Source organism: Brachyspira sp., from assembly GCF_050873525.1.
In the GTDB taxonomy this organism is placed as follows: Bacteria; Spirochaetota; Brachyspiria; order Brachyspirales; family Brachyspiraceae; genus Brachyspira.
Genome location: NZ_JBNMIZ010000002.1, coordinates 1 through 44607, shown reverse-complemented (window position 1 = coordinate 44607; position 44607 = coordinate 1). Strand labels below are relative to the sequence as shown.

The 44607-nt window shown below is 32.0% G+C and carries 41 protein-coding genes and 1 pseudogene; 20 read left to right on the top strand and 22 right to left on the bottom strand.

Annotated elements, in window-relative coordinates:
* Positions 1-145 precede the first annotated feature (145 nt).
* From gmk to ACR0QS_RS00425, 4 genes and pseudogenes are all read left to right on the top strand, one after another.
* On the top strand, positions 146-697 hold the full coding sequence (gmk, locus tag ACR0QS_RS00440; protein ID WP_432631469.1) for a guanylate kinase: 552 nt from the start codon (positions 146-148) through the stop codon (positions 695-697).
* Positions 698-740: 43 nt separating this feature from the next.
* Positions 741-1157 carry a hypothetical protein gene (locus ACR0QS_RS00435; protein ID WP_432631468.1) on the top strand — a complete coding sequence of 139 codons (417 nt, stop codon included), beginning with the start codon at positions 741-743 and terminating at the stop codon, positions 1155-1157.
* A gap of 39 nt (positions 1158-1196) precedes the next feature.
* Positions 1197-2129, top strand: a pseudogene (gene miaA / locus ACR0QS_RS00430) (tRNA (adenosine(37)-N6)-dimethylallyltransferase MiaA).
* A gap of 64 nt (positions 2130-2193) precedes the next feature.
* On the top strand, positions 2194-3018 hold the full coding sequence (locus ACR0QS_RS00425; protein WP_432631467.1) for an amino acid ABC transporter substrate-binding protein: 825 nt from the start codon (positions 2194-2196) through the stop codon (positions 3016-3018).
* Positions 3019-3351: 333 nt separating this feature from the next.
* Here the strand turns inward: ACR0QS_RS00425 and ACR0QS_RS00420 are convergent, their stop codons facing one another.
* Complete coding sequence (locus ACR0QS_RS00420) at positions 3352-4308, bottom strand: hypothetical protein (protein WP_432631466.1); 957 nt, start codon at positions 4306-4308, stop codon at positions 3352-3354.
* A gap of 315 nt (positions 4309-4623) precedes the next feature.
* On the opposite strand from ACR0QS_RS00420, the gene ACR0QS_RS00415 reads away from it, so the two are divergent.
* Positions 4624-5271, top strand: a complete 648-nt coding sequence (locus ACR0QS_RS00415) for a cyclodeaminase/cyclohydrolase family protein (protein WP_432631465.1) — start codon at positions 4624-4626, stop codon at positions 5269-5271.
* 107 nt (positions 5272-5378) lie between these two features.
* Complete coding sequence (locus ACR0QS_RS00410) at positions 5379-6191, top strand: ankyrin repeat domain-containing protein (protein WP_432631464.1); 813 nt, start codon at positions 5379-5381, stop codon at positions 6189-6191.
* Positions 6192-6198: 7 nt separating this feature from the next.
* On the opposite strand, the gene ACR0QS_RS00405 is transcribed toward ACR0QS_RS00410, so the two are convergent.
* Genes ACR0QS_RS00405 through ACR0QS_RS00375 form a run of 7 tightly spaced genes read right to left on the bottom strand, consistent with a single transcriptional unit; the run spans position 6199 to position 11613 of the window.
* A complete protein-coding gene (locus ACR0QS_RS00405; protein WP_432631463.1) occupies positions 6199-6975 on the bottom strand; it encodes a DeoR/GlpR family DNA-binding transcription regulator in 777 nt (258 codons plus the stop codon).
* Between the two features lie 41 nt (positions 6976-7016).
* Entirely contained in the window at positions 7017-7478 is a 462-nt protein-coding gene (locus ACR0QS_RS00400; protein ID WP_432631462.1) for a PTS sugar transporter subunit IIA, read from the bottom strand.
* A gap of 8 nt (positions 7479-7486) precedes the next feature.
* Positions 7487-7768, bottom strand: a complete 282-nt coding sequence (locus ACR0QS_RS00395) for a PTS sugar transporter subunit IIB (protein WP_432631461.1) — start codon at positions 7766-7768, stop codon at positions 7487-7489.
* Between the two features lie 20 nt (positions 7769-7788).
* A complete protein-coding gene (locus ACR0QS_RS00390) occupies positions 7789-8898 on the bottom strand; it encodes a M42 family metallopeptidase (protein WP_432631460.1) in 1110 nt (369 codons plus the stop codon).
* Between the two features lie 12 nt (positions 8899-8910).
* Complete coding sequence (locus tag ACR0QS_RS00385; RefSeq protein ID WP_432631459.1) at positions 8911-9714, bottom strand: BtpA/SgcQ family protein; 804 nt, start codon at positions 9712-9714, stop codon at positions 8911-8913.
* A gap of 25 nt (positions 9715-9739) precedes the next feature.
* A complete protein-coding gene (locus ACR0QS_RS00380) occupies positions 9740-10342 on the bottom strand; it encodes a ribulose-phosphate 3-epimerase (RefSeq protein WP_432631458.1) in 603 nt (200 codons plus the stop codon).
* Positions 10343-10344: 2 nt separating this feature from the next.
* Positions 10345-11613 carry a PTS galactitol transporter subunit IIC gene (locus tag ACR0QS_RS00375; RefSeq protein WP_432631457.1) on the bottom strand — a complete coding sequence of 423 codons (1269 nt, stop codon included), beginning with the start codon at positions 11611-11613 and terminating at the stop codon, positions 10345-10347.
* Between the two features lie 258 nt (positions 11614-11871).
* On the opposite strand from ACR0QS_RS00375, the gene rpoN reads away from it, so the two are divergent.
* The 13 genes from rpoN (at position 11872) to ACR0QS_RS00310 (ending at position 23146) form a co-directional block, all read left to right on the top strand.
* Positions 11872-13125 carry an RNA polymerase factor sigma-54 gene (gene rpoN, locus ACR0QS_RS00370; protein WP_432631456.1) on the top strand — a complete coding sequence of 418 codons (1254 nt, stop codon included), beginning with the start codon at positions 11872-11874 and terminating at the stop codon, positions 13123-13125.
* Between the two features lie 44 nt (positions 13126-13169).
* Positions 13170-13961, top strand: a complete 792-nt coding sequence (gene hpf / locus ACR0QS_RS00365) for a ribosome hibernation-promoting factor, HPF/YfiA family (protein ID WP_432631455.1) — start codon at positions 13170-13172, stop codon at positions 13959-13961.
* A 42-nt stretch (positions 13962-14003) separates the two neighbouring features.
* Complete coding sequence (locus tag ACR0QS_RS00360; protein ID WP_432631454.1) at positions 14004-14480, top strand: PTS sugar transporter subunit IIA; 477 nt, start codon at positions 14004-14006, stop codon at positions 14478-14480.
* Positions 14468-15427: an HPr(Ser) kinase/phosphatase gene (gene hprK, locus ACR0QS_RS00355; protein ID WP_432631453.1), complete on the top strand. Its 960-nt coding sequence runs from the start codon at positions 14468-14470 to the stop codon at positions 15425-15427. Before ACR0QS_RS00360 ends, hprK begins: the two co-directional genes overlap by 13 nt.
* A gap of 81 nt (positions 15428-15508) precedes the next feature.
* Complete coding sequence (gene mnmA / locus ACR0QS_RS00350; RefSeq protein ID WP_432631452.1) at positions 15509-16567, top strand: tRNA 2-thiouridine(34) synthase MnmA; 1059 nt, start codon at positions 15509-15511, stop codon at positions 16565-16567.
* A gap of 100 nt (positions 16568-16667) precedes the next feature.
* Positions 16668-18338, top strand: coding sequence for a Na/Pi cotransporter family protein (locus ACR0QS_RS00345; protein ID WP_432631451.1), 1671 nt, complete (start codon positions 16668-16670; stop codon positions 18336-18338).
* A 28-nt stretch (positions 18339-18366) separates the two neighbouring features.
* On the top strand, positions 18367-19299 hold the full coding sequence (locus tag ACR0QS_RS00340) for a GDP-L-fucose synthase family protein (RefSeq protein ID WP_432631450.1): 933 nt from the start codon (positions 18367-18369) through the stop codon (positions 19297-19299).
* Positions 19300-19376: 77 nt separating this feature from the next.
* On the top strand, positions 19377-20381 hold the full coding sequence (gene gmd, locus ACR0QS_RS00335) for a GDP-mannose 4,6-dehydratase (protein ID WP_432631449.1): 1005 nt from the start codon (positions 19377-19379) through the stop codon (positions 20379-20381).
* A gap of 4 nt (positions 20382-20385) precedes the next feature.
* Entirely contained in the window at positions 20386-21471 is a 1086-nt protein-coding gene (locus ACR0QS_RS00330) for a glycosyltransferase family 10 domain-containing protein (RefSeq protein WP_432631448.1), read from the top strand.
* 29 nt (positions 21472-21500) lie between these two features.
* Complete coding sequence (locus ACR0QS_RS00325) at positions 21501-21986, top strand: hypothetical protein (protein WP_432631447.1); 486 nt, start codon at positions 21501-21503, stop codon at positions 21984-21986.
* Positions 21911-22357 (top strand): alpha-1,2-fucosyltransferase, encoded by a 447-nt coding sequence (locus tag ACR0QS_RS00320; RefSeq protein ID WP_432631472.1) that lies wholly within the window; start codon positions 21911-21913, stop codon positions 22355-22357. The genes ACR0QS_RS00325 and ACR0QS_RS00320 overlap by 76 nt, the downstream gene beginning before the upstream one ends.
* A gap of 83 nt (positions 22358-22440) precedes the next feature.
* Complete coding sequence (locus ACR0QS_RS00315) at positions 22441-22677, top strand: hypothetical protein (protein WP_432631446.1); 237 nt, start codon at positions 22441-22443, stop codon at positions 22675-22677.
* Positions 22667-23146, top strand: a complete 480-nt coding sequence (locus ACR0QS_RS00310) for a retroviral-like aspartic protease family protein (protein WP_432631445.1) — start codon at positions 22667-22669, stop codon at positions 23144-23146. Before ACR0QS_RS00315 ends, ACR0QS_RS00310 begins: the two co-directional genes overlap by 11 nt.
* A 3-nt stretch (positions 23147-23149) precedes the next feature.
* On the opposite strand, the gene ACR0QS_RS00305 is transcribed toward ACR0QS_RS00310, so the two are convergent.
* The 13 genes from ACR0QS_RS00305 to fabV all read right to left on the bottom strand — a co-directional run bounded on the left by ACR0QS_RS00305 (position 23150) and on the right by fabV (position 42887).
* Entirely contained in the window at positions 23150-24085 is a 936-nt protein-coding gene (locus tag ACR0QS_RS00305) for a nucleotide-diphospho-sugar transferase (RefSeq protein WP_432631444.1), read from the bottom strand.
* Between the two features lies 1 nt (position 24086).
* The gene (locus ACR0QS_RS00300) at positions 24087-24995 is read right to left on the bottom strand and encodes a glycosyltransferase (RefSeq protein WP_432631443.1); all 909 of its coding nucleotides are present in this window, start codon (positions 24993-24995) and stop codon (positions 24087-24089) included.
* A 33-nt stretch (positions 24996-25028) separates the two neighbouring features.
* Positions 25029-25952, bottom strand: a complete 924-nt coding sequence (locus ACR0QS_RS00295; RefSeq protein ID WP_432631442.1) for a glycosyltransferase — start codon at positions 25950-25952, stop codon at positions 25029-25031.
* Between the two features lie 209 nt (positions 25953-26161).
* Positions 26162-27508, bottom strand: coding sequence for a transglycosylase SLT domain-containing protein (locus tag ACR0QS_RS00290; RefSeq protein WP_432631471.1), 1347 nt, complete (start codon positions 27506-27508; stop codon positions 26162-26164).
* Positions 27509-27575: 67 nt separating this feature from the next.
* Positions 27576-30716 carry an efflux RND transporter permease subunit gene (locus tag ACR0QS_RS00285; protein WP_432631441.1) on the bottom strand — a complete coding sequence of 1047 codons (3141 nt, stop codon included), beginning with the start codon at positions 30714-30716 and terminating at the stop codon, positions 27576-27578.
* 33 nt (positions 30717-30749) lie between these two features.
* Complete coding sequence (locus tag ACR0QS_RS00280) at positions 30750-32048, bottom strand: efflux RND transporter periplasmic adaptor subunit (protein ID WP_432631440.1); 1299 nt, start codon at positions 32046-32048, stop codon at positions 30750-30752.
* A gap of 38 nt (positions 32049-32086) precedes the next feature.
* Positions 32087-33424, bottom strand: coding sequence for a TolC family protein (locus tag ACR0QS_RS00275; protein WP_432631470.1), 1338 nt, complete (start codon positions 33422-33424; stop codon positions 32087-32089).
* 218 nt (positions 33425-33642) lie between these two features.
* Positions 33643-36783 carry an efflux RND transporter permease subunit gene (locus tag ACR0QS_RS00270; protein ID WP_432631439.1) on the bottom strand — a complete coding sequence of 1047 codons (3141 nt, stop codon included), beginning with the start codon at positions 36781-36783 and terminating at the stop codon, positions 33643-33645.
* A gap of 107 nt (positions 36784-36890) precedes the next feature.
* Positions 36891-37325 (bottom strand): PepSY-like domain-containing protein, encoded by a 435-nt coding sequence (locus ACR0QS_RS00265; RefSeq protein WP_432631438.1) that lies wholly within the window; start codon positions 37323-37325, stop codon positions 36891-36893.
* Positions 37326-37639: 314 nt separating this feature from the next.
* A complete protein-coding gene (locus ACR0QS_RS00260) occupies positions 37640-38122 on the bottom strand; it encodes a tRNA (cytidine(34)-2'-O)-methyltransferase (RefSeq protein ID WP_432631437.1) in 483 nt (160 codons plus the stop codon).
* Positions 38123-38219: 97 nt separating this feature from the next.
* Positions 38220-40499: a hypothetical protein gene (locus tag ACR0QS_RS00255; protein ID WP_432631436.1), complete on the bottom strand. Its 2280-nt coding sequence runs from the start codon at positions 40497-40499 to the stop codon at positions 38220-38222.
* 39 nt (positions 40500-40538) lie between these two features.
* Positions 40539-41465, bottom strand: coding sequence for a site-specific tyrosine recombinase XerD (gene xerD, locus ACR0QS_RS00250; protein ID WP_432631435.1), 927 nt, complete (start codon positions 41463-41465; stop codon positions 40539-40541).
* Positions 41466-41708: 243 nt separating this feature from the next.
* Entirely contained in the window at positions 41709-42887 is a 1179-nt protein-coding gene (fabV, locus tag ACR0QS_RS00245) for an enoyl-ACP reductase FabV (protein ID WP_432631434.1), read from the bottom strand.
* A gap of 169 nt (positions 42888-43056) precedes the next feature.
* Here fabV and ACR0QS_RS00240 point away from each other — a divergent pair, with 169 nt between their 5' ends.
* Positions 43057-43674, top strand: coding sequence for a MotA/TolQ/ExbB proton channel family protein (locus ACR0QS_RS00240; protein ID WP_432631433.1), 618 nt, complete (start codon positions 43057-43059; stop codon positions 43672-43674).
* A 37-nt stretch (positions 43675-43711) separates the two neighbouring features.
* Here ACR0QS_RS00240 and ACR0QS_RS00235 read toward each other — a convergent pair whose 3' ends face one another.
* Positions 43712-44557, bottom strand: coding sequence for a DUF368 domain-containing protein (locus ACR0QS_RS00235; RefSeq protein ID WP_432631432.1), 846 nt, complete (start codon positions 44555-44557; stop codon positions 43712-43714).
* Between the last annotated feature and the right edge of the window lie 50 nt (positions 44558-44607).

Sequence of the window (44607 nt, the reverse complement as noted above, 5' to 3'; positions counted from 1 at the left end):
CTATATTAAAACAAAAATAATATTTGTCAAGTGCTTTTTATAATAAATTAAAATAAATTAGAATAAATTAAATAAATAATTACGCTTGATTTTTTTTTATATTATAGTATAATTATTGCAATTCTTTATTGTATTTGGGTATCTTATGGGTAAGATTGTCGTTATTACCGCGCCATCTGCGGCGGGTAAAACCACTTTAATAAAAAAGTATTTGGAAAATCATCCGCAAACTCTTTTTAGCGTTTCGCATACTACAAGAGATAAAAGAAGCGGAGAGATTGAAGGCAAAGATTATTATTTTATAGATAAAGAAAAATTTGAAGAGATGATAAACGAAGGAAAATTTTTGGAATGGGCAAATGTCCATGAACATTATTACGGAACTTCGATTGAAGAAATTGAAAAAGCTAAAAATAAAAACGACACTTTAATACTCGATTTGGATATTCAAGGCGCTTTATTTCTTAAAGAAAACGGAATAAAGGCGAAATATATTTTTATAGAACCCGTTTCAATAGAAGATTTGAAAAATAGACTTCAGGGCAGAGGAACGGAATCCGAAGAAGATATAAAAATCAGAATTTGGGACGCCAAAAGAGAATTGGAATATAAAGACAGATTCGATTTTATAATTAAAAACGAGGAAATAGAAAACGCTTATAAAGAGCTTGAAAAGGCTATTAATTCAAAAAAATAATTTATAATTTTAATTTAAATATTAATAATTTACGGAGAGAAAAATGAGCATAATACCATTAAAAAAACTTATAGAATATAAAGGAAACCGCTACGAACTTAGCAGAGCGATGATTGAACTTGCGAAAACGGGCGGAAATTTATTAAGAAACGAAACTAAATACAGAAACGGAAAATATATACCAACGGTTATTAAAAATATACTTGACGGAAATATCAAATACGAATACGAAAAAGATATTAATATAGCCGTTGACGAAGACGCTCCTTTCAAAAGCTCCGCAACCGAATACGATGCCGAAACTTACGCGATAGAAGAACCTACGGAAGACGAAGAATTGGAAGAAATCTCCGCAGTTTCTAATGACGATGAAGACGATGACGAAGAAGAGAAACCTAAAAGAAGGAGAAGAAGCAAGAACAAAGAAGAAAATAAAGAAGAAGAAGCGGAAGATTTATAATTGTCAAATTTTATTAATTCTATAAAATAAAAAAATAAAGTGAAGAAAATTATTTTTATCTCGGGAGCGACCGCGTCTGGAAAAAGCGATTTCGTCCATAAATTAATTGACAATTATTTTAATAAAGCGACTATAATATCCATAGATTCTATGCAGGTTTATAAATATATGGATATAGGTTCGGCAAAACCGTCTCACGAAGAAATAAAAAAATATAATTATAAAATGATAGATATTGTAGAACCTTCTTTCAATTTTAATATTAAAGATTATCTCGATATATTCAAAAATGTCCTTCAAAATATCGGTAAAGAAGAAGAGCCTATTTTCGGAGTTGGCGGAACGGGATTTTATATCGATTCTATAAAATACGGAATATTTGACGAAACGAACTACAATAAGGAAAATTCAATTAAAATCAGAAAAGAACTTTACGAAAAAATAGAAAACGAAGGACTCGATTCTTTATATTTTGAGCTTTTAAAAATAGATAAAGAAGCCGCGGAAAATATAGACAGATATAATGCGAGGCGAGTCGTTAGAGCTTTGGAGGTTTTTTATAATACGGGAAAAAAATTTTCGGAGCTTAAAAAAGAAAGAAAAAAAATAATAGATTTTGAATATTTAAGTTATATTTTGGATTTGGAAAGAGAGGCTATTTATAATAATATAAATAAAAGAGTCGACTCGATGTTTGATAAAGGTTTGCTCGAAGAAGTAAAATTTTTAATAAACATGAATGTCGATATTAAAAACACTTCGATGTAAGCGATTGGCTATAAAGAATGCTACGATTATATAGTAAATAATTCAATGAGTTTTGAGGAACTTAAAGAACTTATAAAAAAACGAACTCGAAATTTTGCAAAAAGGCAATTAACTTGGTTTAGAAGAGAAGAACATAAAAGAATAAAACCCGAAGATATAGAAAAAGTTGCTCGGGAGATAAAAGAATTTTACGAAAAGCCTTGAAATTTTTACGAATAGTATTACAATATGTAGTAATTAAATCAAATTTTTAAAAGGATGGTAAAGAATGAAATCCATATTAAAAACTTTCAAAATTATTTTATCTATTTTTATGTCGGCAGTTATTTTAATGTCGTTCGGCTGCTCGGGAAAAAATTCTGCTGGAACGGAAGATAATTCTCTTCAGAAAGTCAAAGACGCTGGAAAACTCGTTTTGGGTTTGGACGATACTTTCGCTCCAATGGGATTTAGAGACGAATCGGGCGAAATCATAGGTTTCGATATTGATTTGGCAAAAGAAGTAGCATCTCGTATGGGAGTGGAACTTGAAATTAAGCCTATCGACTGGTCAAGTTCAATATTAAGTTTGAATAAAGGCGATATTGATGTCCTTTGGAACGGAGTTACGATTAACGAATCGAGGAAAGCTCAAATTAATTTTTCAAAACCTTATCTTAACAACAGATTAATAATAGTGAAACCTAAAGACAGAAACGATATTAATTCAAAAGAAGATTTGGCAGGAAAAGTTTTGGGAGTTCAAGTTGGAAGCAATGACGAAGCTTTGCAATCGGACTCCATAAGTAAAGAAGCAAAAGAAATTAGAAAATACGATGTCAATGTAAACGCTTTTTTGGATTTGAGAGCTAAAAGAATAGATGTAGTTATAATTGACGAAGTTGCCGCTCAATATTATATCTCTGAAGAAAAAGTGGATTTTGTAGTGGTTGAAAACAGTCCTCTAACGGAAGAATTTTATGGAATAGGATTTAGAAAAACGGATGTCGAACTTTTGGATGAAGTCGATAGAATATTGGACGAAATGAAAGCTGATGGAAAATCTGCCGAAATATCTCAAAAATGGTTTGCCAAAGATATTGTTTTAAAATAATAATAGATTACTTCGGCTATCGCCTCGTAATGACGATTTTTTTACTCGTCATTGCGAGACTTCACTAGAAGTCGTGGCAATCCACATAATAGATTCTTGACACTGTTCGACTTCATGCTGCGTGCCTCTGGCAAGTCGCGGGCTACCGCCTCGTAATTACTAATTTTTATCTGTCATTGCAGGCTTTCTAACTTGTCATTGCCGAGAAATCTGTCCGCCTTCGGCGAAGCAATCTGCTTTTTAATGGAACAATACAAATAAAGAAGAGGCTGCATAAAAAATGCAACCTCTTTTAATTTGAAAAATTATTAGTTATTTTTATTCTTATATCTCTTATTCTTTATCGCCTACAACGAAGCTATAAATATAATCGCCTCCGTCCGTTCTGTTTAATAAAGAAACTTTGCTATTCAAATTATCAATAATATCTTGAACCGTAGTAGATTTAAGATATTCATAGTCTACTCCATGCCATTGAGATGTCGTGCTTAAATATTTGTCTACGCTGTATTCTTCTTTTAAATAATTTTGGCTGTCGGTATTTCTTGTAATTCCCGTATTAATAACCATAACCTCTATAGTCGGAGCGTATCTTCTTCCCAAAAATATATCTATTCCGTAATCTTTCAAGTCCAAATAAGGCTGAGTATTATTTTGTCCCACTACTTGATAGATTCCGCCAATAGTATAAGTTCCCTTATATTTTCCTAAAGCGTATTGAACTATAACCGCTCCCACAAAATTTTGCAATCTTTGATTAGGATGAGCTTTATGGTAAATATTTAAATTGTTATCAAAATAGAAATAATCGTTTCCATTTTTGAAAGAATCTTGCGATTTATTATTTTTTCCGTTTTTGATAAAGAAAACTTTTCCGTCATTAAAGCCTTTTCGAGTTATCTGTTCTTTCCAAATCTGCTGCAATTTTTCCTGGTCTTTATAGCTAACCGTAACAGAATCATCTTGATAACCGGCAAAAGGAACATATATCTTATACAAACTGCCGTCATCTTCGACTGGAGGTTTAGGTATATCTGGAATATCTGTTCCCATATCAGCCCATTCTTTATTTGTTTCAAAACCTGGAAGGTCGCTAGTAATTATTACATTGCCGTTGCCGTCCGAAGGTCCCGTTACTCCAGGAGGCAAAAAACCGTTCCCGTCATCTGGCATAACTACAGTAGAAGCGGTCACGCCTTTACTGGAACATGAAATAAATCCCGCTACGCTTAGAGTCGCTATTAATACGAATACTAATAACCATAATTTTTTTGTGAAATTCTTAATCATAATTCACTCCTTCTAATAAATTTTTAGATTATATTTTTAATCTTCTACTTAATAGTATAGCAATTTATTTTAAATAGTCAAGTAAAATTTTCGCCAATCGTCATTGCCGTTGCCGAGACTTTGTCCGCATTCGGCGAGGCACGCACGCTGACTAAAGTCCGCCTTCGGCGAAAGCGGGCAGTCGCCAAACAATCCGAAGTTAACATAATCATTAGTTTTCATTTGGAAATTATATTATTTTAATTTATATTATTTCAATATAGAATAAATTTTAAATTTAATTCAAAATCTAAATTCAAAGATAAGGAAAAAATCATGGAAAAATTAATTGATATGAAACTTGAAGATTATATTAATAAAGTCGACTCTCCTTCTCCAGCTCCAGGAGGCGGAAGCGTAATGGGAGTTGTCGGAAGTTTGGCATGCGCATTGGCGGGAATGGTTGGACATTTAACGATTAATAAAAATAAATTCAAAGAATTAGCCGAAGAAGAAAAAAATAATTTCAATGACGCGATAGAAAAAATCAAAGAAATAAAAATTAAATTAATCGAAACCATTGATAAAGACGCCGAATCTTTCAATATATTTATGGACGCCATGAAATTACCGAAAAATTCCGAAGAAGAAAAATTAATTAGAAAAGAAGCAATTTCAAAAGCTGCAATAAAATCTACAGAAACTCCTTTCAATATATTAAAATATTCTTATCAATTAATTCCTCTCTTCGATATTATTCTTAAATATGGAAACTCGGGGGTAATAACCGACATCGCCTCCGCTTATATTTTAATTTACGGCGCTTCAAAAGGTTCGATATTAAATATAAATATAAATACGCCATTAATAGAAGATAAAATTTTTTTGGAAAATATTAAAAAAAACAGTTCAATTTATATTGAAAAAATTGAATGCAGTTATAAAGAGATTGAAAATAAATTAGATGTTTTTAAGATAAAATAAATTCTTATAATTATTAATTCAAAATTATTAAAAAATATTGTATAATAATTCAAATTCTATTTAATAAATTTTTAACAAATTTAATTTAAAAATTATAGGACGAAATAATGGAAAAAATATTATTAAAATTTTTATTTATATTTTTAACTTTGATTTTATTTGTTTCTTGCCAAAAAGAAACGAACGAAACGATTGAAAAAGAAAATATAGAAACTTATATTGAAGGCAACCCGAATAATGTTTATCATAAAAAATATACAAATGTCGTAAAAATTCAAGGAAAATATGTCGAAAGAACGAATAATTCTTTTTATCTCACTTTTGGTGGAAGAGAAGAAGGAGAATATAACAAAAACTATAATATATTTGAAGCTATCAGAGAAGGAAGCCTTCAAAGAGTAATAGAAATAGTAGAAGAGGACAATTCGCAAATCGAATCCGAGTTTGAAGGCGGAGAACAATTATATAATAAATTTACGGACGACAGTTATAATATAAGCGGGATAAATCTGTTATCGTTTGCCGTATTCTACAGAGATATTGGAATAGTTAAATATTTATTGGATAATATTAATGACGAATCCGTTTTACTGCAAACGGACGAAGACAAATGGAACGCTTTCACTTATGCATGTGCGGTAGGAACTGTCGATATAATAAAAATGCTCGTTCAAAAATATACCGATTTCGTTTATTGGAAAAATTCTTACGGAGCAAACGGACTTCATATGGCGGTTTTGCAAGGCAATATTCCAGTTTTCGATTATTTGGTTAATGATTTGAAAATAGATATAAATTCTACGGACGATGACGGAGACGGAGTTTTATATTATGCTAAAAATGAAGAAACTAGAGAAGCTCTTATAAAATTAGGAGCTAGATATAGGAACTATTATAACGAGGATGAAGAAGATTATTGATTTTAATTTATACTATTATTAATTCAATATTTTTTTCTTCTTTTAATCGTTTATATATATTTTTATCTATATTTGAATCCGTAATAAGTATATCTATAAACGATAACGGCATAACATGATAGAAAGAATTATTATTAAATTTCGAGCTATCGGATATTAATATAAGCCTTTCGGAACATTTTCTTAATTCTTTTTTTACTGGAATTTCAAACACATCGGTATTCGTTATGCCTCTGTCAATACTTATAGAATCGGCGGACATTATAGCCGTATTAACATTGAAATTTTTAATATTTTCTCTTGCTATAGGACCGCCTATGGAATAATAGCCTTTTCTAATTTCTCCGCCTATAGTATATACTGATATATCTTTATTATCGGTAAGTTCCATACTTATTCTAATATCCGTTGAAACTATTTTTAAATTCTTATGATATAGTTCTTGAGCGAAAAAATAGCATGTAGTTCCAGAATCTATTATAATACTTTCGCATTCCAATATTAAAGAAGCGCATTTTCTTGCTATCGCTTTTTTTTCTTCTGTCTTTATATTTAATTTTTCTTCAAAATATATTTCCGTATTTCCAAAATCCGTAATTAACCCTATGCCGTTTCTTATTTTTTTTAAGTCTTTATTATTTATTAACGCTTCTTGTATATATCTTCTTGCCGTTGGATAAGATACATTAAAATATTCTACAATATCTTCAACCATTAATCGTTTATTTTTAATAACTAATTTTTTTAATTCTTCCAGCCTATTATATTTTTCTATCGTGTTCATACTTTTCCGAATATTACAAAGTTGAAACTATATACAATATATTAATTACTTATACGATTTAATAAGATTTTCTTAAGTTCGTTATCGTTTTCACAATTAGATAAATTATATATAAATTCCCTATCTTGCAATATATCGGCTATTTTCATTATAAAATCAATATGGTCGTCCGTTTTCAATACCGATATCATAAATATAACTTTTACGGGATTAAATTCATGATTTTCAAAATATATTCCGTCTTTAGATGTCGTTATGGCAATAGAAGTTTCGATAGCTCCAAACTCTGGAGATGTATGAGGCATGGCAATATTCTCTCCTATTACATAATAAAAATTTAACTTAAAAGAATCTTCAATTATTTTTTCCACATAATCTTTAGTTATAAAATTATTAACTTCTAAAATATTTGCGGTTTCTCTTAAAGCATCTTGCCAATTTTGAGATTTAATATTAGCTTTATATAATTTTTTTGACAGCGCTAATTCTATAGGATTTATCATAACCATTCCTATAAATTTTGTAATATATTTTTTATCTCTTCTATAGTTTTATCTTTTCCGACTCCCGTTAAAAAAGGAACTCCACTTACTACAGGAACATTCGTTTCAAAAGGAACTTGCGCCGTAGAAACTATCAATACCGCTCCGTCTATATGGCTTTGTATTTCTTGAACGCTGCATTTAATTATATTCATATCTTTATTTAAAGATTCCAATATACTTTTTACCGCAACCGCCGCCATAGTCGATGTGGCTATTCCCGAACCGCATGATATTATAATTTTTTGCATAATTTTCTCCTTAAAATATTTTATATAGATTTTCCATATTTACTATCATTTTTTATATCTTTCAAAAATAAATATAAAAGTTTTTTAGCGTTTATCAAATCGTTTATAGATATAGTTTCTATATTAGTATGCGTATATCTTGTAGGGATGGATAGAGAAGCGCATGGCACTCCGTAATTTCCTGAAAATTCTAAAAAAGCGGTTTCCGTCAAAACGCCTAAAGAAACTTCATATTGATACGGTATTTTATTCTCATCCGCTACATTTGTTATATGTTTTAATAATTTTTCATCAGGTATCATTCCCGCCAAAGTTCCGCGTCCATGAAAATTCATGGCTGTAATTCCAACTCCTTTATTTATCATAACATCCGAAAAATCCGACAAATCTGGAGTATCGCATGACGGAGTTATATCCAATCCTATAGCTATATAAGGTTTAATCCTTTCTATAGACGGAAGAATTCCTCTTATATTAAATTCTTCTTGCACGCTTATAGTTATACATACGGAAAAATTTATATCCATATCTTTAATTTCTTCGGCTAAACAAAGCAGTAATGCGCAATTTGCCCTATCATCCATAGCTTTGCCTATTATAAGGTCATTATTTACTCTCGCTTTAGAATAAAATACCGCCATCGAACCTACTCTTAAATTATACTTATTATGAACTTCTTCTTTTGAAAAAGCTCCTATATCCGCATATAATTCATCTTGAGAAACGATTATTCCTTTTTCAGAATCCTTCATAAAATGATGGCTTTTAACTCCAATGACTCCTAATACTATATCTCCGTTTTCATTTATAAATTGTATGGTAGTTCCATGCAAAATATTTCTATTTACGCCTCCTATTCTCTCTATTCTTATAAAACCGTTATTTTCTATCTTTTTTATAATAAATCCAATTTCATCGGAATGAGCGAATAGAGTAATAAATTTATTTGGATTAGATTTAGATTCAAATATTACATTGATATTGCCTATATTATCGACTTCCACATTTGAAGTTATTTTTCTAAATTCTTTCGTCAAATATTCTATTACTCTATCTTCTCTATATGAAGGACCTATTATATCAGAAAGTTCCAAAACTCTTTTTATTAAAATATCTTTATTTACATGCATAAAAATCTCTTTCTATCTTATACTTTTTACTTTATCCATGAATTCTTTAACTCTAATTTTATCGACTCCGTTAAAGAATTCTCCATCTTTTTTAAATGTTGTTCCTACTACCGCTCCGTCAGCTATTTTTAATTTTTCTTGAACATTTTCCAGTCTAACGCCCGTATTTACAAAAACGGGAGTATTTTTTATGCTATTTTTCACTCTTTTTAATATAGAGCTATCTGTTTCAATACCAGCAGTAGCTCCAGAAACGCATACGGCATCGGGCAAATTATTAAATACTGTCGTTTTAGCTATATCTTCAATATCTCTATCGGCTAAATATTTTGCAGCTTCAGGGACTATATTAAACAGCAATTTTATATTATTTGCCCTTAACGAATCTCTATGTCGGGATATTTCTCCTATATTCATATTCCATAAACCGAAATCGCTCGCATATACGCCTGTAAAAATCTCTCTAACAAAGCTCGCACCCGTAGCCACAGCCAAATCTATAGACGCGGTAGGGTCCCATAAAACATTAACTCCAAACGGTTTTTTTATTTCGCTTTTCAATTCGCCTATTATTCTTGCCATGCTTATAGCCGTTATAGGATATGTTTTAGTTAAATAAGGCATACTAAATTCATTTGAAAACATTACGGCATCAACATCGCCTTCTTGTAAAGCTTTCAAATCATTTAAAGCCGAATCTATAACATAATCCATACCTTTATTATAATCGTATCTCGGGTCCCCTGGCATGGCTTGGAAATGGCACATCGCTATTATAGGTTTATTAGTTTTAAATATTTTCTTTATCCAATCCATTTTATTTTTTCTCCTTAAAAAATTATTATTTAAAATCGTTATTAAAAAAGTATCTTCCCACGACAAAATTAGATACTCCAATTTTATTTAAAGTTTCTATTTTATTTTTATCTATACCTCCGTCTACCCATATATTTTTGAAGTTCAATTTTTTGGCTATTAATATTTTATCTTTCATATCTTCAATAAAATATTCTCCATCTTTATCGGGTTCGCTTGTCATAATCATAATATTTTCGCATACAGAAACTAAATATTTATATTGTTCTATGCTTGTAGCTGGATTAAAAACTATACCCGCTTTAGCTCCTCTATTTTTTATACTATTTACTATATATTTTGGATATTGATAACTTTCGACATGGGCAAATACTATATCGTTATCTCTTAACGGAAGTTCGTATATCCAAAATAAAGGATTTGTCACCATTAAATGATATGATATATTCATTTTTGTCTGCTCTCTAATCATATTTATCAATTTCATTCCAAAAGTAATATTTGGAACAAAATTTCCGTCTTCTATATCCACATGCAAAGTATAACTATTAAAATCTTCCACTTTTTTTATTTCGTTTTTAATATCCAATAAATTAGAAGAAGCTATAGATGGAGATATATTTATCATTATTAATTTCCTGTTATAAGTCTTGCTATATTAGTCAATATATATGCTATCCAGTTTCCTTCCGAAAAAACCGCTATTATAGAGGAATCTTCAGGTAATTCATAACCTATATTTCTAGCAATATCAGTCAAACCAGAAGCAAATCCTGTAGAAATATATAAAAGTAAAACCATTATAACAATACCATACACTAATGTTCTAAAAAAATTACCTTTTACAAGCGGAGTCACGAATGCTATAGAAAATGTTATAGAAGCTAAATCAGCAAAAGGCAAAACTTTATTGCCCGGTAAAATAAATGCAAGTATTAGCGTTATTGGTATAAGGATGCTACTTACTAGTATGGTTGTAGGATGTCCTATCATAATAGCCGAATCCAAACCTATATTGAATTCTTGATTCTTAAACCTTTTTTGCATAAATTCTCTGGCGGCTTCGGATACTGGAGCAAATCCTTCCATAAATAGAGATATTATTCTTGGGCATAAAACCATAATAGCTCCCATCTGTATTGCTAAATTTAAACTTTCTTTTTTAAATCCATAGGAAAGCAAACCTAAAATAAGCCCTATAATTGTTCCCATAACCAATGGAAGCCCTAAAATTCCAACTTTATTTTGTATATTTTCTATATTAATGTTTATATCTTTAATAACGGGTATTCTATCCATTATTTTATCTAATATAAAAACTATAGGAACTGTTGCGGTAGCTTCTGCTTGTGGTATAGAAATTCCCGGAATATTAAAGAATGTTTGAACTTTAGAAGCGGTTATATCGGCTATTTTAAATGATATAAAACAATGAATTAAAGCTACTACTATACCAATTATTAAATTATTTCCAGACCATAAATATGCTATAGAACCTGAAAAAGCAAAATGCCAATAATTCCATATATCCACATCCAATGTTTTTGTAAGCTTTAACGATAAAAGTATAATATTAAATAAAAATATAATTGGTATTATCAAAGCCCCTATGGTTGTTCCAAACGCTATTGCCGAAGCTGCGGGCCAACCTACATCTAAAGCAGTTAAATCTAAACCAAATCTTTCTACAAGCGCTTTTGCTACAGGGTCTAATGCACCTGATAGTAAATCTATTATTAATCCTAACCCTACAAAACCAACGCCTATAGTTAATGCCGAAACTATCGCTTTACTTAATTTCATTTTAAGTATTAAACCTAATATCAAAATTATTATTGGCAACATTACGGTTGAACCAAGCGATGTTATAAAATTTGTAATTGATATGATAGTATTCATTGGATACCTCCATTTTGTTTTTTTATAATATAATTATAATAAATTTTTTAGCTTTTGTCAAGTATTAATCAAAAAAAAATTATTTTTTAATTAAAAATTAATAATTTTATGATATATTACTATAGATTTTTCATTATTTTTTGATATATTCGCTATTATTTAATAAATTTTAAAAAATTAACGCCTTATTTTATTAAAAAAAATTTAAAGAATAAATTTAATCATTGACAAAATAAATTAATTATCTATACTTTATATATGCGTAATTCCATAAACAATTCGATTAATATTTCGATAAGAAACGAATTAAGATTAAACAGTCAGACAAAATTATGGTTAAATACAATTTCGATTCCAGCAATAGAATTAAAAGAAAAAATTGAAAAAACCATAGAAGAAAATCCGTTTTTAGAATACGATATAAAATCAAATCATAAAAGCGTAGATATAAATTCAATAATCGAAAATACGGCGACAAATACAAAAGAAAGTTTATTCGAGCATTTGAAAAGCCAGATAGAAATAACTTTTAATAATAAAAACGATATTGAAATTGCCAAACAAATTTCAAGTTTTATAAATCAGGATGGATATTTAATTACTCCTTACGGCGAAATAGCGGATATTCTAAATATAAATATAAAAAAAGTTGACGAAATAATCAAAGTATTGAAAACATTAGAACCAATCGGAGTTGCGGCAAAAAATATATCGGAATGTTTATCGACACAATTAAAATATAAAGAAAATATAGACGAAAATCTTAAAAATATCGCAATAAATATAGTCGAAAATTATCTAAACGAATTATCTAAAAAAAATTATAAATATATCGCGTCAAAATTAAATATTTCGGAAAAAGATATTCTAAACGCTTTGAAATTGATACAAACATTAGAGCCTTATCCCGCCCGAGAATTCGACACAACCGTTATAAAATATATTATTCCCGAATTATTTATATTCAAAGAAAATAACGAATGGCGGGTAAAAACGAACGAGACTTTTATCCCGCCCTTGAAAATTAATAAAAAATATAGTAAACTATTAAAGGAAAGCGATTTTAATAACGACTTAAAAGAAAAAAAAGAAGAGGCTCAAAATTTGATTAATGTCGTAAACGAAAGAAAAAAAACTTTGAAAAGAGTCGGCGAAGGTTTATTGAAATTGCAAATTGATTTTTTTGAAAACGGAAAAGAATTTATGAAACCTTTAAGATTAAAAGATTTGGCTTTGGAAGTCGGGTTAAGCGAATCAACGATTAGCAGAATATCCAACGGAAAATATCTTAACACGGTTTGGGGAACTTTTTCGATAAAATATTTTTTTTCCAAGAAGATAAACGGAGATTTGGGTTCGAGAGCGGTAAAAGAAATTATTAAAAGAATAATTGAAAATTCGGCGGCGAAATTGAGCGATGAAAAAATAAGACTTATACTGAAAAGCGAAGGAATAGAAATAGCGAGAAGAACGGTTGCAAAATATAGACAAAGTATGAATATACTTAAATAAATATTAATAATTAAAAGAAAATTAAAATAAAGGAGTGATTTTTTATGCATCAAAATATTATAGGAAAGAATGTGAGAATTACAAAAAATGTGAGAGAGCATATAGCGAATAAGATGCAAAATATCAAAATACAGGCGGATAGAATCATAGACGCTAATATTATCTGCGAACATATACATGAAGAATATATCGTTCATGGAACTATAACATTCGGCAAAAAAGTTTTTCATGATGAAGAGCGGGAAAAAGATTTATATGTCGCAATAGACACGATGTTTCAAAAAATAGAAAGAAAAATTAGAAAGGCAAAAGAAAGAATCATTGACAAATCGCAAAGAGCCGTTGTCGATAAAACGATTAAAGCGGAAGAAGACGAAGACACTTATTCGATAAAAACCGTTGGAATATACGAAAAACCTCTCGATGAATTGGACGCCGTTTTGCATTTCAATTCCGATAAAAATCCTTTCATGGCTTATTTTCCAATAAAAAGAGACGAAGATTTATATAATGTAAAAATCGGAAAATATCCGTCTTTTCTTTTTAGAGAAGGCAAAGATAATGTTTACGAAATCTACGATACGGAAAACGAAGAAGCCAATCATAATTCTTGGAATATCGACAAAGTGAAAGCGACTCCAGATAATAATATAGATGCAAGCGAAAGCGCCGAATATAAAATAGAAGAATTCAATGTAAGCGAAGCGGTAAATTATTTGATTGAAAACGCGGATAAAAAATTTGTGGTTTATATGAGCAGTATAACGGAACAAATCGAAGGTTTATATAAAGAATCTAATAATTCTTTCGTTTTGATAAGAATGTTTGATATTTAATTTTATTTTTTTAATTAATCCTAATAAAAGGAGGCAAGACAAATGAGTTTATTAGACTATATAGATAAAGAATCTATAATGATAGATGTTCAAGAGACGAATAAAGAAAAACTCCTTTCAAAAATGGTGGAAAGACTTGACGGCTGTAAACTTCTATTAAATAAAGAAGAAGCGGAACATTCCATTATGGCGAGGGAAAAATTAATGAGCACGGGAGTCGGAAGCGGAGTTGCAATTCCTCATTCAAAAACAAATGCCGTAAAATCCATAGTCCTTACGATTGCCACGGTTAAAAACGGAATAAATTATAAATCGCCCGACAATAAAAAAGTTTTCGTAATATTTATGCTTTTATCTCCAAAAGATTCGGCAAGCGATAATTTGAAAGTCCTCACAAGCATCGCGGCAATTCTTCGAGATAATAATCATTTTATAGAAAAACTTATTAACGCGGAAAAATCGGACGATATATTGTCGTTAATCGCAAAAGAGGAAATGAGAGTTCAATGCCAAAAATAACCGTTGAAAAATTTTTGAAGCTTAACGAAGAGAGAAATAATTTTTTAAAAATAAAATGTTTAACCGACTCGATTGGATTAAATAACGAAATAATCGGCTATGAAGTAAATAGACCAGGAATGGCTTTATTTAAATATTTTAAAGATTTCGCTTTTGAAAGAATACAAATTTTTGGAAACGGCGAAGGAAATTATGTTATGACTCTCGCCGAAGAAAAAAAAATCGATATATTTGAAGAATTATTTAAATATAAAATGCCTATTTGTATTTTCACTTATAATTTAATTCCGCCCGAATCGTTTTTGGAAATTGCAAAAAAAAGCAATGTCTGTGTCGTTATAAGCGAACTTAAAACCGCGGATATGGTTAGAAATATAGAAAATTTGGTGGAAGAAGAATTTACGGAATCGTTTACAATTCATGGCGGACTTGTAGAAGTTTTCGGAGTTGGAGTTTTGATTTTGGGAAAGAGCGGAGTCGGAAAGAGCGAAGCGACATTGGAATTAATTTCAAAAGGACATCGATTAATTTCGGACGATACGGTTGAATTCAAAAAATTAAACGATGGAAGAATAATCGGCAGAAAAAACGAATTCATAAAACATAATATGGAAGTAAGAGGAATCGGAGTAGTCGACATAAGCAGACTTTCTGGAATGAGCGCGATTAGAGATAAAAAAAGACTAGATTTGGTTATAGAACTTGAAAGCTGGAACGATGACGAACAATACGACAGAATGGGACTTGAAGAAAAAACTTATAATATTTTGGATACGGAAATTCCTTATTTGAAAATTCCCGTTCGAGCGGGAAGAAATATTTGCATTTTAATTGAAACCGCCGCTAAAAATCTTCGTCTAAAAGAAATGGGTTATAACAGCGCAAAAGAATTGAATAAAAATTTAATCGCTCAAATAGGAAAAAAGAAATCGGACAATTCGATATAATAAATTAAGTATAATAATTGTAATTTTGCTTTAAATAATATATTATACTATTTCAAAAATTAAAAATTAGGAAATTAAATTATGTCTACGATAGCGGTAGGAATGAGCGCGGGAGTCGATTCGACAACTACGGCAAAACTTTTGAAAGAGCAGGGAAATAATGTATTCGGAGTGACAATGCTCCACTGGAACGGAGACGAGAGAGCGCCTTTAAGTAATTCCTGCTACGGACCTTATCAAAAAAATATAGTCGAAGAATGCGAAAAATATGCGAAACAAATAGGAATAGAATATTTTACATTTAATTTAAGCGATATATATCAAAAAAAAGTTATCGATTATGTCATAGAATCTTATAAAATGGGACTTACTCCGAATCCTTGTATAATGTGCAACAGCCTTATTAAATTTGGAGTTTTATTCGAGGCGATAGAAAATATAGGATTGAAATTCGATAAATTCGCTACGGGACATTATGCGGGAATTCGATACGATGAAAATACAAAAAGATATTCGCTTTTGCGCGGAAAAAATTTGATAAAAGACCAGTCTTATTTTTTATACAGATTAACTCAAAAACAATTAAGCAAAATAATTTTTCCAATGTATGAAAACACAAAAGAAGAAACGAGAGAAATGGCAAGAAAATTTAATCTCGCGGTAGCCGATAAAAACGAAAGTCAGGATTTTTTTGGCGGAGAATATCATAGATTATTTGACGAAGATTTGGACGGAAAAATAATTCATATAGAAACCAAAGAAGTTTTGGGACATCATAAAGGAATTTGGCATTACACGGTTGGGCAGAGAAAGGGACTCGGAATCGCTTATAAAGAACCGCTTTTTATAGTCGGTTTGGATAGCGAAACAAATACGGTTTATGTCGGCGGAAAAGATTATACTTTTGTAAGAGAAGTAAATATTCATAGTATTAATTGGATAGCCGAACCTAAAGACTGCGAATTCGAGGCTTTGGTAAAAACGAGAAGCGCCCATAAAGGAGCAATGGCGAGAGTAATTCCGATAGACGAAGATAAAATAAATATTAAATTTTTAGAGCCAACGGGAATAGTGGCAAAAGGACAATCATGCGTTTGTTATGATAACGATGCGGTTTTATGCGGCGGGATTGTTTATTAATAAAAAATACAATACTATATACGATAATCATTAACAATTTTTTTATTGACTTTTTAATATTATATGATATTCTAAAAAAACTATATAAATTAGGATATTTATGATACAAAATCTAACCTTCAATTTAGTAGGCGGGTTCGGACTTTTCATGTTCGGGCTAAAGCTATTTTCGGACGGTTTGCAGGAAAGCACCGAAAGTAGATTAAAGGAAATTCTGCACAAAGTTACCAATAATAAAATACTTGGAATATCTTTAGGTTTTCTGATAACGGCGATGGTTCAGTCGAGTAGCGCGGTTACGGTTATGACTGTTAGCTTCGTTAACGCGGGAATACTCAACCTCACTCAAGCGATAAATATAATTCTTGGGGCGAATGTCGGAACAACCGTTACGGGATGGATAATCTCTTTAAATTTGGATATTCTCGCTTTGCCATGTTTGGGAGTCGGTTCGATAATAGTAATATTCTTCGGCGAAAACAGAAAATTAAAATTCTTCGGCGAAATATTGATGGGATTCGGAATGATATTCTACGGACTCATTTTAATGAAAGACGCTTTTGAATCGGTGCGAGGTTCGGAAGAATTTGAAAAAGTATTTTTGATAGCGAAAGCCGACACATTCAAAGGCAGATTCTTATGCGTAATGATTGGAATGATAGTAACGGCAATAATACAATCGAGCAGTGCGGCGCTGGGAGTGACGATTTCGCTTGCCACAGTAGGTTTGATTGATTTTCCGACATCCGTAGCTTTGATACTCGGACAGAATATAGGAACTACGATAACGGCGGTTTTGGCTACTTTAAACGCTTCGACAAACGCGAAAAGAGCGGCTTTGGTTCACAGTTTATTTAATATATTCGGCGTGGTTTATATGTTCTTTTTATTCAATCCGTATATAAAGTTGGTTAATTTTTTAGCGGGTTTTATAGTTTCGGGCGGAGCGGATAAAATCGTAAATAATAATTATGTCAATATATCTTTTTATATAGCGGCGGCTCACACGATTTTTAATATCGTGAATGTTATAGTCTGTTATTTTCTAACCGATAAACTTGAAAAAATAGTTTGCCTCATTATAAAAGAAAAAGAAGATGAAAAACATGTTAATTTGCTTGTCGATAAACTTTTGAATATGCCCGTATCTGCGGAAATAGAAGTTAGAAAAGAAGTAACTTATATGGGCGAGATTGCAAAGAAAATGCTTTTTAGAATAAGAGAATTATTTGACAATCCGAGCGAAAGATTATTAAATAAAATTAGAGACGGCGAAAAACTTTTGGATAATACGGATAACGAAATTCACACTTTTTTACTTAAACTGCTTGGAAAAAATACTTTAAACTCTTTAAATATTGCGTCTTTGATAAATATAAGCACATATTACGAAAATTTGGGAGACAATTTAAAGGATTTGGCGAAAGCTATAATCAAAGGAAACGAGAAGAGAACTTTATTTAACGAAATTCAAAAGCGAGATATATTGCAAATGATTAATAATAATGTCGAATATATTGATTATTTATCGACTCTTATTCCACAATATTATTATATAAATAAAGAAAAAACCTACGAAGAAGCGATTGAAAAATATCATCAAGTGAAAGATTTTTATTATCAAGCGAGGCAGAGGCATTATGATAATGTCGACAAATCTTTAATTCCTCCGCTCAACGCTCATTTATACGGAGATGTTTTGGTTTATTTCAACAGGTCGATTTCAAACCTTGTAAATATTGCCGAAACGATTACGGGAAGAGATAAATAAAATATTATAAATATTAAAGGAGTTTATTTTGAAGAAAGTATATATAGCGGGACATAAAGGATTAGTTGGAAGCGCGATAGAAAGAGTTTTTACGAAAAATGGCTATAAAAATATTATTAAAAGAACTCATAGCGAACTCGATTTGAGAGAAAGAGATAAAGTATTTGAATTTTTTCAAACTGAAAAACCAGAATGGGTAATTTTATCGGCGGCAAAAGTCGGCGGAATTTATGCAAACGACACTTATCCAGTAGATTTTTTACTTTATAATCTTCAAATACAAAATAATATTATAGAAGCGTCATTTGAATTCGGCGTAGAAAAATTATTGTTTTTGGGTTCGAGCTGCATTTATCCTAAAGAATGTCCGCAGCCAATTAAAGAAGAATATTTACTTTCAGGATATTTGGAAAGCACGAATCGTCCATACGCTTTGGCAAAAATATCTGGAATAGAATTATGCGATGCCTACAATAAACAATACAAAACGAATTATATTGCCGTTATGCCATGCAATCTTTACGGAATTAACGATAATTATCATAAAGAAAACGCTCATGTGATTCCTATGCTTATTAGACGATTTCATGAAGCGAAAATAAATAAAGATAAAGAAACGATTATTTGGGGAAGCGGGACGCCTTTAAGAGAATTTATGAATTCGGACGATTTAGCCGAAGCCTGTTTATATTTGATGGAAAATAAAGACGCTAAAGAAATAGGAAAATTTATAAACATAGGAAGCGGAAAAGAAATAACGATAAAAGATTTGGCTGAATTGATAAAAAAAGTTGTCGGTTTTGAAGGAAATATAATTTTAGATTCTACAAAACCTGACGGAACGATGCGAAAATTACTTGATGTTTCCAAAATAAATAATTTGGGATGGCATTATAAAACGGAACTTGAAGAAGGATTAAAAATCGCCTATAATGATTTTTTGAAAAATTATAAAGATTAATTATTTAAAATAATTAAAATTTTAAAATAATTAAAATTAAAGAAAACAAAATATTAAAAAACGGAGAATTAAATAAAATGAAAAAAGCGCTTATTACGGGAATAACGGGACAGGACGGTTCATATTTGGCGGAGCTTTTGCTTGAAAAAGGCTATGAAGTTCATGGAATTATTAGAAGAAGTTCGTCTTTCAATACTGGAAGAATAGAACATTTATATCAGGATTTTCATGTAAACGACGCGAGAATATTTCTTCATTACGGAGATTTATCGGACAGTTCGGCATTATCGAGACTCCTTGAAAAAATTCAGCCCGATGAAATTTATAATTTAGCCGCTCAAAGTCATGTCAGAGTGAGTTTCGATATACCAGAATATACGGCGGATGTAGTCGGACTCGGAACTATAAGAATACTTGACGCAATTAAAGAAACGAAAATAAAAACGAGATTCTATCAGGCATCAACAAGCGAATTATACGGAAAAGTCGTAGAAACTCCGCAAACGGAAAAAACTCCTTTCTATCCAAGAAGTCCTTACGCCTGCGCAAAATTATATTCATATTGGATTACGGTAAATTATAGAGAAAGCTACGATATTTACGCTTGCAACGGAATATTATTTAATCATGAAAGTCCGAGAAGAGGCGAAACTTTTGTAACTAAAAAAATTACTCATGCGATAGCGAGAATATTAAAGAAAGAACAGGATAAATTATATTTGGGAAATTTGGACGCAAAAAGAGACTGGGGCTACGCTAAAGATTATGTCGAGGCAATGTGGCTTATGCTTCAGCAGGAAAAAGCGGAAGATTATGTTATCGCTACGGGAGAGACGCATTCGGTTAGAGAATTTTTGGACGAGGCTTTCGGTTTAGTGGGACTCGACTGGAAAAAGTATGTGGAAATAGACCCGAGATATTACAGACCCGCCGAAGTCGATTTGCTTCTTGGAAATCCCGCAAAGGCAAAAGAAAAATTAGGATGGCAGCCGAAAACGACTTTCAAAGAGCTTGTTAAAATAATGCTCGAATACGATTTGAATAACTGCGGATTAAGTTTGAATAAAATAAATAAAGCTTGAAACAATGGAACTAAAAAAGAATTTAATTGAATATTTGGTTTGGATAATTCCTTTTTACAAATTAAGAAATAGAATAAGGATTAATTCAATTTTTCTTAAAGATTTGGGTTATAGAATCAATTATGCAAATTATAAAGATAAAGTGAAGAACAAGAAAACATTTTTTGTGCGAAACGACTGGGCGATAAACGAAAGAGAATTTAAATATAATTATTTCTATAATTTTATAAAAAAATATTATATACCCGATTTGGAAATAAGTTATAATCCCGATATAGAATTTTTCGCTCCGAACGGCAAAAGATATTTTTTGGAAAAGTCAAAAGCTAAAATTAAAATTTTCTACACGGGAGAATGCGTTTCAAAATACGCGATAAACGAAGTTTGGAAAGAATATTCCGATAACTGCGTAAACGATGTCGATTTGTCGCTCGGCTTCGACAGGCTTGACGAAAACAAATATAAAAATTATGTTCGTTTTCCGATTTGGATAAATTATAATTTTGGCGATATATTGGAAGAGAATTTTACTAAAGATAAAATTAAAGAAAGAATAGATTATATAAACGGAGCAAAATCTAAAAAGAATAAATTTGCTTCGCTCGTTGCAAGTCATGATGCTCCGAAAGTCAGAACGGAGATTTTTAATAAAGTCAGCGAAATTGGAGAAGTAAAATGCGCTGGAAAATTACTCCATAATGACGATACATTGAAAAACGATTTTGGAAATAATAAAATAGAATATTTGAGAGATTTCAAATTTAACATTTGCCCCGAAAATACTATTAGTGATGGTTATATAACCGAAAAATTATTCGATTCATTCAGGGCAGGATGCATTCCGATTTATTCGGGAGATGAAAATATTGAAATGGATTTAGTCAATAAAAATGCATTGCTATTTTACAAGAAAGGAGAAGACAATTCTGAGCTTTTGAAAGAAGTTGAAAAATTGAATAGAGACGAAAAATTATTTGACGCTTTTCAAAATCAAGTAAAAATTAACGATTCTATGGTTGATTATCTTTGGGAGCGAAGAGTAAAAATTTTAAGCAGGCTGGAAAGTTTGATAGAAGAGAGATTGAAATAAATTTTAAAATAATATTTTAGGAAATTAAAATGGTTTTTCTATATAAAAGATTTGGAGACAAAAGCAATAGACTTCTTCAAAATATGCATTTCGAGGCTTATTGTAAAGAAAATAATATTGAATATCATAATCTTGAATTTTACGATATGGAAGATTTTTACGGAATAAAAGACAAATATAGTTTTAAGAAAATTCCTAAAATATTCCTGCCGAATTTAAATACTCGCTACGGAATAATTGAAAGTATTTCTAAATTAGCTGGCAAATTAAATATAAAAAATTTTCTAATTTTTGATTATATGAATATTGAAGATAGAAATAATATGCCTCTTTACGATAAACAAATATTAGAAAATAGAGATAAAACGATTTTCGTATCGGGCTGGGAATTTAGAGTTCCCAAGCTTGCTTATAAATATAGAGATTATTTCAAAGAAAAATATACGCCAAAATTAAAAAACTCTTCATATATATATATATATATATATATGAGAAATTTAAAAATTACGATATAAAAGTCGGCGTTCATATAAGGCGAGGCGATTATCGAGGCTGGAATAACGGAAAATATTATTACGAGGACGAAGTTTATAACGATAAAATAGAGCAGTTTTCAAATTTATTTAAAGACAAAAAGATATTATTTATTTTATTTTCAAACGAAGATATAACTTTGAAGCCGAAACATGATTATATTATTTCAAAATGCGATTGGTATGAGGACCATTATTTGCTGAGTTTATGCGATTATATAATAGGAGCGCCTTCCACTTTCACAATCTGGGCAAGTTTTATTGGAAATGTTCCTTTGATGCATATTTTAAATAGAGACGATAAAGTAGATTTGAATAGTTTTAATGTAGGTATTGATATGACGCCTGTTTGATTGGAAAATATTTAATAATATTGAAAAATAATTGAAAACGATTATACTAAAAATATATAATTTTATTTATGGAGGCAAAAAATATGTTTGAAGTAGAAAGTAAATTTTATAACGAACATAAAGAAGAATATAGAAAAAAATATTTAGGAAAACATATAGTTATACATGGCAGCGAATTAAAAGGCGTATATGACAACGATGGGGACGCTTTTGAAGAATCTATAAAAACGATGGAAGCGGGAACATTTATGATAAAAATCGTTACGGCGACAGATGAGGAAGGAATACCAAGATTTATGTCGAGGGTTTATGGCAAATAAAAAATCTCCTCATTTAGCTTTTAGTATTAAATATAGAGGAATTGCCAGAGAATTAATATCTGAAGCTGAAATATTCAATCCTTTAAATAATCAAAGAAAGAAATATAAAGCAATATGGGATACAGGAGCTACTCATACGGCAATTACTTCAAAAGTATTAAAAGAACTTTCATTAATAATTGTGGACACTACTACAATAATCGGAGTAAATAGTAAAACTGAAGATATACAAGTCGCATTATTTAATTTATTATTGCCAAATAGCGTATCCATAAGAGGAGTAAGAGGTTCAGTTTGCACAATAGGAGGCGATGCCGACATATTAATAGGAATGGATATAATAAGATTTGGAGATTTAGCCATTTCAAACGGAGACGGACAAACATTATTTTCTTTTGCTATACCGCCATTTGAAAATAAAACCGATTTATTGGAAAAAGCAAATAAAACAAATAAGAATAATTTTTAAATATTAAACTTTATTTTTAAACAAATTTCTAATCTGGCGAATAATCCTCTTAATCTCCCTGCTTACATTACGCGTAAAAGAAAAAGGAATCAAACCGAATCTTTTAATCGCTATTTCAAAATCGGCTTGAGCATCGCATTCGATTTTCGCGGGATGAATAATATTTTCCGTATCCATCGGATAAGTTTTGCGGTTTGCATTTTCATCGTCTGGGTTTGAAGTATGCGTGGAATCCGCGCCAAAACCTATATTTGAAACCATATTTAAACTTGGATTTATGCATATTCCGTCTTTTGAAATTATGCAGTAAGTCCATTGATAATCCCAAGTGTTTATGTCCGCCGTTCTATAAAACCAGTTCTGCCAATAATCTCTTATATTAAAATCTTTATATCTTTTCTTCAAAGTTTTCTTCGTATCTTTAAAGCTTATCGTTTTCATTGTCGAATCGTAATATTTCCAAGCTCGTCTCCAACTCGCCCAGCCCCAGCAATGCTGAATTGTCGCAAAATAATAACTCGCATCGCCGACTTTTCTATTAAGCGGAGAATCGCCTGCAATATGCATTATCCTTTCATTGTCTTTATAATAATTTAAAAGTTTTTCGCAGTAATCAAAAAATGAAATTTCGGCTAAACAATCGTCTTCCAAAATTATTCCCTGTTCGACATTTTCAAAAAACCAATTTATTGCATTAACTGGTCCATCGCAACATCCTAAATTTTTATCTCTAAATAATGTTTTAAGATTGCATTCAAAATCTACAGCTTTTAAAATTGCCTCTCTCGTTTCTAAACATTTTATTTTTTCATCTTCGTCTCTCCAGCCGTCCGCCGCTATATATAAATATTTAGGCTTAATCTGTTTTATAATTTCCAAAACTTTTAGAGCCGTGTCTTTTCTTTTGAATATTATTAAAAGTATCGGAGTTTCAAACATATTATCTCCCCGTGAGTCCGATTTTCTTTAATAAATATCTTCTCGCTTTGTCTCTCAAATTGAAAGTTGGAATAAACCAGACGATTTTATCGACTAGCTTTCGCTTTTTGGCGTTTTCTTCGTAAGTCGTATTTCCGCCAGCTTCTATCCATATTTTATTATTTTCTTCCCATTCTTTATTGTAAGTTCCTCTCCAAAATTTTGCGGGTCCGATTGCATGAATTATATGAGCGTCTTTCGATATATTTGAAGTCGGATAAGCGCCGTAGCTTTCGGTTAAATCGTTCGTTTCAATATTAAATTCCTGTATCAATAAATTTAATATCGACTGGTCGTTAGTTTTATATTCTTCTGCTTTCTCATAACACCATTTTGTCATTATTTGATAATTATTTAATTTATCGTTAATCAAAAATACGGCATCTATAATCGAAACTTTATTTAAATCGTAGCCTTTAACCAAATCTATATTTTCTTTCGTAAAATTTCCAGATACGGGCATTTTATTTGAAAAATACAAAGTCGATAAAGGAGTTTTTATATCAATAATTTCAGAAATATCTTTTTGTATAACAATATCCGTGTCGACATAAAATACTTTTTCGTATCGTTCGAGCAAATTAAAAGCTTCAAAACGAGCGTAAGCAAAACTGCTAAAATTATTTAATTCTCTCAAATTAAGCATATTTTTTGAAAAAGGCGATTTATATATTTCAATTATTATTCTTGGAAAAATATTTTTAAGAGCTTTTTCGTCTTCGCTTTCAAGTTTGTCGGTTAAAAATATTATATCGTAATCTTGTTCGCTCAAATTCTGAAACAAATATTTTTTCGCTCCGATAATAACATTTCCAACCGCAAATGCTTCGTTCCCCGTAGAACATAATAATAAGGCAATTTTCTTTTTCATGAATATCCCGCAATTAAAATTTTTATAATTTAATCAATATAATTCCCATCTGAAGCCGTATTTTTCGCCCATACGAACTCTATAAATATCTCTTAATTTTTTATTTGGTATCCACCAAGCTATTTTATTTATTTCTTTCATTTTATTTTCAACATATTTCGGGTCATAAACGGCTCCGCCCAATTCTATCCATTTTTGATTATTTTCATTCCATTCGGCGCTATCGTTCGTATTCCAAAATTTAACGCCACAAAGAGCGTGAATTATGCAAGCGTCTTTTAATCCTTTTTTTGAAAGTTTATATCTATTGTAAGCGTCAGAAAAACCGTAAACATTTATATTGAATTCTTGAACCGCTAAATTGAGAATCGGTTGGTCTGCCGTGAGCCATTTTACCGACATTTTATAACACCAATCTTTTATCTCGTTTCCGTTTGTTATCGAATCGTTAATTATAAATACGCCCGAATTAAAAAGTTTTTTATCCAAATTATATTTTGAAGAGTTAAATTTTTGAGCCATACTTTCAATATTTTCTCTAATAGTATTCACATCTTCAAAACATACGCCAATATTTTCTTTGATATTTAATAAATCTATTATGTCTTTTTGTATTAGTATGTCCGTGTCCAAATATAAAACATTATTGTATTTTTCGATTAAAGAAAAACATTCGTATCTTGCAAAAGCCATGATGCTCCATTGCAAAGCGCAGTTGGTATTTTTAAACGATTTTGGGAAAGGAGATTTATATATATTTATTATCGCGTCTTTATAAATACTTTTAATTGCATTTTCGTCTTTTTTATCCAGCTTTTTGTTTACATATAAAATAATATCGTATTCGTCTTCGGGAAGTGAAAAATGCTTTTTCAAACCAATCAAAACATTTCCTACCGCAAACATTTGATTAATCGTTGTGCATAAAACTATCGCTAATTTTTTCTTAAACCGCATCTATAAACTCCGAAAAAATGCAATAGCAAAACGCCCTGAAAAGAATGCAGGGAAATATAAAAAGTATAAAATTAGCGCTTGGCTTGGCTTGGCTTGGCTTGGCTTGGCTTGGCTTGGCTTGGCTTCATGAAACTAAAATTTAACTTTATCATAGTGAGCAAATTATAGAGTATTAAGTAAAAAATGTCAAGTATTTAAATTATTAAAAATCAATCTCGTTTCACGGGAATTCTTAAAAATATTTCGCTTCCAACAGAAAGAACATTATTTTTTAATTTATTCCAAGCCTTTATTTCCGAAATGTCAATTTTAAATTTTCTCGCTATAATCCAAAGAGTGTCGCCTTCTCTGATATGATACATTATATCCTTATATTCGTAATCGGGCGGAGGCAAAGATTCAAAATAAACAAATCTCCCGTCTCGCAGTCGCTCCCGTTCCTCTTCATACTGCGCCATATCGACTTGTCTCGCGTTATCGAGTCCCTGAATCGGAATCATTACCTGCTGTCCGATATTTAAATTTTTCGATTTTAATTTATTTATTTCGACTATAGCCTGCATCGGAACATTATAAAATCTCGATAAATGCGAAAGAGTTTCGTTCATTTTTACTTCATGCTTTCTGAAAGTAATTCTTTCTTCCGCGGGAATCTTTCCAAATGTATCGTAAAATTTTTGTTCTTTTCCTTCGGGAATTCTCAAAGGATATCTAATCATCGAAGGAGGAGTTACATTTCTTGCCAAATGAGGATTCAAAGCTTTCAAATCCGCCGTATCGACTTCAATCATTTCGGCAATAATCGATAAATCCGCCGCATCGTCAATATAAACCAAATCTCCTTGAGGAAAAATTACATTGGGTTTATTTATCTTGAATCCGAATCTTTCGGGATTTTTCGCTATTATAACCGCCGCCACATATTTTGGTATATATTCTCTCGTTTCTTTCGGCAAAACTTCCGCTTTAATCAAATCTTCAAAAATATTGCTTTTAGCTTTTTTTATCGCTCTCGATATTCTTCCGCCTCCAGCGTTATAAGCCGCCAAAGCTATAACCCAAGATTTGAAATTTTTATTTAGTCTTATCAAATGTTCCGCCGCCGCTTTAGTCGAACGTTCGGGGTCAAATCTGTCGTCCGCCCAGTAATTGACTTTAAGATTATATATCGCTCCCGTCATAGGCATAAACTGCCAAAGTCCCGCCGCTCCCGCTTTTGATATAGCTTGAGGATTAAAACTGCTTTCAATTATTGGCAAATATATCAAATCTTCGGGAACATTTTTTTCTTTAAAAACTTCTTTTATATAAGGCAAATAAATCTGCGCTCTGTCGATTATTCTTTGCATGTGAGGTTTCCAATTTCCCTGATACATGCTTATATAATAAGAGACTCTGTCGTTTCTAAAATTATTTACATCGAAACCAGCAAGCTCTACAACTTTTATATCTCGTCCCAAAGCCTCGCCATAAACCGTAAGTTCGTATAGATTTACTCCGTCCAAACCTTTTCTTATATACATGTCAAAAGTGTCGCAGGAATTTACGAACAATATTAAAATCGTTAGAAAAACGGAAATTATAATTCTTTTTATTTTGTTTATATTAATAATTTTCACTTTGCTATTTTTCCGTAGTTCCCAAAGCGTCATTAATATTTTCGTTAGTTTCGATACTTTCAATATCTTTAGCCGTATAGTCTTTAAGCGGAATTCTATTTCTTATAGCCGCGTAAACCGTAGGAACTATAACCAAAGTAAACATTGTCGAAATCGCAAGTCCGCCGAGTAAAGCCAAAGCCAAAGGACGATACATTTCGTTTCCGCTTCCGCTGCTCAAAGCCATAGGAAGAAGTCCCAATATCGTAGTTAAAGAAGTCATCAAAACGGGGCGCAATCTTCTAGGTCCCGCAATCAATGCCGATTCGTCTCCGTTTATTTTTTTCTCCTGCATTAATTGATTCATATAATCGATTAATACTATTCCGTTATTTACTACTACTCCGATTAAAACTATTATTCCTATTCCGCTATAAACGCTTAGAGTTTCGCCGCCTATAAAAAGCAAAATAAGAGAGCCAGCAAAACCGAAAGGAATCGCCAAAGCTATAACGAAAGGCGCAATATAAGATTCAAATTGAGTCGCCATAACCGCGTAAACCAAAACCAAAGCCAAAATTACCGCCTGCAAAAGCTGTCCGAAAGCCTCTTGCATATCCTCGTAATCTCCCGAATAATTTATACTGAATCCCGAAGGCATGAATACTTTTGAATTGATAGCCGATTGAACATCCGCCATAATCTGATTCATAGGGCGTCCGTATCCCGAAGCCGTTATGGTAGTTATTCTGTTGTCGTCTTTTCTGTCTATCACATTCGGTCCGAAAGTTTTTTCTATGCTCGCTATTGAAGATACTGGAACCATGCCCGCAGAAGTCGGAATGAGCATTCTTTTAACATCGTCTATATTTACTCTGTCTCTTTCGTTTAATTGAACTTGAACATCGATGTCCGTATTAGCCGAACCTTCTGGAGTCATTCTTGTCGCCGTAGTTCCGCCGAAACTCGTTTTAATTGAGTTTGCAACCGTGCTTATATTTAAGCCCATTTTTGAAGCCAAATCTCTATTAATCGATATATTAATCTCTGGACTAGAATCGTCTCTTCTTAAACGAACATCCCTTAAACCTTGAACATCGCTTAAAGCTTCTATGATATTATTTGCCAAATCTCCCGCTCTATCCAAATCCTCTCCGATTACTTCAATATCTATACCGCTTGAATCTCCTCCGCCTCCGCCCATAGTCGTGCTTACTGTGTCGACATTGATTTGCGCAGGATAACCCGAAAGTCTATTTCGGACTAGTTCGACATATTCTTCAGTTTCAGTTTTTCTGCCTTTATCTTTATCTCTTAACTGAACTCTTAACTCCCCTCTATTTGCCGAAGAACCGTAGCGAACTCTCGTTTGTATTCTATCCATATCGTCTCCGACTATTTCTTTAATATCGTTTTCCATTCTATCCACAAAAGAACCCGTTTGTTCCATTCTCGTTCCTACTGGCATTCTAACGCTCGCTCTAAATTGTCCTTCATCCGCTTCTGGAAAACCTTCTTTACCTATAAATATTAAACCTATCGCAATAATTGCCAATACTATGCTTATAGCTGGAATCAAAACTCTATTTTTATGATAAATCGAATAAGTAAGTAATTTTTCATAAATAAAATTAACTTTTGAATGAAAATGTTTATTGAAAAAATCTTCAAACGGAGCTAATCTTTTTGATTTCTTGCTCGTTATGAGTCTTGCGCCAAGCATAGGAACTATAGTCAAAGCGACCGCCAAAGAAGCTATCAATGAAACCGTAACGGTAATACATAAATCTCTAAACATCTGTCCCGTCATTCCTTCAACGAATAAGAAAGGCAAGAAAACGGCAATTGTCGTTAATGTTGACGCCGATATTGCAAGCGCAACCGTATAAGTTCCGTCTATTGCTGCAGAATATTTTCCGTATCCGCTGTTTCTGTAGAAAAATATATTCTCCAAAACGACTATCGAATTATCTACCATCATTCCTATTCCCAGAACGAGTCCCGAAAGCGAAACTATATTCAAAGTAATATCCATAAAATACATTAAAGTAAAAGTTACAATTATAGACATAGGAATCGATATCGCAATTATTGATACCGTTCGGACTTTCCATAAATAAATCATAAGAATTATTATGGCAAAGAGTCCTCCCTGCCAAGCGGCTTCCAATACTCCAGCAATCGAATCATTAACCGTATCCGCCGTGTTAAAAATAATTTCGTATTCTATTCCTTCGGGCAAATTCATATTCGCAAGCTGTTTCTTTATGCCGTCCGAAACTCCAACCGTATTAGCTCCCGATTCTTTACTTATTGAAACCGCAACCGCTGGCATTCCGTTTACTTTGATTATATCCATGTCTTCATCGTAGCCTTCATAAATATTCGCTATCTCTCTTAATCTTATAGGCGTATTATTTTCTTTTAAGGCTACTACAACAGTTCCTATATCGCTTACCGTTTTAAACTCTCCCGTAGTTCTTAAAGTATATTTATAAACTCCTTCGTAAGTTTGTCCTCCCGCCAAATTTTGATTTTCACGCGCTAATGTGGAGACAATAGTATTAATATCGAGTCCGTAAGCCTGAAGTCTATTCATATCGACATCGACTTTTATTTGAGTTTTAAGTCCTCCCCAAATTTCAGCCATTGCGACTCCGCCGACTTGCTTTATTCTATTTAATATTTGATTATCTACCAAATCGTATAATGCCGATAAATTATCAGTTCCGTAAAAGTCTATAGCCATAACGGGAATACTGTCGGTTGAAAATTTATAAACCGCGGGACTTTCCGCATCATCGGGCAAAGAACTTCTTATTCTGTCGATGGCTTCTCTTATATCTGCAGTCGCGCTCGCCAAATCGCTTCCCCAGTTAAATTCTATAAAAACGGTCGACCTTTCCTCTTGTGAAGAAGATGTAATAGTTTTGACATTATTTATTCCAGAAACTGCGCTTTCTATTAATCTTGTTACCGATTTTTCAACTTCTTCGGGACCAGCGTTATCGTAAGTGGTTCGCACGCTTATATAAGGAAGGTCCATATCGGGCAAAAAGTCAACGGGCAGTCTCAATAAACTAACCGCTCCCAAAATGACAACGGCTAATATTCCCATACAAACGGCGACTGGTTTTTTTACTACTAATTCTATAAAACTTCTCATTGATTATTTCTCCTGTCAATTCTCTTAAAGTTATTAACCGCCTACTGAATAAACTTCATTATCATTACTTTCATTATTAGCGTTATTCGTATTTATATTATTCGTTTCTTCCGTTCTTTCAATCCTTGTCTCATTAGAATTATTAACCGCATTTGTAGTTAAATTATTATTCGTATTTTGAATAAGCGGAGTTTGAATAATATTCGTTCGGCTTTGAGTTGCTGGGCTTGAATTCGTTCGCCTTACCGTTCCGCTATTTATTCTGGCATTTGTATTATTTGCATTTGTAGTATTATTTAAAATTGTAATATTATTATTTGTAATGATATTATTAGTATTCGTTTCGCCGACATAAGAAGGAGTTATATATTCCAAAATAGTCGGGTCGTTTTCTATTCTATTAATCAAAGAACCGTCTTTCAAAAATTCTCTTCCGAACATAACGACTTCTTCTCCCTCTTCGAGTCCGCTGCTTAAAGCGACTTTATCTTTTGAAGTGAATAATATATTTACCTCTCTCGTATAAGCTCTATATTGCGAATCTGTATTTTCGCTAATATTTCCGTCTCTTGGAACTGCGCTGTCTTCTTTTACTACAAATATATAATTTTTTCCCAAATCATCGCTAAATACGGAACTATTTGGTATAACGAAAACATTATCCGCAGAATTTAACAATATCGAAACATCCGAAAACATGCCGGGCAAAAGCAGTCTGTCTTTATTGTCTATCAAAGCCTTAACCATTAAAGTTCTTGTGGAAGGATTAACGGCATAATCTCTCTTCGTTATTTTTGCCTCGATTTCTTTATTTGGAGATGATGGAACTCTTATAAATACCGCCTGCCCTAACTCGACTCCCGTGATAGACCTTTCTGGAACTTGTATTTCAACTTCTAATTGACTAATATCCGCCACATTTGCTATTGGAGTGGAAGCGGCAATCGATGCGCCTACAGCCATATAAGTAGTGGTAACATATCCCGCTATCGGAGTTCTTGCTGGAGCGTAAGAGTAGTTTGCGCCTATAACGAATCTGTCTATTAAGGCTATAGTTTCTCCCTTTCTGACAAAACTTCCTTCATATTTAAGGATATTCGCTATTTTTCCCGGAACATCGGAAGATATTTCAACCTCTTTAATCGCTTTAATTTCCGCAGACAAATCCAAATATTCGTTTAAATTTTGTTTTATCGGAGCTGCAACCAAGACGCTTATTGGAGTTTCTTTTCTTTGCAAATTTTCCTGCTTATTGCATGATATTATTAATATTGACAATATTAATAAAATTAGAAAAGTAAAACCGATTTTATTTTTATTCTTTAAATTCATAATCTTTAATCTCCTAAAAATTTTAAATATATTCAAATCTAAATTCCCAAAAGTTTAAGAACTTGAAGGGAACTTGATAAATATTCGTAAATAGCCTGCAAATACGAAAGCTGCGCGTTCAAATAATTTATTTCCGCGTCATTAACTTCGAGCATTGAAATACTTCCGCCTCTATACTGTCTTTCCGCCATCTGTAAAGCATAAGCTGCCGTTCTTGCGTTTTCTGCCTGCGATTCCAAATTTGAAGCCTGCGAGCGAGCGGTGGATATTAAATCTCTACTGCTAACTTCTATTGTGTCTCTCAACTGACTATAATTTACTTCCATTTGTTTTATACTCAAATCTATCTGTTCCGCCGATTTTGCCGTAGAAGAAAAAGGAAGAAGAGAATCCAAATTATAACTTAAAGTAAAACCGACTCCCCAGTTAAACTGTCCGTTTTTTTCTCTATTATTTCTCAATTTATCCGCCGTGCTTACTCCGACTGACGCGCTTCCCGTTAGAGTGGGCCACAAATAACTTTTTGCCACTTTTTTATTATATTCGAGCATTTGCAAATTATTTTCCATATTGATTAATTCGATATTATTATTCATTATAATAGTAAGCAAATCTTCATAAGCCATATCGGGAACTGTTATATTCGTCGCATCCAAAATATTTCCTACAAGTTCAACTTCGTCCGCAATATTCGTAAGTCCGATTTGTCTGATAAAAGTCAATTTCAAACTTTGATATTGATTGCTTAAAGTTATAACTTGAGGTTTTGTATTTTCGTATTGAACTCTCGAATTCAAATATTCATATTCTGAAACCTGCCCATTTCTATATTGAATATAATTATAATTCATTCTATTGCTATAATTTAATTGAGACTGCAAATAAACTCTGTAATTTTCCTGCGCAATAAAAGTATTATAAAATGCAAGTTTTGTATTCAAATCGACATCTTTTATGCTATCGTAATATGCGTCTCTCTTCATTTTCAAATTTACTTCGTTCGCTTTATCCGTATTCCAATTTCTAAATCCCGTGAAAAGCGTTTTTGACAATGTCGCGCTTGCGCTTAAAGTGTCGCCCCAGTTTGTCAAAGTCAAATTTCTATTGTCGCTCCAAGAATCCGTTTCGCCCAAATTGAGACTTCCGCTAACCGTAAGAGAAGGCAAAAACAAATCGGAAAAAGAACCGTCCTTTTGAGCTTGAGCGATTTTTACATCGTATTCAGCCTGCTTCAAAGTTTTATCGTTATCGGAAGCTATTTTTAAAGCGTCTTCCAAATTGAGACGAACTTTAATATTATTTGTATTTTCCGTAGTTTCCATAGTTTGATTAGTTTCGGTTATATTTTCTTGCATATCTTGAGAATATAAAACCATATTCAAAATTAGAAACAAAAATATAATAAATTTCACAATAAACTCCTCGTTTAAGAATAGTTTACAATTTTTATTTAATATTTTTATCAATATCAATAAAGAAAGATTATAAACTTTCAAATTAAAAATATCAATATAATTTTTTTATTTGTTTCATATATTAGACGAATAACTTTAAAAAAAGTTTCATTATAAATATAAAAAACTATGATAATTTCTTATTCTCCAATATCTTCCAAAGCGTCTCCGATATTTCCAATAGTTTCTACGCTATCTCTATCTTTTGCTTTATAATCTTTAAGAGGAACTCTATTTCTTATAGCCGCATAAACGGTAGGAACTATTACCAAAGTAAACATCGTTGAAACTGCAAGTCCGCCGAGTAAAGCTACAGATAAAGGTTTATACATTTCGTTTCCTTCTCCGCTCGCCAAAGCCATAGGAAGAAGTCCCAATATTGTAGTAAGCGAAGTCATTAAAACTGGGCGCAATCTTCTTGGTCCCGCAATAAGCGCCGCTTTATCTCCGTTAATCTTTTTTTCCTGCATTAATTGATTCATATAATCAATTAAAACTATTCCGTTATTTACTACAACTCCGATTAAAACTATTATTCCAATTCCGCTATAAACGCTTAAATTTTGTCCCATAATTAATAATAGTAAAATAGAACCTGCAAATCCGAACGGAATCGCCAAAGCTATAACGAATGGCGCAATGTAGGATTCAAATTGAGTCGCCATAACCGCGTAAACCAAAACCAAAGCCAAAATTATAGCCTGCAAAAGCTGAGAGTAAGCGTCTTTCATATCTTCGTAATCGCCTGAATAAACTACATTGAAGCCTGAAGGAATAAATACTTTTGAATTTACCGCATATTGAACATCAGCCATTATTCTATCCATAGGTCTTCCCTCTCCCGCCGCCGTTATCGTAACTACTCTTTTGTTATCTTTTCTGTCTATTGCATTTGGTCCTAAACTCTTTTTTATATCCGCTATTGAAGAAACTGGAACCATTCCATGAGAAGTAGGAATAAGCATTCTTTTAATATCGTCTATATTCACTCTGTCTCTTTGATTTAATTGAACTTGAACATCCAAATCCGTATGAACCGAACCGTCTGGAGTCATTCTTGTAGCCGTAGTTCCTCCGAATCCCGTTTTAATCGAGCTTGCTATAGTTTTTATTTTTAATCCCATTTTTGAGGCTAAATCTCTATTTATCAATATATTAAGCTCTGGATTTGAATCGTCTCTTCTTAAACGAACATCTTTAAGTCCTTCCACATCTTCCAAAGCGACTATTATTTTTTCCGCCAAATCTATTCCTCGCTCCAAATCTTCTCCGACAACATCAATATCTATTCCGTCCGAAGATGAATTTCCCATAATTTTTGTAGAATTTATCAATTTCAAATTAATTTTCGCGGGATAAACGGATAATTTTTTTCTAACCGCGCTCATATATTTTGAAGTTGACGATTTTCTGCCTTCCGATTTATCTATTAATTTGACTCTAACCTCGCCTTTATTTGCCGAAGAACCGTATCTAACTCTCGTTTGTATTCTGCTTAAATCTTCGCCTATAACTTCTTCTATATCTTTTCCCATTCTTTCAACAAATGTTTGAGTCTGTTCTTTTCTTGTTCCTACAGGCATATTAATACTCGCTCTAAATTGTCCTTCGTCCGCTTTTGGAAAACCTTCTTTACCTATAAACATTAATCCTATTATTATAACGGCAAAAACCGCGATTATAGCTGGAATCAAAACTCTATTTTTATGATTAACCGAATAAGTCAATATTTTATTATAAACTAAATTAACTTTTGAATGAAAATGTTTATTAAAAAACTCTTCATATTTAAATAAATGTTTTGATTTTTTTCCAGTTATTAATCTCGCTCCAAGCATCGGAACTATAGTCAAAGCGACTGCCAAAGAAGCAAGCATTGAAACCGTTACCGTAATGCATAAATCTCTAAAAGTTTGTCCCGTCTGTCCTTGAACAAATAGAAAAGGCAAAAATACTGCGATTGTAGTTAAAGTTGACGCTAAAATTGCAAGAGATACGGTATAAGTTCCTTCTATTGCCGAAGAATATTTTCCATAGCCGTGGTTTCTGTAGAAAAATATATTTTCCAAAACGACTATCGAATTATCAACCATCATTCCTATTCCCAAAACGAGTCCCGCCAAAGAAATTATATTTAATGTTACTCCCATAAAATACATAATCGTAAAAGTGATTATTATTGACATAGGAATAGAAATCGCTATTATTGAAACGGTTCTAACATTCCATAAATAAATCATAAGAATTATAATCGCGAAAAGTCCGCCCTGCCAAGCCGTATCCAAAACTCCGCCAATCGATTTATTAACCGTATCGGCGTTATTGAAAAGAATTTCATAATTAATACCTTCGGGCAAATTGAGTCTTTCAAGCTGTTTTTTAACCGCTTTTGAAACGGCAACCATATTCGCTCCCGATTCTTTATTTACCGAAATTGAAACTGCAGGCGTTCCGTTTACTTTGATTATGTCCATATTTTCGTCATAACCTTCGTAAATATATGCCAAATCTCTTAATTTTATCGGAGTATTATTTTCTTTCAAATCGACTACTACAGTTCCTATATCGTCAATAGTTTTAAACTCTCCCGTAGTTCTTAAAGTATATTTATAAACTCCTTCGTAAGTTTGTCCTCCAGCTAAATTCTGATTTTCTTCTCCCAATGTGGACACAATCGTATTAATATCGAGTCCGTAAGCCTGAAGTCTGTTCATATCCACATCGACTTTTATTTGAGATTTGATTCCTCCTTTAATATCGGCGGATGCTACTCCTCCTACTTGTTCGATTTTATTTACTACATTATTATCAACCAAATTATAAAGAGCGGATAAATTTTCAGTTCCGTAAAAAGAAATTTCCATAACGGGAATATCGTCCGTAGAATATTTATAAACTGTAGGACTGCCCGCATCGTCTGGCAAATTTTTTCTTATTCTGTCTATTGCCTCTCTTATATCTGCAGTCGCGCTCGTCAAATCGCTTCCCCAGTTAAACTCTATCTTGACGCTTGATTCTCCTTCTTTTGAGGAAGATGTTATAGTTTTTATATTATTTACGCTCGAAACCGCATTTTCAACCAATCTTGTAACAGATTTTTCCACTTCTTCAGGACCCGCATTATTATAACTCGTTTTAACAGATATATTCGGACGTTCAATATCTGGCAAAAAGTCAACGGGCAATCTCGTTAAACTTATCGCTCCCAAAATAATTACGGCAACCATTCCCATGCAAACCCCAACGGGCTTTTTTACTATCAATTCTATAAAATTTCTCATTCTGCAACTCCAATTTTTTTATATTTTAATTTATTAATTTAATTTAATTTTAATATAAAAAAAAGGGGAATAAAACATTTACCCCCCTTTACCTCCTTAATAAGAAATTAATCTAATTTCTCTCCCAAAAACTCGCCGCTATTGGATATATATACTTCTCTTCTATTATCCAAACTTACTTCATAGCTATTATATTGTTTTTGAATTTTCAATATGCTCGCTTGCGGATATCTTTGTTTAAGAGCGTTTAAAACGGCATTAGGCAATAAAGTTTGAGACAAAGGTTTATAAGGAGATTTTATTTCTCTCCACTCTCCGTTTATAAAGAACTCAATCTTAACTCCGCTTTCCAAAGCCGCTTCAAAGTCGTTTCTGTTTTGTTCCGCGTAAATTATAGTTTCATTCGGAAAAGACTTTTTAATAAAATCCTGCGCCGCTTTAGGCAAACCTGACGGCTGTATAATCACTCCAGCCATCGCGCTTAAGCTCATTACGGTTGTAGCCGTAAACACGAAAAATAATTTTTTTATTCGATTTGTCATAGCAAATCCTCCTTTCAATGTTTAATTAATTATATTTATATTATATCGGATTTTAAATTAATTGTCAATATATTTTACACTAAAATTTGTTAATTTTTACTTAATTTAGAAAAAGTAATAATTAAAATAATACAAATACTACAATTTTTTAGATTTAAAAAATATTTTTAATTGAAAGTAAATGATTTTTTACAAAATTTAATTAATTGATATGAAAAATTAATAGAATTTAGGAAATTTTGGGAAATTTTGGAGATTATTTGGGAAAAGTATGATTTCTATTTTATTAAATTATAAATTAAAATTACAAAAAATTATAAAAGCGCAATTTGTCTCAAAGCCTCGTAAGATACAATCGCTACTGTATTTGAAAGATTAATCGAACGAACTTTATCCGTCATCGGAAGATAAATCGAATTTTCAAAATCGTTTTCCCATAAAGATTCCCGCAAGCCCGAACTCTCTCTGCCGAAAAGAAATATATCGTTATTTGAATAATTAAATTTATCAAATCTTATTTTTCCAAATTTTGAAACGGGAACTATTATCAAATTATTTTCTTTAGAATATTCCAAAAAAGTATTTTCGTTTTCATGCTTTATAAGACTTAAATTTTCCCAATAATCGAGTCCCGCACGCATTATTTCTTTTGAACTTAAAATAAACGAAGGTTTTGAAACTATATGCAAAGTTATTCCAAGTCCAACGCATAGCCTTCCGATATTTCCCGTATTTGCTGGTATTTCGGGGCGATAGAGAGCGATTGATATATTAAAATTATTAAAATCTTTTTCCATAAAAAATAATTATCAATTAAAAATTAAAATAATTTATATAAAAATAAAAAAGGGAATTGCAAAAATCAATCCCCCTTTAAATTTAGTCTATGGTAAATTAATTATCTTTAGTTTCGTCTTTTGTATTATTATTGCTTTTAGCTTCTTCGCCTTTAGCAATAATAGCGTTTTCTTCTTTCGCGGGTTCTGGTTTTGGAATCAAAGTATGAAGTAAAGTATAAACCGCCGCGACATTTTCTTCTCCCGATTCGGACGCCACTCTGAAAGACATTAAAGAAGAATATCTGCTTCCGCCGTAAGCGTATTTGAAACCTATTTCCGCAGTTCCGCCCGCTTCTATATTTACAGTTTGCGAGTCGAGAGCGATTGCCGATAATGCTTGAGCCAAATCGGTTTTTATCGAAACATTATTCTGTCTTTTTGAAGTTCTATTAACTATAGTCAAAACTCCCGTTCGATTTCTTTCGTCAAGTTTAACTGTCACATTAAAAGGATTTTCCGAATATTTTTCTTCTATTCTCGAAACTATCGAAGCGTTTATATTTGCCCACTCTCTTATGCTATTTCCCGCTCCTCTGAATCTCGACCATAACATTCTTGAAATATCATGGAAAAATACTCCTCTTATTCTACTGCTTCTATTGAATTTAGCTTCCGATTCGTAAACTCTTTTCATGTATTCCAATTCTGGACGCAAACTTCCGTCTTGAAGTCTATTATCAATCATATTGCCGACTAAAGTGTTATATTCTCCCGATAAATATCTGGGCCAGCTTGCAAGCATTCCTACATGCTGCGCTCTATTCGCTTCGTATATCATTACCGCATCGTAGTCGATTCCCGCGTCAAAGAACATATAAGGGTCCTGTCCATGTTCCTGTCCTTGATTCCAGCCTAAAGTAAAAGCCCATAATTTTTTCTTTATTCCAGATTCTTTCACTTGTTTTATTATCAAAGATTCTTTATGCGCTCTAAACCATCTCCATTTCATTCCAATTTCTTTTTTTCCTCTATTAACAGCAAGCCATTTCATCCTCGCCTGTTTGCTCATAGTTTGCCAATTTGCTGGAACATAAACTCCCGTAAGCTCAACCATTTCGTCAACCATTTCGTATCCGTCAACTTCGCCCGTTCTTATAAAGTCAAGTCCCACATAAGAAATATTTGGATTAGAATCGTATCTTTTTAAGATATCTATTATATCTCGCACTCTTTTTGGGTCCGCTAAAGAAATATGTCTGCTTTCAACCAAACTTTTAGTTTCCGAATTATAACCTATTGAAACATCATAACCGCCTTTTCTCGCTCCGCCGCCAGCCGCAAAATAACTCATAACATAAGCGCCAAGTTCGACATTTCCTTTTTTCTTACTCGCCGCTAAATTTTCAATATTTCTAATCATCGCTTTAGCCCAAGGTTCGTCCGAAGTTATTCCGCCCGTCCATCCAGTCGTCTGTCCGCCGATAGCCCAAAATATATCGCATTTCATATATCTTATCCAATCGTATATCGCGTCATAATCGGTAAGTTCGCCCGTTTCAACGCTCGGCACTTTTTTTGTCGTTAAATCTATCGCATATTCCAAAGTGGCAATTTTTTTAGTTTCTTTAGCTGGAGGAGATTGTCTTCCCTTTACGGTAAAATCTTTCGTGTATCCATATATTCCTTTTTCGGTTTGAACTAAAACTACCGCTTGATATTCTCCTAAAGTTCCACCGAAAGGATGCAAATAAGTTCCTTTATATTGCGAATTTTCAATTTTAAATACATTTATGGAATATCTATCGTCTCCGTTTTTTCTAACGAGTTTATCCGATTTATATCTCACATAAATGCTTATATTTTTTACCGTATCCGTAGTGTATATGGACGCGTTTATTATTACGGGTTCGTATCTGAAAACGGATATTTTAGACAAATCTATTGCGACTCTTGGGGCTTCTCTTCTTCTTGTATTTTTTATAGCCGTATCAATCGCTTCGCTTAATTTATCCGCTTTAGCGTCCGAACTATTTGCCGAAAATACCAAAGCGGGCAATATATTAGGATTTGGCATATTTCCGTTTAATTCGTCCGCGCTTAATAATAATTCCTGATTCAAAAGTTCTATATCGCTGTCGACCATTATAGCGTCTTTAAAATAAAAATCTCCCAAATCTACCGCCAAATCGTAATCGTATATAGGTTTTGTAGTGGATAAAGAAAGAGAATCTAGATTATACATATCGATTCTGCGAAATTGATTATCTTCGCTTAATTCATAATGAGATTCGCTATTGTTTATTATGGCTATTCGCTCGCCTATTCCGAAAGTAAGCAATATTACGGAAACCGTTATTAATAATAATAAGATTGTGGCAATTATACTATTTTTCATTTTTTATAAATTATTCCTTTTAATAGTTTATTATTTTTTTCATATATTTTTCCTCGTATGTTTTGGATGTTTCGGATGCTTGTCAATCTGCTTTTCTAAATGAGAAGAGTCCACATGAGTATATATTTCCGTTGTCGTTATATCCGAATGCCCCAACATTCTCTGAACCGACCTTAAATCCGCTCCATGCTGTATCAAATGAGTCGCAAAACTATGTCTTAAAGTATGAGGATGAACATTCTTTTCAATTCCGCTTTTTCTCATAGTTTCTTTTACTATTTTCCAAATTCCGACTCTTGAAATTTTATCGCCTCTGAAATTCAAAAATAACTCTCTCGTATTTTTGCCTTTAACCATAATTACTCGGCTCGTATGTATATATCTTCTTAATATATCCAAAGCGCTTTCGTTAATCGGAACTATTCTTTCTCTCTTGCCTTTTCCAAATATTCTTAAATATTTTCCTTCAAAAGATATGTCTTCGATTTTCAAAGAACAGAGTTCGGTTACTCGCAAACCCGAAGAATACATAAGCTCAAAAATCGCCTTATCTCTCAAACCTTTATCCGTTTTTTCGTTATGAACGGAAAGCAAATCATCCACTTCGTTTGTCGTTAGAGATTCTGGCAAATATCTTTTTAATCTTATTACCTCCAAATTGTCCGTTGGATTCTTTGAAATATAATTTTCCATCAAAAGAAATTTATAAAGATTAACCACGCTCACTTTGTTTCTTGCGACCGTTCTTGCCTTCGAGCCTTGTTCTTTTCTCTCGTCTAAAAATCTTTCAATATCGCTTCTTGCCGCTCTTAATATTGTCTTTTTGTTTCTGTTTAAAAAATCGAGAAATATCGCTAAATCTCTGCCATAAGATTCGAGAGTATTTAAAGATAAACCTTTCTCCACTCTCTCATAGTTCAAATACATAGATAGTATTTCTTGGTCCGAAATCTGTTTCACTGACATTGAAAATTGCCTCTTAATTAAAATATATACATAATTAAGTCAACATAAAAAATTTGTAGTATTTTGTTAACTTATATATATTATCGACAATGTTCTCTATTTATTTAAACATAATCTATATATAAGATAATAAAAAAACCGAAATATTGTTTAAAAAATTTAAGCAATACTTCGGATAAATTTTATTTTTCTAATTTTTTTAATGTAGAGAATTTATTTTATTTAATCTCAATTTAATTTAAATTATATTTGAACATCGGCATCGTAATTAATGTCGTTAAAACCGAAACCATGCAAATGCAAATATTCGTCTCTAAACTGATTCAAGTCGGCGTTCGCTTTCAAAGATTCGTTATCTTTTACTTTATTCCAAGATTCCAAAACTTCTTTTTGAACATCGTCTCTTAATTCCCAGTCGTCAAGTCGCAATCTATGTTTTTCGTCTAATATAGCGCCCTTGCCAGAGAATAATTTTTCATTAAATTGTCTATACATTTGTTCTATGCAGCCTTCATGAATTCCTTTATCTTTCATTATTTTGAATAGAATGCTTATATATAAAGGCATAGCGGGAATAACGGCGGACGCTCTCGTAACAACGGCTTTTGCCACGCTAACATAAGCATGTCCTTTAAGTTTTTCCTGCATCATTTTATCCAATTCCAAAGCGGTATTTTCCAAATCGTCTTTAGCTTTTCCAATCGTTCCGTCTCTGTATATCGCTTTAGTTATTTCTGGACCTATATAAGAATAAGCGATAGTCAAAGCGTTTTCGGATAACATATCGGCTTTAATCAAATCTTCAATCCATAATCTCCAGTCGTCTCCGCCCATAACTTTTACTGTCGCTTTTATATCCTCTTCTGTAGCGGGGTCTATTTCCACATTTATAAGCTCTTCTTTCATGAAATCGACTCCGATACCTTTATACTTTTGTCCTACAGGTTTTAAAGTGGAACGATAAGTTATATTTTCTTTTTCGTCCTTTCTTATTCCCGTAGCCAAACTATAAATGAGAATGTCAATCTTTCCGCCGAAAAATTCTTTAGCCTCTTTTATTATATTTTCTTTTGAAGATTCTAAAAAAGCGTCTCCAACAATAGTTTTTTCTTTTAGTCCGTCTCGTTTGGCAAATTCGCTGAAAGCGTTATTATTATACCAGCCCGGTGTAGCCGTTTTTTCTTCGCTTGCCGCTCTTTCAAATGAAACGCCCATAGTATTGGCATTCAAACCGTAAGCTAAAACTATTCTGCTTGCAAGTCCGTATCCGCCAGAAGCTCCGAGTATCAACGCGTTTTTTATATTTGCGTTAACTTTAGATTTGGACTTCACATAATTAATTTGGTTTTCGACTTCTTTTTTGCAACCCAACGGGTGAGAAGTCCTGCACACATTATTAGATATTTGAGGTTTAACAATCATTTTATATCTCCTTTGATAACTTTTTTTTTATAAAATATTCGTATAATATACAATTAAATAACATTTTTGTCAATAGTTTAAAATATTAATAAAATAAAAATATAATCGTTGATTTTTTACTCTAATTAAATTAAAATAATCAAATTAAATAATTCGGAGTATTTTATCAATGAACGGTATTTTTAACGCTGACACTTTAATCAACGCTGCAATGACTTTATGCTGGGTAGGACTTTTAATTTCTTCCGTAATGGCATTAACGATAATAGTCGATAGATTTATTTATTTCACAAAAATTAAATCTTCGGACGAATCTTTATCTCAAAAAATTATTTCTTTAATAAAAGATAACGAAATAAAAGCGGCGATAGCTTTATGCGAAACGAGTAAATCTCCTTTATCGAATATCATAACGGCGGGATTAAAAAATACAAAAATATCGAAAGAATTAATGCAAAGTCAGGCAAATAAAGAACTTCCAAAATTGGAAAGATTTATTGCGGCGCTTTCCACAATATCGACTGTCGCTCCACTACTCGGTTTGCTCGGAACAATACTCGGAATGATACAGTCGTTTGCCGTTATTTCAACAGTTGGAAGCGGACGCCCGATGGCTCTGGCTTCGGGAATAGCAAACGCTTTGCTTACAACTGCCGCTGGGCTTATAATCGCAATTCCTTCAGTCGTATTTTATAATTATTTCGTAAATACCGTAAATAAAAGAATATTATTTATGGAAAATTTATCAAACGAAATTTCCGATTTTTTGGATAATAATAAATATTAAAAAATTTATTTTGAATTAAAAATAAGAAAAATATAATCTATTTTTTATTTATAATATCGTGGTCGAATCTCTGCAATAATCTTATCAATAAATAAGCCGACACAAAAAGCAGCGGGCATAATATCCATTCAACTGCACTTTTTGGCAAACCGGGAAAAACTTGCATGATAGAACCCAAAACGAATCCCGATATAATCAAATAAGAAGATTTAACATAATGTTCTATCCAATATTCCAATATTTTTGTCGTTAAAATTATTCCTAAAATTAAACCGAAAAATAGAGGAATAAGATAAGGAATATAAAAACTCTGAACGGCATTTATAGTTTCCTGATAAATTCCCAATAATAAAAACATATACGAAACGCTTATTCCGGGAAGAATCAAAGCTATTGCCGAAATGAATCCCGCCAACGCGAGTATAAAATAAGTAAAACTTTTGCTCCTGTTATTTTCCGAATCGCCAAAAAAACCTTCAGGTATCATAGATATTAAATATACCAAAGAAGCTCCCAATATTATATATATCACGCTCATGAAATTAAATTTATATCGTTTGGTTTTATTATAAACCGTATTGAATCCGCCTAAAGCCGCTCCCATAAAAAAGAAACAGGATACGGTAAAAAATTTTTCTATCAATACGGATAAAGGTTTTGCAACTATAATCATTCCTAATAGAGCACCTATGGAAAATAAAATTATAATTAAAAAATTCGATTTGTTTTTAATAAAATAATTCTCATTTTTTGAAAAACTTAAAATACCGCTCAAAGCCGTGATTAATTTATCGTATATTCCAAGTATCATTACCATAGTTCCGCCACTGAAACCAGGGACAAGCATGGACGCTCCGACTATAAAACCTTTTAAAATATTCATTAAAATTAAATCCTGTAAATTTTAGTTTTTGAATAATAGCATATATAAAT

Bases quoted from the DNA above. Each gene is read 5' to 3' on its own strand.
- gmk (WP_432631469.1), top strand. From the start codon at position 146: ATGGGTAAGATTGTCGTTATTACCGCGCCATCTGCGGCGGGTAAAACC.
- ACR0QS_RS00435 (WP_432631468.1), top strand. From the start codon at position 741: ATGAGCATAATACCATTAAAAAAACTTATAGAATATAAAGGAAACCGC.
- ACR0QS_RS00425 (WP_432631467.1), top strand. From the start codon at position 2,194: ATGAAATCCATATTAAAAACTTTCAAAATTATTTTATCTATTTTTATG.
- ACR0QS_RS00420 (WP_432631466.1), bottom strand. From the start codon at position 4,308: ATGATTAAGAATTTCACAAAAAAATTATGGTTATTAGTATTCGTATTA.
- ACR0QS_RS00415 (WP_432631465.1), top strand. From the start codon at position 4,624: ATGGAAAAATTAATTGATATGAAACTTGAAGATTATATTAATAAAGTC.
- ACR0QS_RS00410 (WP_432631464.1), top strand. From the start codon at position 5,379: ATGGAAAAAATATTATTAAAATTTTTATTTATATTTTTAACTTTGATT.
- ACR0QS_RS00405 (WP_432631463.1), bottom strand. From the start codon at position 6,975: ATGAACACGATAGAAAAATATAATAGGCTGGAAGAATTAAAAAAATTA.
- ACR0QS_RS00400 (WP_432631462.1), bottom strand. From the start codon at position 7,478: ATGATAAATCCTATAGAATTAGCGCTGTCAAAAAAATTATATAAAGCT.
- ACR0QS_RS00395 (WP_432631461.1), bottom strand. From the start codon at position 7,768: ATGCAAAAAATTATAATATCATGCGGTTCGGGAATAGCCACATCGACT.
- ACR0QS_RS00390 (WP_432631460.1), bottom strand. From the start codon at position 8,898: ATGCATGTAAATAAAGATATTTTAATAAAAAGAGTTTTGGAACTTTCT.
- ACR0QS_RS00385 (WP_432631459.1), bottom strand. From the start codon at position 9,714: ATGGATTGGATAAAGAAAATATTTAAAACTAATAAACCTATAATAGCG.
- ACR0QS_RS00380 (WP_432631458.1), bottom strand. From the start codon at position 10,342: ATGATAAATATATCTCCATCTATAGCTTCTTCTAATTTATTGGATATT.
- ACR0QS_RS00375 (WP_432631457.1), bottom strand. From the start codon at position 11,613: ATGAATACTATCATATCAATTACAAATTTTATAACATCGCTTGGTTCA.
- rpoN (WP_432631456.1), top strand. From the start codon at position 11,872: ATGCGTAATTCCATAAACAATTCGATTAATATTTCGATAAGAAACGAA.
- hpf (WP_432631455.1), top strand. From the start codon at position 13,170: ATGCATCAAAATATTATAGGAAAGAATGTGAGAATTACAAAAAATGTG.
- ACR0QS_RS00360 (WP_432631454.1), top strand. From the start codon at position 14,004: ATGAGTTTATTAGACTATATAGATAAAGAATCTATAATGATAGATGTT.
- hprK (WP_432631453.1), top strand. From the start codon at position 14,468: ATGCCAAAAATAACCGTTGAAAAATTTTTGAAGCTTAACGAAGAGAGA.
- mnmA (WP_432631452.1), top strand. From the start codon at position 15,509: ATGTCTACGATAGCGGTAGGAATGAGCGCGGGAGTCGATTCGACAACT.
- ACR0QS_RS00345 (WP_432631451.1), top strand. From the start codon at position 16,668: ATGATACAAAATCTAACCTTCAATTTAGTAGGCGGGTTCGGACTTTTC.
- gmd (WP_432631449.1), top strand. From the start codon at position 19,377: ATGAAAAAAGCGCTTATTACGGGAATAACGGGACAGGACGGTTCATAT.
- ACR0QS_RS00330 (WP_432631448.1), top strand. From the start codon at position 20,386: ATGGAACTAAAAAAGAATTTAATTGAATATTTGGTTTGGATAATTCCT.
- ACR0QS_RS00325 (WP_432631447.1), top strand. From the start codon at position 21,501: ATGGTTTTTCTATATAAAAGATTTGGAGACAAAAGCAATAGACTTCTT.
- ACR0QS_RS00315 (WP_432631446.1), top strand. From the start codon at position 22,441: ATGTTTGAAGTAGAAAGTAAATTTTATAACGAACATAAAGAAGAATAT.
- ACR0QS_RS00310 (WP_432631445.1), top strand. From the start codon at position 22,667: ATGGCAAATAAAAAATCTCCTCATTTAGCTTTTAGTATTAAATATAGA.
- ACR0QS_RS00305 (WP_432631444.1), bottom strand. From the start codon at position 24,085: ATGTTTGAAACTCCGATACTTTTAATAATATTCAAAAGAAAAGACACG.
- ACR0QS_RS00300 (WP_432631443.1), bottom strand. From the start codon at position 24,995: ATGAAAAAGAAAATTGCCTTATTATTATGTTCTACGGGGAACGAAGCA.
- ACR0QS_RS00295 (WP_432631442.1), bottom strand. From the start codon at position 25,952: ATGCGGTTTAAGAAAAAATTAGCGATAGTTTTATGCACAACGATTAAT.
- ACR0QS_RS00285 (WP_432631441.1), bottom strand. From the start codon at position 30,716: ATGAGAAGTTTTATAGAATTAGTAGTAAAAAAACCAGTCGCCGTTTGT.
- ACR0QS_RS00280 (WP_432631440.1), bottom strand. From the start codon at position 32,048: ATGAATTTAAAGAATAAAAATAAAATCGGTTTTACTTTTCTAATTTTA.
- ACR0QS_RS00275 (WP_432631470.1), bottom strand. From the start codon at position 33,424: ATGGTTTTATATTCTCAAGATATGCAAGAAAATATAACCGAAACTAAT.
- ACR0QS_RS00270 (WP_432631439.1), bottom strand. From the start codon at position 36,783: ATGAGAAATTTTATAGAATTGATAGTAAAAAAGCCCGTTGGGGTTTGC.
- ACR0QS_RS00265 (WP_432631438.1), bottom strand. From the start codon at position 37,325: ATGACAAATCGAATAAAAAAATTATTTTTCGTGTTTACGGCTACAACC.
- ACR0QS_RS00260 (WP_432631437.1), bottom strand. From the start codon at position 38,122: ATGGAAAAAGATTTTAATAATTTTAATATATCAATCGCTCTCTATCGC.
- ACR0QS_RS00255 (WP_432631436.1), bottom strand. From the start codon at position 40,499: ATGAAAAATAGTATAATTGCCACAATCTTATTATTATTAATAACGGTT.
- xerD (WP_432631435.1), bottom strand. From the start codon at position 41,465: ATGTCAGTGAAACAGATTTCGGACCAAGAAATACTATCTATGTATTTG.
- fabV (WP_432631434.1), bottom strand. From the start codon at position 42,887: ATGATTGTTAAACCTCAAATATCTAATAATGTGTGCAGGACTTCTCAC.
- ACR0QS_RS00240 (WP_432631433.1), top strand. From the start codon at position 43,057: ATGAACGGTATTTTTAACGCTGACACTTTAATCAACGCTGCAATGACT.
- ACR0QS_RS00235 (WP_432631432.1), bottom strand. From the start codon at position 44,557: ATGAATATTTTAAAAGGTTTTATAGTCGGAGCGTCCATGCTTGTCCCT.